Below are 56,339 nucleotides of genomic sequence, written 5' to 3'. Positions count from 1 at the left end.
GCAGCGGCGGCAAACTGGCTGGTCAACAGTGCAGCCGCAACACAGCCGCCTGGGCCGAATGACAATGCGACCATCGATGGCGCCGGCGTCGTTGTGAGCGGCGCAGGAACCGTGCAACGGCTGTTGTTCTACGGGACCGCCACCGTATCGGGGCAGTTGACCGCGACTTTTGGCATGCAGGCCAACCAGGTGCTGACGCTCGACCCAGGCGCGGTCCTGACCACGCCCCGGCTCGGCTTGCCCATCGACGGCAGCCACGGCGGCACCTGTGCGCTCACGGTTGGCGCGCAGGCCGTTGTCGCGATCACGCCTTTCCATTCGGTTGACGGTTACGCCATCATGATTGGCGATGCAGGGCCACCATCCGGCGCGTTAGTGGTTCAAGGCGCGGGTGCTGTCGTTGACGGCGGCAATCAGCCCATTGCGGTTGGGCAAGGCAGCCCCGGCACGTTGACCATTGCCGATGGCGGTACCCTCACCGCAGGCAATGGCGACCCACTCATCTATCCCTGGGGACTCGTCATCGGCAACCACGCCGAAGGGGCCGTGAGTGTCTCGGAGGCTACGCTCACCGTACGCGGAGAGATCATCGTCGGGCGGCAGGCCAACGGGACGCTGACCATCGAAGGCTGCAGCGTCGTTGCCGCGAGCGAGCTGAATATCGGCTGGACGCCGCAAACCGACGTTAGCGGCAAGGTTTCGATTTCGGGCAGCCGGGCGCGGCTGGCCATCGAGGGCTTCGTGGACGTTGGCGCTGCGCTGGGGACGGGTTCGCTCACCATCGCGGATCACGCTGTCGTGTCGGCCGGCGTGGGCCTCAACGTCAGTGCGACGGGGACCTTGACGCTCGATCACGGAAAAATCTACACAGCTGCGCTCGGTGTGAACAAAGGCGGCACACTATCCGGCAGCGGCAGGGTGACTGCGCCCATGGGTTTCGAGAACAACGGCGGCGCCATCACGGCAACCGGCACACTTATTCTGGTAGGCGACCTAAGCAATGACGGCAAGATTAACGCCGATGCAGGCAGCGAACTCGTCAGTGCCGGTTCGCTAGGCGGCTCAGGCACGATTACGCTCGACGCGGGCGCCGTCGTATCGGTTGCAGCGGTGGCGAGTACGCAGACCATCACGTTTGCCAGCAACACCGGCAAGCTGGTTCTCGCGAACCCTGGGGCTTTCGACGGCGTGATAGCGGGCTTCGTCAAGGGCGACATCATCGAACTGCTGGCGCCCGCCACGCAACGTACGTTCGCACCCAGTCCCGTGAATGGCCTCACCGGCGGCGTGCTCACGCTCAAGGACACACACGGCAACCCGGTCGCCCAATTAAGCATGATCGGCACGTATGCCACTAGCAATTTCACCGTGACGCTGGGCGTCGTCAAGCATCAGTGAACAGCGCGCTGTCAAGGCGGCGGAAAAAAACGCGGCACCACGCGAGCAAACCGCCCGCACGATGCCGCCAACACTGAAGCCTACTCAGACCGACGCGGCCAGCCAATGCGAAACCGCAATCGTCAGCGCCGCCGCAACGAGCGCACCATAAGGCGCGAGACTCAACCACCGGCTGCGCACCGGCACGCTCACCTCCATATCGAGCGCACTACCCGCCGGAAACCGCCCGCGATCCTGCCAGTAATGCCGGAATGCAAACACCGGCACGATCAGCAGCATGGCAATGAGGCCATCGCGCAGCGTCCCCTCGCCCTGCAGATTGGCACCCGCGCCTACGAACACGAGGTTCGCGTACCCGCACAGCGCACCCAGCGCGAGCAGCCACGCCGGGCAACGAAACGGACGCGCCCACGTGCCACGGTCCATACGATGAATCCACCCCGACTGCAAATTCAGGAAAACGAACAACATGTAGCAGACGTTCGAAATCGACAGCACCGTCATATAGTCCGACATCGCTAGCAGGACGAGATTGAAGCCGAGATCGGTCCACATCGCCGCCGTTGGCGCGCCGTGCTCGTTGACCCGCGAGAGATAGCGCGGTAGCCAGCCATCGACCGAAGCCTGATAGAGCGTGCGCGACGATCCCATCATCGACGTCATCACGATCAGCAGAATGGAGAGCATGAGCATCACCACCACGGCGTTGCCCACCCAGGCGCCGCCGCCCACCATCGCGGCCATCGCGGTGCCCACGCCGGTGCCGTCGCCGATGCGCGGATCGAGCATCATCGCCGTGCCGAGCGTGCCCTGAAACGCGAGCGGAACGAGTGTCATCACCACGAGGCAAAGCGCGCCCGACCAGAATATCGCCCTCGCCGTATCGCGCCGTGGGTCGCGAAACTCGCGCGTATAGCACACCGCCGTTTCGAAGCCGTACGATGCCCATCCCGCCATGAACATCGCGCCCAGCGCCATGACCACACCCTGCCCGTTCCATGTGCCGAACACCGATGCGGTGAGATTACCGTGCGAGTCATGCCCGAGCGGCAGCAGCGGAAAGAGATGTCTGGCCGGCACGTCGCCCGTGATGAACGGCACGAGTCCGACGATCAAAAGCGGCGTGAGCGAAGCGATGCCCAGAATCTTCTGCGTTTTCGCGGCCTTCGAAGCGCCGCTGTGCTGAAGCCGGAACGTGATGAGCAAAAAGGCCGCTGCGATCAGGAACGTGGCGTTGATGCGAAGCGTGAGACCCGGCTTGATGAAGTCCAGGTTGGCGAGCGTCCAGTGCCACTGCATGACGGCGGCTTCGGGCGCAAACAGCGTGGCGAGCGCGTAGTTCGCGGCGAGTCCACAGCCAAGCGCGAGCATGGGCGACCACGCGAGCCAGTTACACCAAACGGAAACCGGCGCGATCATCTTGCTGTAACGGACCCAGCCGATTGCTCCGTACACCGAAGCACCGCCCGATTTATGGGGAAAGAGCCCTGAAATCTCGGCGTAAGTGGCGCTTTGCACCAGACCCATCGTGATCGACGCGATCCAGATGGCCCAGGCCGGCTGACCGATGGTCGCGCAAACGCCGCCAATCGTGAACAGCACGCCCGCGGGCACGCCGCTCGTCACCCAGAACGCATCTTTCCATGTAAGTCCGCGTTGCAGCGCATGGCCATGGTTGCCTCGTGCGGCGCTCTCCTCTGCGCCGTGCGTACCGATTCCCGCTTGCTCCATCTGCCTCCTCCTCTTTTGAACGCTAATCAACCAAAATTGCCGCGCAAATAGGGATGTACCGCAGGGGTGTCCGCGGCTTTCACCGCGGACAAAGGCACGTCAATGCACGCCCAGCGAGGCGCGCACGGCAGGCAGGCCCGGCTTGCCGTCCAGCGTGGTCACGCCGGCGAGCCAGTTGTCGAGCACCTGCGGATTGCCGCGCAGCCAGTCGGCGGCGGCCTTGTTGGGGTCCTCCTTGTTGGCGATCGGCACCATCAAATGGTTCTCGATGGCGGTCGTGAACTGGAGGTTGGAGACGAACTTCGCCACGTTCGGGCAGCGCGCGGCATAGTCGGGCGGTTCGGCGGTCAGCACGCGCGCCGCGCCGTAGTCGGGCCCGAACACCGCGTCGCCGCCTGAGAGATAGTCGATCTTCATCTGCACGTTCATGGGATGCGGCTCCCACCCAAGGAAGACGATCCATTGTTTCTCGCGCACGGCGCGGTTCACCTGCACGAGCATGCCCGCCTCGCTCGATTCGACGAGCTTGAATTTGCCGAGGCCATACTGGTTCGCGCCGATCATCTTCTGGATCAGCGCGTTGCCGTCGTTGCCGGGTTCGATGCCGTAGATGCGCCCTTGCAGTTTGTCCGCGTATTTCGCAATGTCCTGGAACGATTTCAGGCCGCCCTGGTAGACATAATCGGGAACGGCGAGCGTATATTTCGCGCCCGTGAGATTCGGCGTCGAGAGGACTTTGATCGAGCCAGACTTCGTGAAGGGCTCGATGATCGGGTCCATGGTCGGCGACCAGTAGCCGAGGAACACGTCGATCTGCTTGCTCTTGAGCCCTGCGAACGTGATCGGCACCGACGCGATCGTTTTCGTCGGCGCATAGCCAAGCGCCCCGAGAATCGTCGATGCGACGCCCGTGGTCGCCGCGATATCGGTCCAGCCCACGTCGGCGAAACGCACGTCCTTGCACGCGGCGGGATCGGCCGCGTGAGCGCTGGCGCAGAGGACTGCGGCGCACGCGAGCGCGCCTGTCTTAAGCAGGGGGAATCGGCACATCGTCATCTCCTCGAGGAATCGAACTGCGTCGCAGGGTCATGAAGTCTCATGACACATAGTTGTCCGGCAAAAAGCGGACTAACGTAGCAATTGCGACGAGCAATTGCGCAGAAGCGACAAGCGATTCCAGCGAAGCCCACTGAACAACGGCTTTAAGTTAATTGAACGATCAATAAACGAACTTCGGCCGTGTTCCTTTCATTTTCAAAATGTAATCAGGCCTGCTTGACGACATGCCGCGCGGCGTCAGCCTCGCACGCGGGGCGTCTGCCAGACAGGGTCGCGCGCGAATTCGACGAAGGATTTCAGGTAATCGACCACGGCGTCGCCCTCCCGCGTGCCGAGAAAGATCTGCTTCGCAATGCCCTGCTTGCCGAGCTTCACGATCGCGAGAGGCATACGGTCTGCGTATTCTTCCGCGAGCCAGCGCGGCAACGCGGCCACGCCTCGATGGCTCGCGACCATCTGCAGCATGATGTCGGTCGTTTCGATCGTCTTGTGACGGCGCGGCGCGATGTTCGCGGGTCGCAGAAACTGGTTGTAGATATCGAGCCGGTCGGTATCCACGGGATACGTGATGAGCGTTTCGTCGATGAGCTGCTCGGGCTTCACGTAGCGCACGTTCGCGAGCCGATGGTTTTCCGCGACCACCAGCACCTGCTCGTAGTCGAAGACCGGATCGAAACGCAGACCGGGCCGCTGGAGCGGGTCGGGCGTGACCAGCACGTCGATGTCATAGCCGATCAACGCGCCGATGCCGCCAAACTGAAAACGCTGCTTCACGTCCACATCGACGTCGGGCCAGCGCGCCAGATACGGCGACACCACCTTGAGCAGCCACTGATAGCACGGCGCGCATTCCATACCGATGCGTAGCGTGCCGCGCTCGCCCGCCGCGTACTGCTTCATGCGCTCTTCTGCGAGCTCGAACTGGGGCAAGAGTCGTTCGGCCAATGACAGCAGGTACTGGCCGGCTTGCGTAAGCCGCAGGCTGCGGCCTTCGCGGTCCCAGATCTGGGTGCCGAGCTGCTGCTCGATTTTCTTGACCGTATGGCTCAACGCCGATTGCGTGAGGAACAGCGACTCCGCGGCTGCGGTAAGCGAGCCCTGCCGGGCGACTTCGCGGACGATGACAAGGTGAACACGTTCGAGCATGGAAAAGGGCGACCCCCCCGCCGATCCGGCGACAGATGAAGAAAACTAATGGATGGATGAAATAATGCCATTTTTCTTCATCGTCTGATACCTCTATGATCGCAGCCACTCTGGATCGTTTTCAGCACTTTCATTTCGGACGGCAACGCACATGGTCACTACGCACAATCTCGGCTTTCCGCGCATCGGCGCGAAACGCGAACTCAAATTCGGTCTGGAGCGCTACTGGAAAGGCGAATCTTCGCGCGACGAACTGAAGGCGCTTGGCGCACAACTGCGCGCACGCCATTGGGAAAACCAGCAGGGTCTCGACTTCGTGCCCGCCGGCGACTTTGCGTTCTACGACCAGGTGCTCGACATGAGCTTCACGCTCGGCAACCTGCCCGAGCGCGTGCAGGGCTTCCACGGCGACAAGCTCGACAACTACTTCCGCGTGGCGCGTGGCCGCTCGGCCCATGGCGCCGAAGAACATGCCGCTTGCTGCGGCGGCGTCGCGGCCGGCGAAATGACGAAGTGGTTCGACACGAACTATCACTACATCGTCCCCGAATTCACGGCCGATACGCAGTTCAACCTCGACACATCGCGCCTTTCCGAACAACTGCGCGAAGCGCGCGAGCTGGGCGTGAAGGCCAAGCCCGTGATCGTCGGGCCGCTCACTTACCTGTGGCTCGGCAAGGCCAAGGACGATTCCGACAAGCTGGCGCTGCTGCCGCGCATCATGCCCGTGTATCGCGCGCTGCTCGACTACTTCCGCGTGATGGACGTCGAGTGGGTGCAGATCGACGAACCGATTCTCGTGACCGAACTCGATCCGGCATGGCGAGCCGCGTTTGCAACGGCGTATGAAGGGTTCGAGCTGCGCAGCGTCAAGCTGCTGCTGGCCACTTACTTCGGCCAACTGCAGGACAATCTCGACCTCGCATGCTCGCTGCCCGTAGACGGTCTGCATATCGACGCGATCAACGCCCGCGCCGAAGTCGCGCTGGCCGCACGAAAGCTGCCCGCGCAGAGCGTGCTTTCGGTGGGCGCGATCAACGGGCGCAACATCTGGAAGACGGACCTGAACGCCACGCTCGAATGGCTCGAGCCGCTCGCGAAGCAACTGGGCGAGCGCCTCTGGATCGCACCGTCGTGCTCGCTGTTGCACGTGCCGGTGGATCTCGCGAGCGAAGAGAAGCTCGATGCAGAAATCCGTTCGTGGCTCGCATTCGCGCTGCAAAAGCTCGACGAAGTGAAGGTGCTCGCCACGGCGCTGAACGCTGGCCGCGACAAGGTCGCCGCCGAACTCGCCGCGAACGCCGCTGCCGTGCAAGCGCGCCGCCAGTCGCCGCGTGTGAATAACCCCGCAGTGAAGGCCGCGATCGCTCGCATCGACGCACAGCTTGGCAATCGCCAGCACGCTTACGCCGAGCGCGCCGCGAAACAGGCCGCCCGCCTGAAGCTGCCCGCGTTCCCGACCACCACGATCGGCTCGTTCCCGCAAACCGTGGAGATCCGCCAGGCGCGCAGCCAGTTCAAGAGCGGCGCACTCGACAACGCGGGCTACCAGGCCGCCATGCGCGCCGAAATCGAGCGCAGCGTGCGCGAGCAGGAGCAACTGGGCCTCGACGTACTCGTGCACGGCGAAGCCGAGCGCAACGACATGGTCGAATACTTCGGCGAGCAACTCGACGGCTATGCGTTCAGTCAGTTCGGCTGGGTGCAGTCGTACGGTTCGCGCTGCGTGAAGCCGCCCATTCTGTTCGGCGACATCAGCCGCCCGAAGGCGATGACCGTGGAGTGGATCACCTACGCGCAATCGCTCACGAACAAGCCCATGAAGGGCATGCTCACGGGCCCGGTGACGATCCTCAACTGGTCCTTCGTGCGTGACGACCAGCCGCGTTCGGTCTCGTGCTACCAGCTCGCGCTCGCCATTCGCGATGAAGTGCTCGACCTGGAGACGGCCGGCGTGGGCGTGATCCAGATCGACGAGGCGGCGCTGCGCGAGGGCCTGCCGCTGCGCCGCGCACAGTGGGGCGAGTATCTGCGCTGGGCCGTGGAATCGTTCCGCATCACGGCGAACAGCGTGGCAGACGAAACGCAGATCCACACGCACATGTGCTATTCGGAGTTCAACGACATCATCGCGTCGATCGCCGATATGGATGCCGACGTCATTACGATTGAAACGTCGCGCTCGGATATGGAACTGCTCGACGCATTCGACAATTTCAGGTATCCGAACGAAATCGGGCCGGGCGTGTACGACATTCACTCGCCGAATATCCCGACCGAAGCGCATATCGTGCAGCTGATGCAGAAGGCCGCTGAGCGTATTCCGGCAGAGCGTCTGTGGGTCAACCCTGACTGCGGTTTGAAGACGCGTCAGTGGGCCGAGGTGCTTTCTGCGCTGACCAACATGGTTGCTGCCGCCAAGGCGCTGCGCAGCCAGGTGCAACAAGGCGCATTGGTGCACTGAGCCGCGCGCAGTCAGCCCGTTTCACGCGCCCCGAGCCTGTCTTGAGGCGCGTCAGTGTTCTACCTCATCACGTTGCTCGCGCAACCATTACCGTAATTCCCGTCGCAATATTTTCCCCGTGGCCGTCTTCGGCAATTCTTCGCGGAACTCGACGATGCGTGGGTATTTGTACGCCGCCATGCGCGCCTTGCAGAACGCGATCAACTCCGCCGCGTCGGCCACTGCGCCCGCACGCAGGCTCACCACGGCTTTCACCGTCTCGCCGCGATAAGGATCGGGCACACCCACCACGGCCGCTTCGCGCACGGCGGGATGGCCGTAAAGCACGTCTTCCACTTCGCGCGGCCAGACCTTGTAACCGGCCGCGTTGATCATGTCCTTCTTGCGGTCGACGAGATAGAACCAGCCCGCTTCGTCCATGAAGCCGACGTCGCCGGTGTGGAACCAGCCGCCGCGGAACGCATTGGCGGTCTCCGTTGGGTTGTTCCAGTAGCCGGGCACGACCATCGGCCCGCGGCAGACGATCTCGCCCGTTTCGCCGGGCGCGAGCATGCGGCCGTCGTCGTCGACGATCGCCGCTTCGGCGCCCGGCACCGGCACGCCCATGGCCAGCGCGCCACTGTGCGGATCGACGGGCGCCGTCCTCGCGAGCGGCACCATGTGCGTGGGCGAGTTCGTTTCGGTGAGCCCATACGCGCCGTGGATCACGTGGCCGAACTTCGCGCGAAACGCCTCAACCACGCTGGGCGCAATCGGCGCGCCGCCCGAATAGATCTTCGTGAGCGTGGCCAGCTTTTCGCGGGTCGCATCGGCGTGATGCAGCAGCGCGATGAACACCGTGATCGCGCCGATCGTGAACTCCGCGCCGTGTTCCTCGATGGCGTCGAGCGTGGCGGCCGGGTCGAAGCGGTGCGTGAGAACAAGCGGCGCGCGCGCAATCCACGCCGCGCCGATATGGCCCACCAGGCCGGTAATGTGAAAGAGCGGCGCCACGCCGAGTATCGGGCCGCCTTCGCGCAGGCCGCAGAAGTCGCGGTAGGTCTGCGAGTTGAACGCGAAATTGCCGTGCGTGCAGATCGCGCCTTTCGGGCGGCCGCTCGTGCCCGAGGTATAGACGAGCATGGCCGGGTCGCTCGCCGCCAGCGCGACCGGCGCCGGCTTGCGCCCTTGCTGCACGGCCTGCGCTGCCTGCAAAAGATCGCGTGCGCGCTCGCCTGCCCCACTTTCTTCGCGGTATGCGCCGAACACGCGCGGATCGTCGCGTGTTTGCAGCGCACGCGCGCGCGTGGTGAGTACGCGCGGCGCGGCGTTGCCGTCGGCTTCGATGCTCGCGATCACTTCGCGAACGACTTCACCTTCGAGCGCGGCGTCGCAGATCAGCATGCGCGTTTGCGAATCGTCGAGCAGCAGTTTCAGTTCGCGCGCGCGGTTCATCGGATTGACAGGCACCATCACGCCGCCCGCTTTCCAGATACCGAGCAAGGCCATCACGAACTGCGGCACGTTCTGCAAGTACAGCGCCACGCGATCGCCGCGCTGCACGCCTTCGTCGAGAAGTACGCAGGCTATGCGGTCGCTCCACGCATCGAGCGCCTGCCAGTCGAGCCTGCCGTCGAAGTAAAGCAGCGCGTTTTCGTGCGGCGCGTGAGCGAGCGTCGCCGCGAACAGGTCGAGGCCGTTCGTATAGTCCTGCTGAGGATTCGTCTCGATGCCGATGTCGTATAGCGCGCGCCAGGGGAAGCTTTCGTAGGCGTTCACATCTGCCTCCTCAAGCGGCGTCCGCCGGCTGGCCCACCGTATCGCGCGCCATGAACCAGTAGAGCAGCGGCTGTCGATGTAGTGGTGGATGCGGTTGCAACCAGTTTGTCGTCCACCCTGTCTCCTCCTCGTTGGCCTACGTTTTTTTTGCGTGCGCTTTTGCGCGCGCTCGTGGGACTCAAACCGCGTTCGCGCCCACATCGTGGGACTTTTCGCTGTGGGAGCAACGGTACGCGCGAGGGACATTGTGCGCCGGTTGGCACGAATGGAAAGCGCCGTATTTGCATAAACGCATGACGTCGATGTGAATACGCGGATCGTTATTCTTTTCGCATGCGCTCTTACCAACCGTTACACAAGCGAAGCAATCGTTTCACCTGAACGGCAAGCGAGTTCATAGAATTCCTCAGACCGTTGAGCAGCAAGGCTGCCACGTCAGAACGGTCCCGCGCAAAGCCGCATGGAATGCCGCAATAAATGCGGCGCTGCGCGCAATCGATACCAACTACGCAGAATGGAGTTCACATGACTCGCCTCTCGCTTGCCTCGCTCATCGCGGCTTCGGCCGCCAGCCTTTGCGCCGTTACGCTGAGCGCCCATGCGCAGACCCCCGCGCCTTCCGCGGCTTCTGCCTCCACCACGGCCGCGACCGGCCCGCTTCACGAAGCCGACAAGGCCTTCATCGCAGACGGCACGCAAACCGTCGCCACGCAGCGCGATGCCGCGCGCATTGCCGACTCGCGCTCGACCGACCGCGAAGTGAAAGCCTTCGCAGAGAAACTGGTGGCCGACTATTCGAAGCTCTCTGACTCGATGCGCGCGGCGAGCCCGCGCGGCGTGGACGTGCCGCACAACGACCCGGATGCGGCGGTGATCAGCAGCATTAACAATCTGCGCGGCGCGGATTTCGACAAGACGTATATCGAGCAGGTCGCGCTGGCCGGCCAGCAGAAAACGCTCTCGGCCTTCCAGGCGGAAATCGCCTCGGGCCGCGACGCGGGCCTCAAGAAGGCTGCCACGGCAGGCCTGCCCGTGATCCAGGCCGACTACGCCAAGGCTCAGGAACTCGCCAAGCGCAAGCACCTGGCAGGCTGATGACGATGTGATGCACAAAGGGGCCGGCCGCATGCGCGCCGGCCCCTTTGCCGCTTACTCTTCCTTCTTTTCGCCCGCGGCCAGGGCGAGCCGCTCCATGCGTCGATCGGGCACGAGCCAGAGCAACGCCGCAATGAAATAGAAAATCGCGCCAACGCGTGGATAGTCGAGCGCCGCAAGCGCAAAACCCGCGGAATAAATCACTGGCGAAATCTTGCCCTTCACGTCACTGCCCAATGCAATGGCAAGCGGACTTTGCGTGCCGTGATAGCGCACGAGCGTGAACTGCAGTGCGACATAGGCAATCGCGCAAAGCAGCAAGTTGACGCCGTAAAGCGCGGTCGGCCAGCGTCCGAACTCGTTCTCGCCCATCCAGCCCGTGGTGAACGGCAGCAGCGAAAGCCAGAACAGCAGATGCAGGTTGGCCCAGAGCACCGAGCCGTTCACGCGGCGCGCCACCTGCAGCATGTGATGATGGTTGTTCCAGTAGATACCCACGTAGATGAAGCTCAGCACATAGCTCAGATAAACCGGCCAGAGCGGCGCGAGCGCAGCGAGATCGTTGCCGTGCGGTACCTTGAGTTCCAGCACCATGATGGTGATGATGATGGCGAGCACGCCATCGCTGAATGCTTCGAGTCGGGTTTTTTCCATCTGCGGGATCGGCTTGCAAGGGATGTAAGGCGAGCGGCAAGTATGGCCGAAGTCGCCGCGCGATGCCACGTAGTCGCGGCGGCAACGCAGTTGCGTATCTTGCGCTGCACATGGCGCGCGAGCGTTCCTGACCTATGATGCCCTTGAGCGCCACGCCAGCCAGCCAGCCAGCCAGCCAGCCACGGATCATGAACTCCACGCCATCCGCAACCCGCGACCGCCCCGAGCACCCCAAGCACCCTGAGCTCCCCGAGCGCCGCGTGCCCGTCTGGGATCTGCCCACGCGACTGTTCCACTGGCTGACCGTTGTGCTCGTGGCCGCGGCTTACGTCACGCAGCGCATGAACTGGATGCAGATGCACGTGCGCCTCGGCGAGACGCTGCTCGCGCTCGTGCTGTTTCGCATTCTGTGGGGGTGCTTCGGCAGCGAGACTGCGCGCTTCTCGCGCTTCGTCGCCTCGCCGCGCAAGGCGATCGAGCATCTGCGCCACGTGTTGCGGCGCGAGCCCGACGTGCAGGTGGGTCACAACGCGGCGGGCGGCTGGATGGTTCTGCTGCTGCTCGCGCTGCTGCTGGTCGAAACGCTCACCGGCCTCTACGACAACAACGATATCGCCGACGAAGGCCCGCTCAGCGAAATCGTGCCAGCGAAAATCGCCAATGCCATAGCCGGCCTGCACGCATGGGGCTGGGACGTGCTCGCGGCGGCGGTCGTGCTGCACGTGTGCGCGATTGCCGTCTACGCGCTCGTGAAAGGCCACAATCTGATCGGCCCGATGCTGAGCGGCAGAAAGCGCCTGCCCGCCTCGGTACGCGCGCCCGCGCGCGCGTCGCTCTGGCTCGCGGCTTTGTTGATGGGGCTATCGGGCGTCGTGGTCGCCCTCCTCTCCGCCTACATTTGATGCCGCAAATTGATGTGTCAAACCCACGCGAAGCCCGCGCAGCGCGTAAAATCAGCGGCTCGTTTTCACTCGACAAGAATTATCGATGGCAACTTACCGCGAATTGCTCGCCCAGAAGCGCGAACTCGATGCACGCATCGAAGCCGCGCAAGCCGAAGCGGCACAACAGGCGCTGGCCAATGTGCGCGCGGCAATCGCCGAATTCGGCTTCACGCCCGACGAGGTGTTCGGCAAGCCGCGCCGGGAAAAGGCCGCGCGCCGCGCTAGCAAGACCGTGGGCAATGAGGGCAAAAAGCGCGAGCGCGCCAATCTGGACCTGTTCGGCGACACCGCCGACAACGCCTGACCGGCCGCATTCGCTCTTTATAAGCAAACAGGACCGCAAGGGCCCTGTCGCCAGCCATGGCGCGGCCGGCTGGCGCGCGCATGGCGTGAACACCGAACGCGTTACTGCGCGCCGAGCTTCTTGATCAGCACGTCGAGCTGCGCCACTTCCTCTTGCGTGAGGTCGGTGAGCGGCGCGCGCACCGGGCCCGCGTCGCGGCCCACGAGCTTCGCGCCCGCCTTCACGATGCTCACCGCGTAGCCCGCGCGGCGATTGCGGATGGCGAGGTACGGCAGGAAGAATTCGTCGATGAGCTTGCCGACCGTCGCGTGGTCGTCGGCAGCAATCGCGCGGTAGAACTGCATGGCCGTCTTCGGAATGAAGTTGAACACCGCCGACGAATACACGGGCACGCCCAGCGCCTTGTACGCCGCTGCGTAGACTTCGGCCGTGGGCAGGCCGCCCAGGTACGAGAAGCGGTCGCCCAGGCGGCGGCGAATCGTCACCATCGCCTCGATCTCACCCACGCCGTCCTTGAAGCCGATGAGGTTCTCGCAGCGGTCCGCCAACTGCTCCAGCATGTCGGCGCCCAGCTTCGAGTTGGCCCGGTTGTAGACGATCACGCCCATCTTCGGCACGGCCTTGCAGACCTGCTCCACGTGCGCGGCAATGCCTTCCTGCGAGGCTTCCGTGAGGTAGTGCGGCATCAGCAGAATGCCCTGCGCGCCGTTGCGCTCGGCCTCCTGCGCGTACTCGATGGCCACGCGCGTCGCGCCGCCCGCGCCCGCGAGAATCGGCACGTTGCCCTTGCAGGTTTCGGTGGCCGTCTTGATGACCTGCGAGTATTCGCTCTTCGTGAGCGAGAAGAATTCGCCCGTGCCGCCCGCCGCGAACAGCGCGCTCGCGCCATACGGGGCCAGCCATTCGAGGCGCTCCGCGTAGGTGTTCGCGCGGAAGTTGCCTTGCGCGTCGAAGTCGGTCACGGGGAATGAAAGCAGGCCTTCGGAGACGATTTGCTTGAGTTCTTGCGGCGTGGTCATGGTCTTGATCCTGTTGCGAAGTCAGTAAAGGTGTTCAGTTGACGATGGCGTTCAGCGCACGAGGCACGGACGCTTGTTGTCGAATTTCCAGTTGGGAATGAGGTATTGCATGGCGATCGCGTCGTCGCGCGCGCCAAGGCCGTGCTCCTGGTAGAGCGCGTGGGCCTTTTCCAGCTCGTCCATGTCGATCTCGATGCCAAGGCCCGGCTTTTGCGGCACCTGCACCTTGCCGCCCACGATCTGCAGCGGTTCGCGCGTGAGGCGCTGGCCGTCCTGCCAGATCCAGTGCGTGTCGATCGCCGTGATCTTGCCAGGCGCGGCGGCTGCCGCGTGCGTGAACATCGCGAGCGAAATGTCGAAGTGATTGTTCGAGTGCGAGCCCCATGTGAGGCCCCAGTCGTTGCACATCTGCGCCACGCGCACCGAGCCCTGCATGGTCCAGAAGTGCGGGTCGGCAAGCGGAATGTCCACCGATTGCAACTGGATCGCGTGGCCCATCTGGCGCCAGTCGGTCGCGATCATGTTGGTGGCCGTGGGCAGGCCCGTCGCGCGGCGGAACTCCGCCATCACTTCGCGACCCGAATAGCCGTTCTCCGCGCCGCAGGGGTCTTCGGCGTAAGCGAGCACGTCGTGCTTGTCGCGGCACAGGCGGATGGCTTCCGCGAGCGACCACGCGCCGTTCGGGTCGAGCGTCACGCGGGCCTCGGGAAAGCGCTCGGCCAGCGCCGTGACCGCTTCCATTTCCGCGTCGCCCGCCAGCACGCCGCCCTTGAGCTTGAAGTCGTTGAAGCCGTAGCGCGCTTTCGCGGCTTCGGCCAGACGCACGACGGCTTGCGGCGTCATCGCTTCTTCGGTGCGCAGGCGCTCCCAGTCGTCGCGCCCATCGGCGCCGCTCGCGTACGCGAGATCGGTCTTGTTGCGATCGCCGATGTAGAACAGATAGCCGAGCATCTCCACTTCGCTGCGCTGCTGGCCTTCGCCCAGCAGCGCGGCCACGGGCACGTTCAGATGCTGGCCGAGCAAGTCGAGCAACGCGGCTTCGAGTGCCGTGACCGCGTGAATCGTGGTGCGCAGGTCGAAGGTCTGCAGGCCGCGGCCGCCCGAGTCGCGCTCGGCGAACTGCTTGCGCACGGTGTTGAGCACCGACTGCATATTGCCGATGGACTGGCCGACCACGAACGCACGCGCGTCTTCGAGCGTCTTGCGGATCGCCTCGCCGCCCGGCACTTCGCCGATGCCGGTGTTGCCCGCGCTGTCGCGCAGCAGCACGACGTTGCGCGTGAAGAACGGACCGTGCGCGCCCGAGAGGTTCAGCAGCATGCTGTCGCGGCCCGCCACGGGCACGACACGCAGCTCGGTCACAACGGGCGTGGCGTTCGGTTGAACGGTTTGTGTAGACATGAACGGATTACCTGTAAAAGTGCGGCGCGCTGCGCCCTGACAATCAAAACGTTTGCTTGAACCTGTTAGGCGCCGGCTGCGACGATCTCCACCCAGTTCGCACCGTTGCCGCCCTCGCCGCGCGAGACGGGTGTGAGTGCGCCGCTGGCCGCGTCGACCGAATAGACCGAGACGTGCTGCGACTTCTCTCCGCACACCACGAGAAAGCGGCCCGTGGGGTCGATACGAAAGCCGCGCGGCTGCGTTTCGGTCGCGCTCGCGCCCACGTATTCGAGCGCGCCATCTTGCGCGACACGCAGCGTGAGAATCTGGCTCGTCGTGCGCTCGGAGACGTAGACGAAGCGCCCATCGGGCGAGACGTGGATATCGGCGGCCCAAACATTCTTCGCGAGCACCGCCGGGTCGGGCTGCACGGGGTCCGTGGGGCTCGGGCGCGCAAAGCCGTCGTTCAGATGCGCGAGATCGGCGGCGCGCGGCGAAACGTGCAGCGCCGCGAGCTTGCCCGTGTCGGCGTCGCGCGCGAAAGCCGCCACCGTCGCACGGAATTCGCTCAGCACGTACAGCACGTCGCCGCCCGGCGAAAAGCGCAGATGCCGCGGACCGAAGCCCGCGCCAAGATCGACCGCGCCGATTTCGACGAGGCGTCCTTCGTCTTCCAGCACAAAGGCGAACACGCGGTTGCTGCCGAGCGACGACGCATAGGCGAAGCGCCCATCGGCGGCAACGATGACGGCGTGCGCATGCTCGATGTCGCCGATCACCTGGAGCGGCGCGCCCCGCCCGTTCTCGAGATCGTTCGCGCCATACAGGCTCACGCGATGCTCGCCGTACGAAGCGCCCAGCAGGAAACGCCCCTTCGGCTCGGCGCACAGATACGCGAGGCTCGATTCAATTGGCGTCTGAACACGCGGCGTGAGGCCGCCGGTCTGCGCGTCGATGGCGTAGTCGTTGATGCGCTTGTCCGCGCCGCGCGTGGCCGCATAGAGGCTGCGGCGATCGGGCGAGAGCGCCATCGGCATCACGTTGTCCTGCGCGGCCACGCGCGCTTGCGGCGTGAGCGCGCCACTACGCGCGTCGAGATGAAACACGCCAATGTCGCCGTCTTTCGAATTCGCGACGTAGACGAAGAAGCGTTCGGGGTTCGGCTGGTTCATGGTGTGTGTTTCCTTCTCGATTGAGGGTTGCGCTCAGGTTCAGTGCGCACCGCTGTGAACCGGGTCATCGGCAAAGGCGCGGCGCGACGGCTTGTTGCGGGCGAGGAACGCGGCGGCGGCGGCAATGAGCGAGGTTACGCCCAGGCCGTAGAGGCCGCCCGTAATCGAGCCCGTATGCTGTTGAAGATAGCCGAAGGTCGCCGGCGCGACGAAGCCGCCCAGGTTGCCGAGCGAATTGATGAGCGCGATCACGCCGGCGGCCACACGGGTGTCGAGATAGCCTTGCGGCATGGGCCAGAACAGCGACGAAGCCGCCTTGAAGCCGATCGCCGAGAAGCAGATCGCCACGAACGAGAACACCGGGTCCGACGAGGTCGAAGCAAACAGGCCGCAGGCTGCGATCACGAGCGCGACGGCGAGCCACGCCTGCTGGAAGCGGTACTTCGCCGAGAGCAGCGCGAAGCAGTACATCGCGACGATGGCGATCATCCACGGAATGGCGTTGTAGAGGCCCACCTGGAAGTCGCTGAGGCCGCCCATCTTGCGGATGATTGTGGGCAACCAGAACGTGGCGGCGTAAATGGTGAGCTGAATGGCGAAATAGAGGAAGCAGAACAGCACGATCTGCGGGTCCCTCAAGAGGCGCAGCACCGGCACGTGCGCGCCCGTCGCCGCTTCGCGCTCGGCCTGCTCGCGCGCCAGGTAAGTTTCGAGCGCGCCTTGTTCGTCGCGCGTGAGCCAGTGCGCGTCGCGAATGCGCGATTTGAGGAGCACCCAGCTCACGCCGCACAGCACGATGGAAAAGCCGCCTTCGATCAGGAACATCCACTGCCAGCCCGCAAGACCCAGGCCGCGCACCGAAAGCAGCGCGCCCGTGACCGGACCCGAGAGCACCGAGGCGAACGCCGAGCCCGCGAGAAACACGGCCGCCGCCTTGCCGCGCTCCTTCTGCGGCAGCCACTGCGCGAAGTAATAGATCACGCCGGGAAAGAAACCCGCTTCTGCAACCCCCAGCAGAAAGCGCAGCACGTAGAACGAGGTGTCGCTGTGCACGAACGCCATGGCGCCCGCCACGACGCCCCACGTGCCCATGATGCGCGTGAGCCAGGCGCGTGCGCCATACTTTTGCATGAGGATGTTGGACGGCACCTCGAAGATCGCATAGCCCACGAAGAACAGCCCCGCGCCGAACCCATACGCCGCCGCCGAAAGGCCGATATCGGCCTTCATGTGCGCGCCAGCGAAGCCGACGTTCACACGGTCGATATAGTTCGCGATGAACATGATGAGGAAGAGCGGGAGCACGTGCCGCAGGACCTTGGCGCTAGCCGACTCCAGCAGGTCTTCATAAGCGTTGGCGGGGGCGGACATCGAGGTTGTCTCCTTTAGGCACGCGGATGGGATGCTTGTGGTACGTTGTCTGATGACATATTAAGCTTTCCTCACCCAAGGTCCAATATCGTGTTTACCCTGCTATGGAACGGGAATCATAGCCGACAAAGCTTGATTTTGCTTGCTTTCAGCCCCTCCCACACGCAAAAGATGCCTGCCGCAGGTGCTCGACAACCGCGATCTGGCGTATGATAGTTGTACGATGACTTAACTCACTGTAACGATGCTCGGAGACGACATGCAAATCACTGGCGACATGCTCATTGGAGGCCGCGCCGTGCGCGGCTCGGAAAAACCGCTCGCGGCGTTCAATCCCGCCACGGGCGAAGCGATCCCCGCGCCGGCCTTCGGCAGCGGCACGGCAGCCGACGTCGACGCCGCCTGCAACCTTGCCGCCGAGGCGTTCGACGCCTACCGCACGCTGCCCCTCGCCGTGCGCGCGGCGTTCCTCGAGCGCATCGCCGACGGCATCGCCGCGCTGGGCGACGCGCTCACCGAACGCGCCCACGCGGAAACCGGCCTGCCCAAGGCGCGCCTCGAAGGCGAGCGCGGGCGCACCGTCGGTCAACTGAAGCTGTTCGCGCGGGAAGTGCGCCAGGGACTGTGGCTCACGCCCACGCTCGACGCTGCCCTGCCCGAGCGCAAGCCGCTGCCGCGCGCCGACCTGCGTCTGCAGAAAATCGCGCTCGGCCCGGTCGCGGTGTTCGGCGCGAGCAACTTCCCGCTCGCGTTCTCGGTGGCGGGCGGCGACACGGCCGCGGCCCTCGCGGCGGGCTGCCCGGTGATCGTCAAGGCGCACGGCGCGCACCTCGGCACCTCGGAGATGGTCGGCCGCGTGATCCAGCAAGCCGTGCAGGACATGGGGCTGCCCGAAGGCGTGTTCTCGCTCATCGTCGGCGCGGGCCGCACCGTGGGCGAAGCGCTCGTCGCGCATCCGGCGATCAAGGCCGTGGGCTTCACCGGCTCGCGCGCGGGCGGCACGGCGCTCATGCGCATCGCCGCGAACCGCCCCGAGCCCATTCCCGTCTATGCGGAAATGAGCAGCATCAATCCCGTGTTCCTGTTGCCTGAGGCGCTCGCGGCGCGCGGCGCGGCCATCGCGCAGGGCTTCGTCGATTCGCTGGTGCTCGGCGCGGGTCAGTTCTGCACGAATCCCGGTCTGGCGATCGGCATCGAAGGGGCTGCGCTCGACCAGTTCGCGCAAGCCGCGGCGCAGGCGCTGGGCGTCAAGCCCGCGCAGACCATGCTCACGTCGGGTATCCATGCGGCTTATGAAGAAGGCGCGCGGCGTCTGGCCGAAACCCAGGGCGTGAGCGCGCTCGCGCAAGGTCAGGCCGCGAGCGGGCCGAACCAGGCGTTCGCCGCCCTTTTCGTGACCGACGCCCAAACCTTCCTCGCCCAGCCCGCCCTCGAAGACGAAGTATTCGGCCCGGCTTCGACGCTCGTGCGCTGTCAGGACGAAGCCGAACTGCTCGCTGTGGCCGAGCACTTCGCGGGCCAACTCACCGCGACGATCCAGATGGACCGCGCCGACGTGCCCGCCGCCATGCGCCTCGTGCCGATTCTCGAGCGCAAGGCAGGCCGCCTGCTCGTGAACGGCTTCCCGACCGGCGTGGAAGTCACGCACGCGATGGTGCACGGCGGCCCGTTCCCGGCCACTTCCGATAGCCGCGCGACGTCGGTGGGCACGAGCGCGATGGAGCGCTTCCTGCGGCCGGTCTGCTATCAGGACTTCCCGGCCGAGCTGCTGCCGCAGGCGCTCGCGGACGCCAATCCGCTCGACCTCTGGCGCCGCAAGAACGGCGAGCTGGTACGCGGGTAATCTCCTTCTCTCGATACAAATGAAAACAGCGGCCTCGGCCGCTGTTTTTCCCTGCACGTTCGAAGTTCAAACGCGCTACGCCTTTTCCCCCGACTCCGCCGCCGCACGGCGCAGCCGCTCGCGGCTGCTCGACAGATGCATGCGCATGGCCGCGCGCGCGCCTTCGGGATCGTGACGCGCGATGGCGTCGAAAATGCTTTCGTGCTCGCGGTTCACCAGCTCGGCGTAAGCCTGCGGATCGCGATGCGCAATGCCCGCCGAATCGACGCGACGGCGCGGAATCAACGCCGCGCCCATCTGCGTGAGGATATCGACGAAATAGCGGTTGCCCGTGGCGCGCGCCACCGAAACGTGGAATTCGAGGTCGGCGCCCGAGCTGTCGCCGCCCGTGCGGATGACGACGTCGAGTGCCTCGAGCGCGGCGCGCATGCCGGCCAGGTCGCGCTCGCTCGCGCGCTGCGCGGCAAGACCCGCGGCCTCCGTTTCGAGGCTGATACGCAGCTCGAGCACGGAAAGCACATCGTCCAGCGTGCTGGCCGGTACGACGTCGAGATCGAGCGGCTCGCGACGCGGCTCCAGCACGAAGCTGCCGATGCCGTGACGCGTTTCGATCACGGACATGGCCTGCAGACGTGAAATGGCTTCGCGCACCACCGTGCGGCTCACGCCCAGTTGCGTCATGAGATTGCTTTCGGTGGGCAGCTTGTCGCCGGGCTTGAGCGCGCGCGCGGCGATCTGCTCGTTGATGAAGTTGACGACCTGCTCGGCGAGATTGCGGCTACGCGCGGCGATGGGCGTGGCAAGCGACTCCGCCATATGAATCTCCTTGGCTTGATATGCGTATACCGTTCCATTATACGTTGTCGGACAACCACAGGAAAAGCGTGCGCGCAAGCGACTGAGGACATCCTACGACTGCGTGATGGACTCGATCCGGGGAGGCCTGAACATCGCATGAAATCCGTCTTGTACGATCCTCCATTTATTTCGTATTCCGATGTAATTCGCGGCTCGCTTCTCCCTCACGGGAAACGCATATCGTTGTGTTAGCAAACATATCGTGAAGTTGGGATCGGAGCAGATTTATTTGCGCATGCTGGCTGCACAAGTCGGCGTTCTCCGATACTCTCCACGAAAAGGTGCGCGCCCGGCCGTCATAGACATAGAAAAAGAATTCCCACGGACGACGCCTCAACTGATATCGAATCGCAACGCGTTTGTGCAGTCACATTCCGTACCGAGGGAATCATTGAGAAACCGCATCGTCTTCCTCATCCTTGCGCTCGCACTGCCATGGGCGCCGCTACTCGCGGCGCCGCCCGCCGAGCCCGCGCCTGACACGATGCAAGCCCGCGTGATGGGTTGCGCGGCCTGCCACGGCGCGCACGGCGAAGGCACCGACAACGACTACTTCCCGCGCCTCGCGGGCAAGCCGGCGGGCTATCTGTTCAATCAGCTCGTCGCCTTCCGCGACGGCAGCCGCAGTTATCCGCCCATGAACTATCTGCTGGCGTATCTGCCCGACGCGTACCTCAAGCAGATCGCGGAGTTCTTCTCGCAGCAGCACCCGCCCTATCCGCCGCCCGCCAAAGCCACCGTCGACGCGGCCACGCTCGCGCTCGGCAAGTCGCTCGTCATGAACGGCGACAGCAAGCGCAACGTGCCCGCCTGCGCAGACTGCCACGGCGGCACGCTCACGGGCATGCAACCGGCCATTCCGGGTCTCGTGGGCCTGCATCCGAACTACATCAGCGCGCAGCTTGGCGCATTCCGCTACGGCACGCGCCGCGCCGCCGCGCCGGACTGCATGCACGACATCGCCACCCGTCTCGCCGACCGCGATATCACCGCGATCGCGGCCTGGCTCTCGTCGCAACCCGCGCCTGCCGATACGACGCCAGCGGCGGCCTCGCCGCTGCCGCTCGCGTGCGGCAGCGTCCATAACTAGCCGGGGCCTCGACGTGCGCAGACTTCGATCCCTTCTCCCCACCTCGCTTCGCCTGTCGTTCGCGGCAGCCACGCTCTGCATGGGCGCCGCGGTCGCGCTCGCGCAAACGGCCGCGCCCAGCGCAAACGCAGCCGGCGCGGCCAGCGCCGCAGCAGCCGCAGCCGCGGCCAATGCCAAGCCGATCGCGAGCAACGCCGAGCAGATCGCACGCGGCGAATATCTCGCGCGCGCCGGCGACTGCATCGCGTGCCACACGGTGCCTTCCGAACAGATGTTCGGCGGCGGCCGTCCGATGGAAACGCCGTTCGGGACGCTCTACACGCCGAACATCTCGTCGGACAAGACGTTCGGCATCGGCTCGTGGACCGCCGATGAGTTCTACCGCATGCTGCACGAGGGCAAATCGCGCGACGGCACGCTGCTCTATCCGGCCATGCCGTTCGCGTCGTATACGAAGGTCACGCGCGCGGACTCGGACGCCATTTTCGCTTACCTGCTCTCCACGCCGCCCGTGCACAAGGAGAACCGCGCACACGATCTGCGCTTCCCGTATAACAAGCGCGCGTTGCTGCTCGGCTGGCGCACGCTGTTCTTCCGCCAGGGCGAGTTCAAGCCCGACCCGTCGCAGTCCGTCGAATGGAATCGCGGCGCGTACCTCGTGCAAGGCCTCGGCCACTGCACGATGTGCCACACGGCCATCAACGCGCTCGGCGGCAACTCGGCCTCGAAGGAGTTCCAGGGCGGGCTGATTCCCGTGCAGAACTGGTATGCGCCCTCGCTCACCTCGAACAAGGAAGCGGGCCTCGGCGACTGGAGCATCGAGGACATCGTCGATCTGCTGCACGCGGGCGTGTCCAAACGCGGCGCCGTGTACGGACCGATGGCCGAAGTGGTCTACGACAGCTTCCAGTACCTCACCGAAGACGACGTGCGCGCCGTGGCCGTGTATCTGAAGTCGCTGCCGGGCCACAACAACGAAGTCGACAAGTCGCCCAAGAGCACCTTCGTGACGGAGGAAGCCGCCCGACTCGTGCCGCTCGGCAGGAAGATCTACGAGTCGCAGTGCGCGGTCTGCCACGCGACCGAAGGCCAGGGCAAGCCGCCGCATTTCCCGCCGCTCGCCGACAACCAGTCCATTCAGATGAACTCGGCCGTGAACCCCATTCGCATGGTGCTCAACGGCGGCTATGCGCCGGGCACGCGCAAGAACCCCATGCCCTATGGCATGCCGCCCTTCGCGCAGTCGCTCTCCGATGAAGAAGTGGCGGCCGTTGTCACGTATATCCGCACGGCGTGGGGCAACCACGGCACGCCGGTTTCCGAACATGAAGTGAACGCGCTGCGTTCCGCGCCGCTTTTCTGAGGTCGCGATGATCGAAACTCCCGTACCCGAACAACCGGGCGAGCGCCCGCAACACGAACAGGTCGACGAGATCGTGGCCAGCGGACCTGGCGGCGCGCTCGCGGTAGCGGGCATCGCCACGGCGATCGTGGCCGCGCTCTGGTTCATCTTCTACTTCGTCGTGTTCCTGCCGCGCGGCGTCATCCAATAGACCAGACAGACCAGAAAAGGCCGGCCTCATGTCGAATCCGCTCGATAACCATGCCAGTGCCGAAGTCGCCGCGCGCGTCGAGCGCCGCTGGGCGACGCTCATGGTGGCGTTCGTCTCCCTGCTCGTGGCCGTGGTGGTGTTCACGGGCCTGCACTGGGCCATGATGCCGCCCTCGCGCGTGGAACTCGTCAATCCGGAAACGCTGCACGTGTCCGGCGAATTCGTCGAGTCGAACCTCGGCAGCGCAGTCGAAACCGACGGCTCCGTGACGGTGCGCATTCTCGCCCAGCAATATTCGTTCACACCGCAATGCATCGTCGTTCCCACGAACACGCCGATTACGTTCCGCGCGACGAGCGCCGATGTCGTGCACGGCTTTCTCGTCACGGACACCAACCTGAACTCGATGGTCGAGCCGGGCTACATCTCGACGTTCCGCACGACCTTCGACAAACCCGCCGACCACCTGATGCCATGCCACGAATACTGCGGCACGGGCCACCAGGGCATGTGGGCCCACGTGAAGGTCATCGACAAGGATGCCTTCATGCAGATGGCGAACCAGGCAGGCAATTCAGCGCGGAGACTCAGCTGTGTTAAATAACAAGCGACTCGTACTCGCCCACTTCTGGCTCGCGTTCATCGTGTTCGGCGTGGCGTTGCTGCTCGGCGCGTGGCAGATGTTCGTGCGCAGCCCGATGCACCCGTGGCTGGGCGACCCCGAGCTTTACTACCGCTCGGTCACGGAGCATGGCACCGTGATGGGCTACGTGTTTCCCACGCTCATCGCCATGGGCTTCGGTTACGCGGTAACGGAACTCGCGCTCAAGCGCCCGCTCGTGGGCGTGCGCTGGGCCTGGCTCGGCTTCATCCTGCTCGCGCTCGGCGCCGTCACGGCTTCGGTGCCGGTGGCGCTCGGGCTCGCCTCGGTGCTCTACACGTTCTATCCGCCGATGATCGGCAACGTGTTCTATTACCTGGGCGTCGTGCTCGTCGTGGTGGGCTCGTGGGTCTGGGTCGCGCTGATGGGCGTGAACACCGCGAAATGGAAGCGCGAGAATCGCGGCAAGCCGCTGCCGCTCGCCATGTTCGCGACCACGGCGGGCGCGTATCTCTGGGGCTGGACCGCGGTGGGCGCGGCCATCGAAGTGCTGTTCCAGATCCTGCCCGTGGCCTTCGGATGGCGCAATACCATCGACGCGGGCCTCGCGCGCGTGTTCTTCTCCTGGACGCTGCACGCCATCGTCTACTTCTGGCTCGTGCCCGCCTATATCGCGTACTACACGATCATCCCGCGCGCGATTGGCGGCCGGCTCTACAGCGACGTCATGGCGCGCATCTCGTTCATCCTGTTTCTCGTGGTGGCCATGCCAATCGGGCTGCACCATCTCTTCACCGATCCGCAGGTGGGCTCGGGCTTCAAGTTCGTGCAGTCGGTGTTCACGGCGCTCGTCTCGGTGCCCACGCTCCTTACCGTGTTCACGATCTGCGCGTCGGTTGAAATCGCCGGGCGGCTACGCGGCGGCAAGGGGCCGTTCGGCTGGATCGCGAAGCTGCCGTGGCAGAACCCGCAAATGCTGGCCGTGGCGTTCTCGTTCGTCATGCTCGGCTTTGGGGGCGCGGGCGGCCTCATCAACATGAGCTACCAGCTCGACCAGCCCGTGCATAACACGCAGTGGATCACGGGCCACTTTCACCTGATCTATGGCGGGGCGATCGTCATCATGTACTTCGCCATCGCCTACGACCTGTGGCCGCAGATCACCGGCCGCGCGCTCAACAACTGGCGTCTCATGCGCTGGCAGTTGTGGCTGTGGTTCATCGGCATGATCGTGACGACCTTCCCGTGGCACCTGGTCGGCATCATGGGCATGCCGCGGCGCATGGCGTACTACGATTACAGCGACCCGGCGCTAGCGGGCCAGGGCGCGCTCGTGGCGCTTTCCGCATTTGGCGGACTGATCCTGCTGATTTCGGCGGTGCTGTTCTTCACCGTGCTGCTGCAGGGGCATCGCGGCGAGGCGGTCGCGCCCGAGGAATATCGCTTCAGCAAGCCGGTGCACGAGTCGGCCACGCTGCCGGTGGCGCTCAATAGCTTCGGGCTGTGGGTCGTGCTGATGATCGCCCTCACGATCACCAACTACGGCTACCCGATCGCGCAGCTGCTGGCGACGCCCGAAACGGCCGTGCCCGCGATCCCGATTGGAGCGCAGCGATGAGCGACGAACGCCTGTTCTCGTTTCGCAATGTGTGGTTTCGCGCGGGCGTAGGCACGGCGATCGTCGTGTTCGTCGTCTCCGTGCTGATCGGCTTCATCTGGCTGCCTTCCGCCAAGAGCGACCCATATTTTCAGGGCATCTGGACGGCGATCTGCAGCGCGGCCGGCGTGCCGCGCCAGTGGCATCCGGTCGAATCGGCGGTCGCACCGGGCTACCAGCTGAGTCAGGTCGAACTCACGCCGCACATGCTCGATGGCGCAACCAGCCTCTCGATTGGCCGCGGCGCGACCCTCGCCTTGCGTTGCACGATGTGCCATGGCCCGCGCGGCATCAGCATGGCCAATTCGCCGAATCTGGCGGGTCAGTTCGCCATCGTGGTCTTCAAGGAACTGCACGACTTCCAGACGGGAGCGCGCCAGAACGCGGTGATGTCGCCCATGGCGCGCGATCTGTCCGACGAGGACATGCGCGACCTCGCGGCCTACTACGCCTCGCTGCAGCCGATCGCGCACCTGCATGGCGGCGCGCCCGGCATCGTGGCGCACGGCGCGCCGCTGCGCAATATTCCCGCGTGCGCGGCCTGCCATGGCGGCGTGGACAGCAAGATCGGCAGCCCGTGGCTCGACGGCTTGCCGGCCGCGTACACGAAGGCGCAACTGCTCGCGTTCGCGAACGGCACGCGCCATAACGACATTTCCGAGCAGATGCGCAATATCGCGCGCAACATGACGCCCGAGGAAATCGACGCGGCCGCCGCCTGGTACGCTGGCGAAACGCCGCCGCAGCAACCCTGAACCCAACCACGCGGGGCATGCAGCGGTATGCAAATTGCGCGCCCTGCACGTCCCTCATCCCACAAACGCGGAGCGACATCATGCAAAAGACGGCATCGGCAAAATGGCACGGCGGCATCAAGGACGGTCAGGGCACGATCTCGACGCAAACCGGCGTGCTCAAAGAGGCGCCCTATGGCTTCGCCTCGCGTTTCGAAGGCGGTCCCGGCACCAACCCCGAGGAGCTGATCGGCGCGGCGCATGCGGGCTGTTTCACGATGGCGTTCTCGCTCTTTCTCACCCAGGCGGGCTTCACGGCCGAGAGCATCGAGACGAAATCGACCGTCACGCTCGACAAGGTGGGCGAAGGCTTCGCCATCACGAGCTGCCAGCTCGACATGACCGCGAAGATTCCCGGCATCGATCAAGCGAAGTTCGACGAGCTTTCGAAGGGCGCCAAGGAGAACTGCCCGGTGTCGAAGCTCTTCGCCAACAACGCGAAGATCACGCTCAACGCGACGCTCGTCGCCTGAGGGCGCGCTGCAAGTGCATGCCTACTGCCGGCTCGCACGCGCCACGCGTGCGTTGTCGGCTCCATCGATGTGAGACTGCCATGGCCATCCCCCACGCCGCGCCGGGCGAGGTGTTCGACGCGCGACCGCTAGGCGGGGCGCTCAAGAACACGAAGTCGACGACCTTGATCCGCGCGCAGCAACTCGAAGTGATGCGCATGGTGCTGCCGGCGGGCAAGCGCGTGCCCGAGCACAGCGTGCCGGGTGAGATCACGGTGCAATGCATCGAGGGCGTGATCCGCTTCTTCGTGAACGGCGACCCGCGCACCATGCATGCGGGCGACATGCTGCTGCTCGGCGGCGGAGAAACGCATGCGCTGGAGGCGCTCGACGACGCCTCGGTGATCGTTACGATCCATCTTGCCCCCACAGGCAAGTAGCCGCGGCTCGACGCATCGATCGCGTCCGGCACGCCCCGCTAACTCGTTCGAAACTTTCGAACATCTGCATCGAGTCCTTGGCACGGCAAACCGTGCCCACGGAACGATCATGGGTTCGTACGCAACCGCGTTCAGACAACCCACGGAGTTCCGCGATGAAATCCTTACGCACGCTCAAGCGGCTCGGCGCCGCCCTCTTCTGCGCCGCGGCCCTGGCGCCGGCCCTGCCCACAACAGCGGCTGCCGCTGCGCAATCCGCCGCGATCACCCGGCACGACATCGAGGCAAACGGCCTGCGCCTGCATTATCTGCAGGCTGGCAGCCAGCAGAACGACGCCACCCCGGTGTTGCTGCTGCACGGTTATGCCGAGACCAGCCACATGTGGCAACCGCTCATGGCACAGCTAGGTGAGCAGCGAGTCGTGATCGCGCCGGACCTGCCCGGGGCGGGCAATTCGGACATTCCGGCCGGCGGCTACGACAAGAAGACGCTTGCGCAGGATATCCACGCCATGGTGCAGGCGCTCGGCTATCGCAAGGTCAAGCTCGTGGGTCACGACATCGGGCTGATGGTCGCGTATGCCTATGCGGCGCAATACCCCGGTGAAGTCGAGAGCATCACGCTCATGGATGCCTTCCTGCCCGGCGTAGGCGACTGGCAGAAGGTCTGGCTGCTGCGCGACAAGTGGCACTTCAACTTCTATGGGCCAACGCCGCTCGCGCTCGTGGAAGGTCGTGAGCGCGTCTACTTCGAGCACTTCTGGAACGATTTCGCTGCGGACCCGAAGCACTCGGTTCCGGAAGCGGACCGCGAACGCTATGCAGCCGCCTATGCGCGCCCTGGCCGCATGAAGGCCGGCTTCGAATACTTCCACGCGTTCCCGCAGGACGCAGCCGATTTCGCCGCGTTCGCGAAAACGCCGCTTACGATGCCGATGCTCGTACTGGCTGGCGAGAAGGCGTCCGGCACGTTCCTCTTCGACCAGGCTCGGCTCGTGGATACGAACGTGCAGGGCGTCGTGATCCCGGGCGCAGGGCACTGGCTCATGGAAGAAGCGCCGGCCCCCACGATGGCTGCGATCGAGCAGTTCGTCGACAGCACGCCGGCACACTAAAGCGCGACGCAACATCCTGTCCGCGAGCCGGCCAAAATATCACCGGGTCGCGGACCGCCCCGCTCACTGCTTCGACGGCACGGGATCGTCGTTGAGCGTCTTGAGGAACGCGATGATGTCCTGAATGTCGCTTTGCGTCATCGCGGGCTTATCGCCGAACTTGCGGTCGAACGGCGCATCGGTCACGTCCACGTTCTTCTGGAGCTGCGGCGGAATATCGTCGTACTTGTCGATCTTGCCGTCGGGGCCGCGCGGATAGAACTTGCCCGGGTCCGTATTGCGATCGTTGTAGAACGCCATCACGTCGTCGAGGTTGTGGTACACGCCGTTATGGAAAAACACCGTGCGCGTGGCCGAATTGCGCAGCGTGGGCGTGAGGAACATGCCGCAGTACTGTGTCTGGTCCTTGAAGTCCGAGCGGAACGGGCCGCATACTCCGAGATCGAAGAAGTGCGGGTCCTTGTTCTGCGCGAGCTTGTTGTTGCGCGGCACGCCCAGCGCCTCGTACTGGTAGTCCGTGAACATGGGCGGCAGGCCGTCCTTACCGGGCTTCGAGAGGTGGCAGCCCGCGCAGTTCGCCTTGTTCGGGTCGTTGAACAGACGCAGGCCGTGCAGCTCGGCTTGCGAGAGGCGCGCATGGCCTTCGAGCCAGCGATCGTACTTGCTGTTATACGGATGGAACGACTGGTCTTCCACCTGGTAGCGCGAGATGGCGAACATCGCCTCCGCCACGGCCATCTTCGGGTCGCTGAAGATTCGGTCTCCGAACAACTCGGTGAAGTGCTTCGCGTACGGCGCTTTCTCGAGCTTCGTCGCCACCTGTTCGATGCTTGTGTTCGCCATTTCCACGGGATTGAGCAGCGGGCCATACGCCTGCTGCTGCAGCGTGTCGGCGCGTCCGTCCCAGAAGAGGCCGCCCTGCGGCACCATCTCCACGGAGGTCGATGCGCCGCCCGCCACCTTCTGCGACTTCACGACGTCGGCTGAGGCCGTGGCCTGCTGGGCGACCGTCGGCGCGTCGTCGTTTTCGCCCTGGTCGGGCCCGATGCTGAAGTTCGGCTGACGGTACAGGTACATGAGCGAAGGCGGCGGGCGATAACCCTGCTGATTCATCGCGAGGCCGCCCATCTGCACGTCGTGCCCATTGGGAGGACCGTAGGAACGATCGGGGCTATGGCACGAAGCACAGGACTGCTGACCGGAGCCCGAAAGCGCCGGATCGAAAAAAAGCTGCTTGCCGAGCTGCGCCATCGCCGAAAGCGGCGCGACTGGCGGGCGCTGCAGCACCACAGGGTGCGGATTCGCGCCGGTCAGGTTCTCGACGACCTCGCCCACGGCATCGGGCACGTCGGCCGGAAACGCCACGGCGTAGGCGCAAAAACCCAGTGCGCCGAGCGCGATCACGGCGGCGGCGGCGCGCAGGACGAGCCGCGTCGGGCTCGCCGCGCGGCGCGGTTTTGAGGACGGTGCAGGCGAAGTGGAAAGCTCGGACATGATTCGATCTTTCTTTGCGTAATACCACGAGAAGGAAAAGCCGAACGCCGCGTTTCACCCAGCGAACATCGAAGCTGGTGTGCAACGCGGCGAGAGCCACACGACGTGACAACGGCGCGAGGCCGGCCGCCCTGCACGCGCGAGACTTGCGCGTGCCGACGGTCGAGCCTCGCGCCGGACGTCGATCAGATCGACGGCGCGGAGCTCAACTGCGTGCCCAGCGTGCCGTCGAGATACAACACCGGCAAATTGCCCGTACCGCTAAAGTTGAACAGCGCGCGCATGTCGCCCGCGGCTGCGTCGAACGAACCGGCGCCAAGGCGCGCGCCGCCGAGCCAGTTGTCTTCGATGAAGCGTACGACCGATGCTTGATCGATGAACGTGTGGTCGACGTAGTTGGCCTTCGCCCACGGCGAGATCACAAGGAACGGAATGCGCGTGCCCGGACCGCAACGGCCGTTGACCGGCGCGCCCGTGATGCCCGTCGGCTGCGTGCCCGTGCCGCAAACGCCGTTGCCGTTGAGCTGGTCAGCCGCGTTCAGCGACGAGTGCACCGGCGCCATGTACTGGTGGTCGTACCAGCCGTCCGAATCGTCATAGGTCACGATGACAGCCGTGTTCTTCCAGTCGGGTTGCTGCATCAGGAAGTTCACGACCTTGGTCACGAACTGCTGCTCGTCGAGCGGGTCCGAATAGCCCGCGTGCGCGTCCTGGGCAGCCGGCGCCTTGAGGAAGCTCACCGACGGGAACGTGCCCGCCTTCACAGCCGCGAAGAAGTCGTCCGTGTCGTACTGGTGGTTCGCCGGGTCAAGCGTCTTGCCGTCCGCTTGGAGCGTCGAGCCAACGGCTGCCGTCGCGCTCGGGCGCAGATGCTGCGGGTTCGCCGTCGTCTTGAAGTACTGGAACCAGTTGTGGTGCGGGCTGTAGTCGGCGGTCGCCGCGTTCACGGCCGTTGCGACCGTGCTGCGCAGGCAACCCGTCGTGCCGTTCGCGTTGACCGTCTGCAGGTTGAAGCCGCCCATGAAGCCGCCCCACGTGATCTTCTGCGCGTTCAACAGGTCGCCGATGTTCTGCGCGTTGATCATGCCCTGGTCGGTTTTCTTCGAGCAGGTGTCATAGCCCGGGTCCACGTCGCCGATCAGCGTGAAGCCATTTACGCCGTCCTCGATGTAGTAGCTGGGCGTGGCAACCGTCGAGGGCAGCGCCTTCGTGTTCACGAGTTCGAGCCCGTTGGTCTGGCCCGACACGACTTCGAGCGCGCCCGGCGTCGACGGACCGTAGGTCGTGGTCCACGCGTTATCGCTCATGGCGAACTTCTGCGCGTAGTTCCACATTGCCGTGACGGTGTTGCCGTCGTAGAAGCCCATCACCTGGCCCTTCGTGCCGAAAGCGCCCGCGCCGCCGCTCGTGGCCGTACCCGTGTAAGTCGGGAACAGGTCGAGCAAGCCATTGTCGCCGGCCTGCTGCTCGGCGGTGTAGGCGTGGTTCTGGTCGGCCGTGGCGGCCTGCGTGCGGTCGAGGCGGAACGGCGGCGACGCGTTCGCGCCGTTGAGCGTCGTGTTCGCATTGCCGTTCGAGTTGATCAGCGCGTTGGTGAGGCCGTTGACCGTCGGCGTGCCGGAAGCCGCCGTGAAGGCCGGCTCGCCACTCGGGTTCGAGGCGTTCGGGTAGGTGGCGAAGTAGTGGTCGAACGAAACGTTCTCGCCGTAGATCACGACGAGGTGCTTGATCGGCGTGGCCGTCGTCAATGTGTCTTGTGCCGACGCGGCCGCGGCTGCGGATGTCCCCGAATTCGAATTGCTGCTGCCACACGCAAACAGAGCGGCAGCGAGGCCCGCACAAGGCAGGGCGAGTAATGCTCGGCGATACAACATGTAGTCAGGCTCCATCGATTGTTTGAGTTGCTTTTTAGAGTCCTTCAGACGCGGCGCGCACACGTGCGCCCTGCCGCCACGCCTTCAGGCGGGCCCCATCCATTCTGCGCACGGGCCCGCATGCGTCTTACATCAGAGCGAGCGCATTACAACATCGCAAGATGACTACACGGCGACCGTTTAATTTCCGAATACTTTCATTGAATTTCAGAACCGAAAGAATCACGGAAAGGACCGTGTGTGCGGGCGGCTGGATTCGCCCCTGAATTCGCATCACGCCCGGGGCCGGGGTTCCGCCCATTGCACTCCGTGGGACGCGAGCTATAACTGAAACTACAGTGCGGATGTTCTCTGCGCGCCCGCTCGCCCCTTCTTCTTGCGTCGCGCCGCGCTGTGCCGCCCCCGAATGCGTGGGCGCGCTTCTTTCGTGAGTAGTGAGCTAAGACGTTCGGCAGCCGTGCGCTGCGCGCAGGCATCCCGACTTTCCAGATGAGTGTGCGGCTGAGGCGTTGCCTCTCGCTCGCGCGCACCTTCGCCGCGGAGTCACTCCGCAGTTATCCCGCAGTGACTTCGTCATTGCCGCGAAGGCGCACTCACGAACTCGAGAAAGGAGGTTGATATGAGATTACGCCTGGCATTGATCGCCACATGCGTGGCGGCCGTGGCAGCCGTTGCGCCCGGCACGGCGTTCGCGAAGGACGAGCCTGTCTCGCAGGAGCGCGCGCATCAGACGATGACCGATGACGCCGATGCTTCGGCTCAGGCCGGCACCGACATGTCGTACGGCGGCACGCCCGATACGCACAGCGCCTCTGGCCATCGCACGGGCAAGATGTGCTGGCCGCGTCCCGATTGCGACGTGTTTTCCCGCCACTGAAATTTGGCCACTGAATTTCGGCCACTGACTCGCACCCGGTAATCGAGCGCCGGTGAACCTGAGGCGGCGGCGCGCAAGATCCGCCGCCCTCGTCCTTCACTCTTTTAACGCCCGCGCGCGGCGTGGTCGCGGCGTTACGCGCGTCGGGCGAAACCCAGCGCGCGCCACGCGAACAGCGCGCCCGCCAGCATCAGCAGGCTCGTGCCGAGGAACACGGCGCGCATGCCCAGATGTCCGCCGACGAAGCCGCCGATCAGCGGCCCGATCACCTGCCCCGCAAATTGCGCCGACACCGAATAGCCGAGCACGCTGCCCGCGGCATGGTCCGGCGCGTTGTGACGAATGACCGTCGCGATGCACGGCAGGAGCGCCGCGAGCGACACGCCCATGAGAAAGCGCAGCGCGACGAGCTGCCAGCCCGCCGTGACGAACGCCTGCGGCACGAGCAGCACGGCCGAGACCGCGAGCGCACCGACGATCACCTTCGCGTGTCCGACGCGGTCCGCGACGCGCCCGAGGCGCGAAGCTGCGACGATGCTGCCGAGCGCCGCCGCCGACATCGCGAGGCCCGCGACGAAGGTCACGCGCGCGGGGTCGTGCACGAGCGTCGCCACGTACACGGTGATGATGGGTTCGATCGACATGTTGGCGAGCATCAGCAGCATGCCGGTCACGAGCATGGCGACGATCGGGCGCTTGTCGGGCAGCGCCGACCAGCCACCCTTGTGCGCCGCATGCTGCGCCGCGCGTGCGGGGCGCGGCGCTTCCTTCACGAACACGCAGGTCGCGATAAAAGCCGCGAAGATCGTTGCGCCCGCCACCCAGAACGTGGCGCGCAACCCGATGAGCGGCGGCAGCGAGCCGCCGAGGAGCGGCCCGATGAGATTGCCGGCCATGATGCCCGACGACAGCACGCCGAGCGCCCACGCCGATCGATGACGCGGCGTTTGTGTGGCGACGAGGATGGTCGAACCCGACGAATAGCCGCCCGCGAAACCCGCGAGCAGACGCAGCGCGACGAGCTGCCAGATGTTGCGCGACATGCCGATGAGCGACATCGTGATCGCCATGCCGAGGCTCGCGCGCACCAGCATGGGCTTGCGGCCGTAGCGGTCGCCGAGGCGCCCCCACACCGGTGCGACGAGCGCTGCCGTAAAGAACGTCGCGCTGTACGCAATGCCCGACCACTGCACGATCGCCGCGTGGCCGCGCACGCCGAGTTCCTCCACGTAGAGCGGCAGGAACGGCAGCATCAGCGTCATGGCGACGAGGGTCGTGAACGAGCCCACCACGCAGACCGCGAGATTGCGCTGCCAGTGCTGCGCCACAGCGGCTTCGTGCGTGTTTTCGGGTGGCGCTGACTTCCTGCCGGAAACGGCGGCCGCAGGCGCACGTGAAGAAGCGGAAGTCGAGTCGGACGCCCCGGCGCGATCGCGTGGCGGATCGTCGGGGTCTTCTGCGCGGGAAGTCATCGGCGGATTGTGAGGCAGCGGCGAGCAACGCGCTTCGCCCGCTTGCCGGGTGAAGTCGCAAGGCACCTACGTTAAGCGAAGCGCGCCGCGCCTGTCAATTTTTTAAGCGCCTGCCGAAGATGGGCGCGCAGCGCGTTTGCCGTTTATTGCACAGCAGCCTGCAGCAGCCCCACCACGCGCTGCAGCGGCACGAGCACTTCGGTGTCGATGCCATAGAGCGGGCCAAGCGTCTGCGAGACGTCGCGATAGTCGAGCCGCGTGTGCCCTTCGTTGTCTTCCCAGATCACCATGCGCAGCGGCAACTCCACCGCCGCGTGCGGGTTGGCCGCCATGACGGGCGTACCCGCCTTCGGATTGCCGAACAGGATGAGTCGCGTGCGGCGCAGGCTGAGCCCGGCGGTCTCGGCGGCTTCGCGCTGGTCGACGTCGGCGAAGATATCCGCGCCCGCCTTGGCCAGCGCAGCCTTCAGGCGCGCGATCGTCGCGTCGAAGTCGTGGGCGCTCTTGAGCGTCAGCACGGACGAGGGATGTTGCCCGTATTCGGCCATGACAAACTCCTCCTATGGCGCACGGCCCGCGCGAATGCGCGATGCATGCAACGGCACTGTATCCCAGAATTCGCAGCCGCTGATCCGCGGCGCGCGCAGGGAGGATTCAGGCTCTCTGCTTCGCGGCACGCGTCTTCTTTTCGTCGCGCGACTGGGCGCCATACGCGACGTGGGCAGCGTGGCGGGACCATGCACGCCACCACGCCCATGCCGCTGCCGCCGAGAGCACGGCGGCGATCAGCAGATTCACACGCATGCCTGCGCCGACCGACGCGCGCCCTGCGATCATGGCGCCCGCAACGGCCACGCCGAGCGCCGCGCCCGTCTGCCGGGCGGCGTTGAGCACGCCCGCCGCGATGCCCGCGCGGCCCTGATCGACGGTCGCCATGAGCGCCGCCGTGGCCGCGGGCGTGATGAGACTCGCGGCGAAACCGATGGCCGGCAGCGGCAGGGCCAGCAAGTCGTATCGCGCCAACGTCCCGCACACTGCCGCGCCGAGATAGCCCGCGCCCGCGAGCAGGCAGGCGAGTGCGACGAGCGCGCGCGGCCCGAGCCACGCTACCGCGCGCCGCGAAAGCAGACTGCCGAGCGGCACCACCACGGTGAGCGGCAGGAAGGCGAGGCCCGCGCGCAACGGCGCGTAGCCGCGCTCCTGCTGGAGATACAGGCTGAGTCCGAATAGCAGACCATAGAACGTGAACGCCGAAATCATCGAGACCAGCACGGCCGCGCTGAACACCGGCTCGCAGAAAAAGCCGAGCGGCAGCATCGGCTGCGCGCGGTGCCTTTCGAGTGCGACGAAGGCGATCGCTGCCACCAGCGCCAGCACGAGACCACTCACGACGAGCGGTGCATGCCAGCCGTACGCAGGCGCCTCGATGATGGCCGCATTGAGCAGCGCCAGCGCGCCGATGGCCGCCGTCTGGCCCGCGAGATCGATCCGCCGCGGCACGCCTGGACGCGGCTGCGACGCCACGCGCGCGGCCATGAAGATGCCCGCGAGGCACACCGGCACATTGAGCAAGAAAATGCTGCGCCAGCCGACGAGCCCGATCAGCACGCCGCCCAGCAACGGGCCCGCCGCCATCGCAACGCCCCCCAGCCCGGCCCACACGCCGAAGGCGGCGGCGCGCTCGCGCGCGTTGGCGCACGCGCCGTTGATGAGCGCCATCGATGCGGGCACGAGTAGCGCCGCGCCCATGCCTTGCAGCACGCGTCCGAGCGTGAGCAGCGTGAGGCTCGGCGCGGCGCCGCACAACGCCGAGGCCGCAGTGAAGACCGCGAGCCCGGCCATATAGACGTGCCGCGCGCCGAGCCGGTCGCCGAGCGTGCCGCCCGAAAGCAGCAGGCTCGCGAACGTGAGCGTATAGGCGTTCACGACCCATTGCAGGCCCGCCACGCCGCCCGCAAGCGTCGCACCGATGCGCTCCAGCGCGACGTTGACGATCGACGTATCGAGGATCACCACGACATAGCTGATGCTCGTGGCCCAAAGCACCCGGCGTTGCTGTTCGCGGCTGTCTGTCTTGTGCGTCTGCATAGGCTCTCCCGCTACGCCGGCGCGTTGGGCGCCGGCCATGAGAGCCCAGTATCGGGCGCGCGGCTGCGGCAATGCTTCGATGCGTGTCGAAACATGCGACCCTGCTCGCGCGCTACGCTACGCGTATGTCCTGGAGAAACGCATGAATGGCATGAACCTGCACCCGAGAGTGTCCGCCACGGCATTCCTGATCGCCGACCCCGCGCGGGCCGCGATGCTGATGGCGCTCGCCGACGGCCGCGCGCTGCCCGCCGGTGAACTGGCTTATGCGGCAGGCGTGACCGCGCAAACGGCGAGCAGCCATCTGGCGAAGCTGCTGGACGGCGGACTGCTCGCCGTGGAAAAGGAAGGCCGCCACCGCTACTACCGGCTGGCGGACGCGCAGGTCGCCACCTTGCTCGAGAACCTCGCGACAGTCGGCGTGCGCGTGCCGGTGCGCCGCAAGCCGCTCGGCCGCGAGGCGCAGAACCTGCGTTTCGCGCGCTGCTGCTACGACCATCTCGCGGGCCAGGTAGGCGTGGCGCTTACGGCGCGCCTCACGGATGCAGGGTTCATCGCCGCTGAAGCCGACAAGCGCTTCGCGGTAACGCCCGCAGGCGCGGCATGGTTCGGCGAACTCGGTCTCGATGTCGCCGCGCTCAAGCCGGGGCGTCACGGCATTGCGCGTCAATGTCTCGACTGGACCGAGCGCCAGCATCATCTGGCCGGGCCGCTCGGCGTGGCCTTTCTCACACTGCTGTGCGAACGCGACTGGCTGCGGCGCACGAATACTTCGCGCGCGGTGCAGGTCACGGCGCGCGGCTGGGTCGATCTGCGCGAGCGGCTGGGCCTGACGCCCGAATTGCTGGCCGCCGGCGCAGATGATTCGAATGACTAACTAATCGCGTCTCGTCACGCCGCGAGGAATCGCTGCGCGAGCCGCACCCAGCACGCCGCGCCGAGCGGAAGCACCTGGTCGTTGAAGTCGTAGCCCGGGTTGTGCACCATGCAGCCGCCGAATTCCCCTTCACCGTTGCCGAGCAGCAGGTAGCAACCGGGCACCGCGCCCAGCATCCACGCGAAGTCCTCGCTGCCGTTCAAGCCCTTCGGCGCCTGCATGACCACGTTGTTCTCGCCCACCAGCTCCGCGCAGACCTGCTGCGCGAGTGCGGTTTCTTCCGGCGTATTGACCATCGGCGGCGTGAGTTGCCGGTAGTCGATCTGCGCCTCGACGCCGTGCGCCTGCGCCGTCAGCGCCACGATTTCGCGCACGCGTGCTTCCACGAGCGCACGCGTTTCGGCGCGTGCCGCGCGGATGTTCAGGCCGAGCGTGACAGTCTCCGGAATCACGTTGTGGGTCGCGCCGCCGCGAATGTAGCCCACGGACACCACCGCGGACTCGTCGGGCGCCACGTTGCGCGCAACGATGGTTTGCAGCGCCGTCACGAGCGCCGCCGCGGCCACAATGGGGTCCTTCACGCGGTGCGGCATCGCACCGTGTCCGCCCACGCCTTTGAGCGTCACATCGGCCACATCCGAGGAAAGACTCACCGACCCCGGCAGCACCCGAAACGTCCCGGCCGGCACGCCCGGCATGTTGTGCAATGCGTAGACGGCATCGCAGGGAAAGCGCTCGAAGAGACCGTCTTCGATCATCGCCTTCGCGCCGCACAGGTTTTCCTCGTCGGGCTGGAAAATCAGGTTGAGCGTGCCGTCGAAATCGCGGCGCTCCGCCAGCGTTTTCGCGGCGGCAAGCAGGATCGCCGTGTGGCCGTCGTGGCCGCACGCGTGCATCTTGCCAGGCGCCTGGCTCGCGTACGGCAGGCCCGTGTTCTCGACGATCGGCAGCGCATCCATGTCGGCGCGAATGCCCAGGCGCCGGCGGCCCTCGCCCACTTTGAGCTGCCCCACCACACCGCTCTTGCCGATGCCCGTATGCACTTCGTAGCCCCACTTCTCCAGCAGCATCGCAACGAGCTTCGCGGTGGCGCCCACTTCGAAACCTAGTTCGGGCTGCGAATGAATCTGGCGACGAATGCCGATGAAAGTCTCGGCGTCGATCTCGATCTCGGGCAGCAAGGTCGGCAGCAACTGGAACGGGGTGAGCGACGGTTCACGTTTCATGAAGATTCCGTTATTCGTGTGAAGGATCGAAGGGTTTGCGACCACGCGCAGCGCACCGTTAGCCGACGCGCTGCTCGCGAATCGCACCGATGGCGCACAGAGAGATGAGCCCGCAAACGACGAGATAGAACGCAGGCGAAAGCGGATTACCGGTCTTCGCGAGAAGCCACGTGACGATGAACTGCGAGCTGCCGTCGAACACCGTCACGCCCACGCTATAGATGACCGAAAGACCGCTTGCACGCACGCTGGCGGGGAGCATTTCCATGAGCATCAGCAGCATGGGCGTGGAGGCGAGATTCGCGGCGGCGGTGATCACCACCGAGAGCGCGAGCACGAGCGGCACGCTCGGTATGCGCGTCATCAGCCAGAACGCGGGCACGATGGCCACGATGTTAAAGAGCAGCGCGCCCAGCACGAGCCGCTTGCGGCGCGCGAGGCGGTCGGCAAGCCGCCCCGAGACGAGCGATGCGACGAGCATCGTGAAGCCCGTGGCGCAGCCCGAAAGCAGCGAGAGCGACGGCGGCATCTTGAGCACGCGGATCATGTAGGTCGGCATGAAGAACACAACGAGATACATGCCCACCGTGCCCGCGGTGATCGAGAGAATGCCGAGGCCCACTTTCGCACCGTGCTCGCGCATGAGCGTGCCGAGCGGGCTCGGCGCGTCGGGCTCGGCCTCGTGCGTTTCGTCGAGTTTCGAGCGGATATAGAGGCCCACCGGCGCGATCAGCAGACCGCCCAGGAACGGCAAACGCCAGCCCCAGCCCTCCAGCGCCTGCGGTGAGAGCGTGGCGTAGAGCACCGCGCCCGTGAGCGCGCCGATGAGCGCCGCGATGCCTTGACTGCCCATTTGCCAGCTCACGCGAAAGCCGCGTTGTCCCACTTCGCCGGACTCCATCAGCATGGCCGTAGAAGCGCCGATTTCACCGCCAAGCGAGAATCCCTGCAGGAGGCGCCCCGCGAGAATCACGAGCGAGCCCATTACGCCGGCCTGCGCGTAGGTGGGCGCGAGCGAGATGCACAGCGTGCCTGCCACCATCAGCGCGATGGTCAGCGTCATGGCGGCCTTGCGCCCGCGCCGGTCGGCGTAGCTGCCGATCACGAGACCACCCAGCGGGCGCATGACAAAACCAATGCCGAACGTCGCCACGGCGAGCAGCAGCGAGCCGTAAGGGCTGTCCGAGGGAAAAAAGAGCCTGCCGATCAGGAGCGCGAAAAAGCTGTACACCGTGAAGTCGTACATTTCGAGCGCATTGCCGATCGAACAGGCGGCGATCAGCCGGAACTGGCTCTGGCGAGTGGCCGCGGGCGGCGCGATCGGGGCGGTGGCGCTGAGCGTTGCGTCATTCATGGCGGATCTCCGCGAGCGATGGAGCGGTGCAACAGTGGGAATGGGAACCGGCCGAACGATATTCAGGCCGGTCTGACTTTTGAAAGAAGTCACAAATTTTCATCTTGATAACCAGATGGAATCGACGTCATAACCACTGTGTAGCGGCCATTGTCGTTTTCCATGAGTGCCGCGGATGGGCGCCGCCCACGCCAGGCGGCGCTTGTCAGCGCTTACGTGGCGTCGCGCAACGTTTAGAATCTCCTCCGGTCGGAGAAACGTCGAAGCGCCACGCGCGGGGAGTATCACGAATGAAACTGCACCAGTTGCGCGTTTTGCTAGCGCTCGCGCAGCACGGCAGCATGCACGAGGCATCGCGCAGCCTGCACATCTCGCAGCCGGCGCTTTCCAAGGCGGTGGCGGAGCTGGAGCGTGAACTGGGCGTGACGCTCATGTCGCGCTCGGTGCGCGGCGTAAGCCTCACGAATTACGGGCGCGCGCTTGCGAAGCGCGCGAGCGTGGTCGAGCAGGAGTTGCGCCACGCTCTGGAAGATATCGAAGGCATGCGCGGCCATGCCGAGGCGCAACTGAACATCGGTTTTTCCGCCGTGGCGTCGAGCGGGCCGCTGCCCGAATCCATCGCGGCGTTTCGCGCGCGCTTTCCGGGCGTGGAGGTGCACGCCTACGAAATGCGGCCACAGCAGATACTCGAAGGGCTGCGCGAAGGCCGCCTCGACCTCGCGCTCATTTCGACGAACAGCGGCCCTGGCACGAGCGCGTTTCAGTGGGAGCCGCTTTTTTCGGTGGGCATGGTGCTCGCCACGCGCCCCGGCCATCCGCTTGCGCGCGCCACGCGCCTGCGCGATCTGCTCGAGGCCGACTGGCTCACGCTCGATCCGCTAGACGATCCCGGCAGCCCGCTCGCGAGCCTCATGCGCCTCAATCGCCTCGACATGCCCAAGCGCATCGTGCACAGCGTGTCGAACCTGCTTGGCCTGCAGCTCGCGACTTGCACAGATGTGATCAGCATGTGGTCGGATTTCGTGTTCTACGGCATGAGCGGGCCGCTCGTCCTGCGGCGCGACGCATTGCACACGCTCCCCATTCGCGACGAGCTACCGGACTTCCACGTGTTCATGGTGTACCGGTCCACGGACCTGATGACCCAGGCGTGCACCGAGTTCAGCAAGGAGATTCGCCATCGCTGCCGCACGATGGTCCCGCCGCGCGCCGCCGCGCCCGGCGCGGCGCGTGCGCGCAAAACGGCGGGCGGGGCCGCGAAGTAACGTTGCGGATCGCGGTGGTTTAGCCTGCATCGCCCTGTTTCGCGCCCGCCTCGCGCGAGCGCGCGAGCACGTCGAGATTGCCCTCGCCGAAACCGTGGTGGCCGCTGCGCTGCACGACTTCGAAAAAAATCTCGCCGGGATGGCGCTTGGCAAACGTCTGGAAAAAGAGCCGCGGCACGCCGTCTTCGCCAATCTCGCCATCGATCAGCACATGACGCTTGCGCAATGCCTCCAGGTCCACGCCGTGGCCGGGCAAACGCGCATCCACGGTGTCGTAGTAAGCGGACGGCGGCTCGACGAACTCCACGCCATTGGCCTTGAGCGCATCGACGCTCGCGAGGATGTCGTTGCTTGCCAGCGCGATGTGCTGCACGCCTTCGCCGGGGTGTTCGGGCAGATAGTCGTGCAAAAGCTGCGTGCGCCGCGTGCCTTCCTCGTACACAGGAATTCGCAGCTCGCCATCGGGCGACACCATCACGCGCGACTCCTCGGACACATGCCAGTTCGCGTTGATCTCGTGAATCTCGCGAAAATGCAGCAGGTCGCGGTAGAAGTCGAGCCATTCCGCAATGCGCCCCGCGCCCACCGTCTGCGTGAGGTGATCGACGCGGGTGAGGCCTGTGCCGCCGTGATCGAGATCGGTGTGCGCCGTGGCGACGTCGATCGGCCGGAAGTCGATGTCGAAGATCGAAATGTCACCCACGCCGCCGCGCTGGCCGCCGCGTCCGCGCCAGCGGTCGATGAAATAGAGGTGCGAATCCCCAATACCCTGGATCGCGGGAATGTGCAGCTCCGCGGGCCCGAGGCGCTCGCCTTCGAACGCCCACGCGCCGAGCGAGATGGCATGCTTGAACGCGCGCTTCGCATTGTCGACGCGCACGCCGATCGCGCAGACGCCCATGCCGTACTCCTGCGCGTAACGCGCGGCGAACGAATCGGGTTCGGCGTTCAGCAGGAAATTCATCTCGCCCTGCCGATAGAGCGTGACCGCCTTGCTCACGTGGCGCGCGATCGCCTTGAAGCCGAACTGTTCGAAGCGGCGGCCGAGGTCGGCGGGCTCGGGCGCGGCGAACTCGACGAACTCGAGACCGGCCATGCCGAGCGGATTGTCCGCCTGCGGCGGAGGATTAGAGGGGCTGGACATGCAATAGGCTCCTGACGCAAGCGCTGAAACGTACGCTTCGCCACGATCGCGAAGCAGGCCGATTTTAACCAGTTCGTTCAATTTGACGAAGGGCGCCGTGTTCGAGCGGCTGTGCGCCACCTCGGTGCAAACCCGCAAAGCGTTCGATAGTCGCACGCATTTGGGCGAATATCGCGCAAAATGGCGCCGCCACGCATTGCCGGGCGGCCCGGGCCGCCCTATGCTGCGTTTCACGTTCAGCGCACATCGCAGCTTTTCGCAGCATGGCACATGCGCAGAAGATCGGAGACAACTCATGACCATCAGCCTCGACACCACCGGCTCCCCCGAAGCCGCCCCTCTCTCGCCGTCGCGCCGCCAGGCGCGCAAAGCGGCGCTCGGCAGCTTCGTCGGCGCGGTCGTCGACTGGTACGACTTCCTGCTCTACGGCATTGTCGCCGCGCTGGTGTTCAATGGCGCGTTCTTCCCGCAGGTCAGCAAGTCGACGGGCACCCTCGCCGCCTTCGCAACTTTCGGCGTGGGCTTCCTGTTCCGCCCGCTCGGCGGGATCGTGTTCGGTCACTTCGGCGACCGGCTCGGACGCAAACGCATGCTCGTGATCACCGTCATGATGATGGGCCTTTCCACCATGGCCATCGGCCTGCTGCCGACCTACGCGACGATCGGCTTATGGGCGCCCGCGCTGCTCGTCGCGTTCCGCGCGCTGCAGGGCTTCGCGGTTGGCGGCGAATGGGGCGGCGCGGCGCTCATGGCCGTGGAAAGCGCGCCGCGCGGCAAGAAGGCCTTCTACAGCAGCGGCGTGCAGGTGGGCTACGGCGTGGGCCTCGTGCTCGCCACGGGCATTGTCGCGATCCTGAGCCACCTGCTCGGCGAGGCATCGTTCCGCTCGTGGGGCTGGCGCCTGCCGTTCGTGTTCAGCGTCGTTCTCGTGCTGATCGGCCTGTGGGTGCGCTCGAGCATGGACGAGTCGCGCGAGTTCGTCGAGAAGGTCGAGCACGGCGACCGCAAGCTCAAGATGCCGGTGCTGGAGGCGCTCACGCGCCACCCGAAGGCCTTCCTCTACATCGTCGCGCTGCGCTTGGCCGAACTCTTCACGATGTATATCGTGACCGCCTTCGCGCTGAGCTATTCGACCACCAACCTCGGCCTGTCGCGCGATCTCTTTCTCGGCATCGGCCTCTTCGTGGGCGCGCTCAGCTGCATCACGATCCCCTGCTTCGCGTGGCTCGCCGACCGCCTCGGGCTGCGCCGCATCTATCTGATTGGCGCCTTCATCGGCTTGTTGAGCGCCGTGCCGTTCTTCCTCGCGCTCGAAGCGCGGGCCACGGTCTGGATCGTGATCTTCTCGGTGATGCTTGCGAACGTCGCCCACGACATGGTCGTAAGCGTGCAGCAGCCGCTCTTCACCGAGCTGTTCGGCGCGGAGTACCGCTACAGCGGCGCAGGCGTGGGCTACCAGTTCGCGAGCGTGGTGGGCGGCGGCTTCACGCCGTTCATCGCGGTGGCGCTGGTGGGCGTTGGCGGCGGTTCGTGGCACCTCGTCGCCGCGTATCTGGCGATTGGCTGCCTGATCTCGCTGATCGTGGCGGCGCGCATGAAGCCAGAGTGAACACGCGCAAATCGAAGACTGGCGAGCCGCAGGCGTTTGGCGCCTGCGGCTTTTTCCATTGCTTTGGCAACGGTGCAGTACAGGGTTTTGTACGCCGATGAAGAAACCGCCACTGGACCGGCGCGACTGGATCGCGGGCCTCGAAAAAGGCCTCGCGATTCTCGAAGCCTTCGACAGCAAACACGCGCGCATGACCCCCACCCAGGCGGCCGAGCGCACGGGCCTCTCGCGCACCGCCGCGCGCCGCTATCTGCTCACGCTCGAATCGCTCGGCTATGTGTACACGGATGGCCGGCTGTACGGCCTCACGCCGCGCGTGCTGCGCGTGGGCTGGTCCTATTTCGATTCGGCGCGCCTGCCGCGCACCGTGCAGCCGTATCTGCAGCAGTTGAGCGCGACGCTCAACGAATCGGCCTATGTGAGCGTGCTCGATGGCTGGGAACTCGTTGTGATCGCGCGCAATGGTGTGTCGCGCGTGATGACCACGGGCTTCGTGCTCGGCGCGCGCGTGCCCGCGCCGCTCATCTCGCCCGGTGTGGTGCTGCTCGCGCACGAGGCCGACCAGGATGCGGTTTCCGCCTGGCTCGACACGGTCGAGCTTTCGCCATTCACGCCGCATACCATCACAAGCGGCGCACGCCTGCGCGAGAAGATCGTACGTGCGCGCGTGGATGGCTACGCGCTCATCGAGCAGCAGTTGCAGGTGGGCGTGCGCGGCATTGCCGTGCCGCTCAGGAATCGCAACGGCGAGGTGGTCGCCGCACTCAGCACCAACATGCCGATGCGCGAAGAAAGCCCCGAGGCCGCTCTCCAGCGCGTCTTGCCGCATCTGCAGGAAAGCGCGCTCGCCATGCTCAACGTGCTTTAACTGGTTCTACCGTGCGCTAGCGCTGCATGAGCGTGGCGTTGGCGCCCGTCATGCGCGCGTTGCCCGTCACCGCGAGAAGAGCGAGGTGCAGACCGCGCGCGTGCGCGCAATGCGCGACGAAGCGCTGCTGGAAATCCTCCAGCGCGGAAAGACCAGCCGCGAGGACGACGAGGAATAAGCCACGTCGCCAGCCACGCGTAATCCCCATTCGATTGATGCAATCTTGGCGAAGCGCGGAATTTGACCTCGTTTTGCGATTTTGCCGTCGAATGCTGGGTAGGCTAAAAGTCCCGAAAAGAGGACGGGTAACTGACGATGTGGAATACCCTTGCTGTGCCGCTCGAAACCGGATGGCAATGCACACTGATTCCGGGACCGAAGTATTACGACCTGACGAGTTGGGGACGCGGCTACGGCAATATGTCGGCCCGCGCGCTCTATCCGAATGCGGGTCGGGACAAATCCTGGTCGTGGGATGAGCGGTCCCTGAGCGAAGTGAACAAAAGCGAGTTGTGGGAAAAAGACCGGATCAGGCAACTCGCGGACGACCGGGCGGCGTTTGCCCGGCACTTCCGCCCAAACTGGGACTTGCGTTCGATTACCGGCGCGAAGGCACTCCGCGACGTTCAGGCGTTTGTCCGCGACAGTTTGAACCTGGCGCACTGGAACCTGCCGACCGACAATGCAGCGATCAACTTGATGGTGAATCTATGAAAAGCGACGACAAAACGTTGGGGTTGGGAACTGGCCGAAAACAGCGACTTACTTATTAAGATTTTTGGTTGCTACCCGTCTTTTCATGATTCGGCAGTGTTAACTTTTCGCCTCCAAAGAAAGCGGCGTTCATACGAAAACATGGAGGGCGAGCGGCTACCCGTTGGGCAAGCGCGCTATCTGGTCGATCTTCAACTTGAAATACTGCACAATCGCTACGCTGCCCCGCGAAGTGACGGTGGTTCAGATTATATGGTTGTTGTCGACTTACTGGACATTATGACTTCGGAGATGGATGTTAATGCCATGCTTGCGGAGGCTTCAATTTCGGACATTACTTTATCAAAGCGCCGTCGCGATCTGATAAATTTTGACCTTATGCCAAACATCGGTTTGGATATTAAATTGTCCTGCAAAGAAATCCTCATTGTTGGTATCAAACCATATAAACGGAATGAATTCTGACCATGGTGGCTCCAGAATCACGCCACCATGCCACACACATGAAGGCCTGTGCGGTAGTAGGCCGCTTCAACCTTGTTAGCGACCGTGTGGGCGCGCGCTCGCTCTGCAAGGTCACGGGCGTAGCCGTTTCGCAGGCCCAATCGCGGAAGCTGCTTTCAAAACCGGACAGCGTCGTATCCGATAGCACCTTGCCGCGCGGCGACGCAAACACAGGGTTTTGCGCTGCTTCTGTTCCTCGATACGCTCGACGAGCGCGAGCGCAGCCAACGAGAGCGGAACGCGGTTCTATTTCGCGCTAGCCCCCGCCACGCGCGCGTTACCCGTCACCGCGAGCCCCGCCGTCGCGAGCGCTTCGCGCGCGTGCCCGCGTATATCGTCGACGGCGTATTGCGCATCGGCGTTGCGCACCCATGCACGCACCCGTAAGCGCGCGCCGCCGCCAGACGGATAGCTGTCCACGGCGACCGTCGGCGCGAGCGTCGTGCCGCTTTGCACACGCGGTTCGGCGGACACCATTTCCTTGAGCTTGCCGATGGCGGCGTCCACCTGGTCGCGCCGCGCGAGATCGACCGTGACGTCGATGCGCTGCGTGCCGCCGCTGCTGTAGTTGATGACGGGATTGCTCCAGATCTGGCTGTTCGGCACGAATACGACATTGCCGTCGCCACGCTCGATACGTGTCGTGAACAGCCCCACTTCGCACACGATGCCGGCCGCCGCGCCGCTGCCTTCGATCACGTCGCCCGCACGAAACGGGCGCAGCATCAGCAGCATGATGCCGGCAGCGATGTTCTGCAGGGTGCCTTGCAGCGCGAGGCCGATAGCGAGGCCAGCGGCACCGAGCGCGGCGAGCACGCTAGCCGTGGCGATGCCCACTTCGCTCAACGCGGCGACGAGCGCGATCACGCGCACGGCCCACGCCGCCATACCCGCGAGCATTGGTGCGAGCGTCGGGTCGGCGTGCGAGCGCGCCAGCATGCTCGCGAACACCTGCGCGACGCGATTGGAAACCCACCAGCCGGCAACGACGATCAGCACGGCGACGATCACATTCATGACGTCGTGCGTCATCGTGGCAAGCAGCGTGTGGTTGCAGATGAAAAAGGCGGTTGAAGAAATCGTCCATGATCGGGGATCAAGTGGTTGCGATGGGGAGCGAGGTGCGCGCGTTGCGCACCCCACAGGACGAGGCAGCAGTCCGCATGCCCGTAAGCTTTGAAAGCCCCGTCCTCGCATGCCTTTTTGATCCGGCACTATTGCAACGCAATTGCTTGCGCCCGCAACGATCTCCTCACACTTCGACGTTAGAAGTCCACCGCATCGCGAATGATCGGGCACGTCATGCAATGGCCGCCGCCGCGCCCGCGCCCCAGCTCCGCACCCACGATGCTCACGACCTCGATTCCGGCCTTGCGCAGCAGCGTGTTCGTATAGGTGTTGCGGTCGTAAGCGAACACGACGCCAGGCGATGTGCAAACCAGGTTCGCGCCGCTGTCCCACTGTGTGCGTTCGCGCTGGTAATCGTTGCCGCCAGCTTCCACCACGCGCATTTTCTTGATGCCGAGCGCCGCGCTCACCACCTCGACGAAGGACTTCTTCTCCTGATGCAGTTCCACACCCGCCGGGTGATCACTGGGCCGGTACGTAAACGTGCGCGTGCGCGCCAGAAAATCCGGCGCGATCAGCACGCAGTCGCGATCTGCAAACGTGAAGACCGTATCGAGGTGCATGGCCGCGCGTATTTTCGGCATGGCCGCGACGATCACTTGCTCCGCCGCGCCCTTCTTGAACAGCGTGGCGGCGAGCTGGCTGATTGCCTGCCGCGACGTGCGCTCGCTCATGCCGATCAGCACGGTCTTGTTGCCGATGGGCATGACGTCGCCGCCTTCGAGCGTCGCCATGCCGTGGTCCTCGGTGGGGTCGCCCCACCACACGTTGACGTTGCCCGCGAAGTCCGGATGGAAGCGGTAGATCGCCGCCGCAAGGATCGTTTCCTCGTGCCGCGCGGGCCAGTACAGCGGATTGAGCGTCACGCCGCCGTAAATCCAGCACGTGGTGTCGCGCGTGTACAGCGTGTTCGGAAGCGGCGGCAAGAGATATTCGGTGGAACCGGCCGCTTCGCGCACGACCTTGAGCGCGGCGCCGCCGTGCGATTCGGGGAAGTCGTAGATCGAGAGACCGCCAAGCAAGGTCTCGGCCAGCTTGCGTTCCTCGAGCCCTTCCAGATAGCTTCTGAGTTCGTCGATGAAACCGAGCCCGACCTGGTTCGGCACGATCTGATTGTCGAGAATCCACTTCTTGCCTTCGGGCACGGCAACGGTTTCGGCGAGCAGGTTGTGCATTTCCACAACCTCTACACCGCGGTCGCGCATTTTCGTGACGAAGTCGAAATGGTCGCGCTTCGCGTTGTCGACCCACAGCACGTCGTCGAACAGCAACTCGTCGCAATTGCTCGGCGTGAGACGCGAGTGCGCCATGCCAGGCGCGCAAACCATCACCTTGCGCAGTTGCCCGACTTCCGAATACACCCCGAGCGCACTCTCTTCCTTCCCCTTGGCCTTGCCGCCCTTCGCGGCCTTTTCTACTTTCTCCGCCTTCTCGCCCTTTTCATTCTTCCCACTGCCCTTCGCCTTGGACATATCGATCTCCGCTCGTTCTCGTTAGAGTGCCATGGCGCCCGTGGCCAGCCCAACGACGCCCACGATGGCCGCTACGGCCGCCACGATGAAAATGACCCAGTCGCTCGTACACTGAAACACCTTCAGCTTGCGCTCGCGCCGCGCGAGGAAATACAGCACCGTGCCAGGCGCGTAAAGAATCGCCGAAAGCAGGATGAACTTGAGACCACCGGCAACAATCATGAACAACGTGTAGATTACGGCGACCGCAGCCAGTGCGAGATCGCGCTTGCGCTCTTCGGGCCGTACCTCGTAGCTCTCGCCGCGGTTCGACACCATGAACCCGTAGGCCGCGACGAAGAGATAGGGAATCAGCGACATCGAGCTCGTGAGGTTAAGCATCAGCGAGAACGCATCGCGCGAAAAATACGTGCTCGCTACCAGCAACTGCACGACGATGTTGGTGATCCAGAGCGCATTGGCCGGCACGTTGTTGGCGTTTTCGCGCGCGAACACGGCCGGCATGTCCTGATTGCGCGCCGCCGCGAACATCACCTCGGCGCAGATGAGCGACCACGCCAGATACGCGCCGAGTACGGAAACGACCAGGCCGATGCTCACGAAGATGCCGCCCCACGGACCGACCACGCTTTCGAGCACGGCCGCCATGGAGGGCTGGCGCATGCCCGCGACGTCGCCGCGCGGCAGCACGGCGAAAGGCAGCATGGAAACGAGCACCATGAGCGTGGTCACACCGGCGAAGCCCATGATCGTTGCGCGCCCAACGTCCGCGCGCTCCTTCGCATAGCGCGAATACACACTCGCCCCTTCGATGCCGATGAACACGAACACGGTGACCAACATCGTCGCGCGAACCTGCTGGATGAGTCCGCCCTCTTGCGCCGCGGACTGGATATTCAGGTGGAAGGTTCCGTACTTGAATACGAACAGGAGAATGACGACGAACACCATGATCGGGATGACCTTGGCGAACGTCACGACGGTGTTGATGAACGCGGCCTGCTTCACGCCGCGAAGAATGAGAAAGTGAAACAGCCAGATGCCGATCGAAGCCACGACGATAGCGGTGACCGTATTGCCGTCGCCGAACACCGGGAAAAATGCGCCCAGCGTGGACTTGATCAGCACCCAGTACGAAACGTTGCCGATGCAACTGCCGATCCAGTAACCGAACGCGGAGAGGAAGCCGGGGTAGTCGCCGAAGCCCTCTTTGGCGTACATGAACACACCGGCGTCGAGGTTCGGCTTGCGCTCCGCGAGCGCCTGGAACACGCGTGCGAGCGTGTACATGCCCACGCCCGCGACGAGCCACGCAATGGCCGCGCCGACTGGCCCCGTTGCATTGGCGAAGGTTCGCGGCAGAGAAAAGATCCCGGCGCCCACCATGCCCCCGACTACCATCGCGGTCAACTGCACGCGACTCATCTTCTGCTCGGTATCGGCCATCGGTTTCCTCGCTTTGTTCGAAACTTCGCCTTATCGAGAGACCAACCACACCTGCGTTCACTTCATCGGGTCACGCGCACCGAGTTGTTGCCAAGCAGCACACGCACGCGGTCGCCCGGAACGAACTGCTGATCCGCATCCTGGACCACCGACATCAGTTGCCCCGAATCCAGACGCACGACGATTTCAAGGCCCGCGCGCTGCGTGACTCGCTGCTCCACGGCATTGCCTGCCGCGCCACCCAGCACGGCGCCGCCGATGCCCGCCGCTACGGCGCCCGAGCCGCGCCCGATGTTGCTGCCTGCCGCGATGCCGCCAAGCGCGCCGCCGGTGATTGCGCCAATGCCCGTTGGGCCGGGCTGGATGGTGACGGGCCGCACGGCTTCGACCGCACCGAGTTCGACCACCATCACCTGTTGCGCCTGGGCCGGCGTGAAGGTGGAACCCGAAGTCGGGGTCTCGCAGCCCGAAAGCGCGAGCGAGCCCACCACGGAGCCAAGAAGTGCTGCAGCGAGATATCGCATGACATTCCCCCTAATGCGGCGCATTGCGGATTCGCTAGTTCATTCGGCCTGTTTGCTAACGATCCCACACCTATTCATTAGCGAACATTCAGCCAATACGTGCCCGGTGACTCTCCTTTTGCCATCCATCCTCCGGACACCTGACGAACATTATGGAATACGATTCGCACATGAGGCATTCAACGTGGCATTCGCTCGAGAATAGCTCATCAATTCAATGTGGCGCGCTTTTTTATCCTCGATTTCCCGCGCTCGCATTACGACAGGTCGAAGATCAGAAAAGGCTCGGACATGAAATCGACGGATGACCAGAAGTTGTCGCTGCCAGTCCTCACGGCCATGGTCGTGGGATCCATGGTCGGCGCAGGCATCTATTCGCTGCCGCGCAACTTCGCGCTCGAAGCAGGACCGACGGCCGCCGTCGTCTCATGGTGCATTGCGGGAGGCGGCATGTATATGCTGGCCCGCGTCTTCCAGCTTCTCGCGGAAATCCGGCCCGACCTCGACTCCGGCATCTTTGCTTACGCGCGCGACGGCTTTGGCGGCTACGCGGGCTTTCTCTCTGCGTTCGGCTACTGGATGGCCGGTTGCTTCGGCAACGTCTCTTATTGGGTGCTGATCAAATCCACGCTCGGCGCATTCGTGCCGGCATTCGGAAACGGCAATACGCCGATTGCCATTGCGGTTTCGTCAGTCGGCATATGGGCATTTCACTGGATGCTTTTGCGGGGCATTCAGCAGGCCACGCTCATCAATGCGATTCTCACTGTCGTAAAGATTCTGCCCATTTTCGTTTTTATCGGCATTTTGAGTGTCTATGCGAGCGCGGGGCCATTCACGAACAATCTCGAGGAAAGCACTCGGGGGCTTGCGCAGCAGGTCAAAGGCACCATGCTCGTCACGGTATTCGTGTTTCTCGGCATTGAAGGGGCGAGTGTGTATTCGCGCTACGCGAGAAAGCGCTCCGACGTGGGCGCCGCCACGATACTCGGCTTCGCCTTCGTGCTGTTGCTGCTCGTGCTCGTCACGCTGCTGCCCTACGCGCACCTCATGCGCGCGGACATCGCGGTCATGCGGCAACCTTCCATGGCGTCGGTGCTTGGCGCCGTGATCGGCTCGCCAGGCGCGGTGTTCATTGGCGGCGCGCTCATCGTCTCCGTGCTCGGCGCCTACCTGGCGTGGTCGCTGATCTGCGCGGAAGTGCTGTACGCAAGTGCGAAAGCGAACGCCATGCCCGCCATCTTCGCGCGCCGCAACGCGCGCGCGCTGCCCACCGCCGCGATATGGCTTACGAGCAGCGTCGTGCAGGCCTTCGTCATCAGCACGTACTGGTCGACCGACGCCTTCTCGCTCATGTTGCGCCTCACGAGCGCCATGGCGCTCATCCCCTACTTTTTTGTAGCGACCTTCGGACTCAAGGCAATCCGCGCACTCCCGCAATCGGCCATGAGCGCGCGAAAGCGCACGCTGAGCTATGCCACAGCGGCCATCGCCACGATTTATACATTGTTCCTGCTATACGCTTGCGGCGTGGAACTGCTCGTCATGTCCGCGCTCCTGTATGGCCCCGGCAGCCTGCTCTACATGTGGGCGCGGCGCGAGCGTGGCGAGGCACTTTTTTCCCGGCCCGAGTGGTGTGCGTTTCTCGTGGTGATGGGCGGCGGACTCGTTGCGATTTTCGGGCTGAGCGCCTCTGCGTGGCGTTAGCCGTGCGCCATTGCGCCTGCCCGCATCCATCGGTCTCTTGACTGCTTTTCGCCTCACCGCCGCCATTCAAACGTTCCAACGTTCGACAGCGAGAAATCATGCCTATCAGCTATGCGCTCCGCAAGGCGCAACTCGCAGCGGTCGAGCAGCGCACGATGAAGGTTTCCATTTACGTCGTGTGCCTCGGTTTCGCGGCGAACGTCGGCTATGGCTTCTTTGTGCAGTCCGACACGTTGCTGCTGACCGCTATCTTCTATCTGCTCAACCTCGTGAGTTCCGCGCTCGGACTGCTCGTGGCCACCGTGGTGAACCGGCCCGCGACCACTCGCTTCGAATATGGCTATTGGTTCCTCGAGCCGCTCGTGAATGGCATAAACGGGCTCATGATGCTGGTCGTTTGCGTATATGGCTTCGTGAACGGCATTGAGGGCATACGTTCGGGCGGCCACGTGGTGAATGCGCAAGGCGTCATGCTGATCAGCGCCGCGAGTTGCGTGATCAGCTTCGCCATGGTGGTGTATAAAAAGCGCGCGGCCGCACAGATCAATTCCAAGCTGCTCAAAACCGACGGCTGGAAATGGATCATGAAATTCTCGTTCAGCGCGGCCACGCTGCTCGGCTTTTTCGTGTATTCGATATTGCCCGAAAGCTTTCACTATCTATGGGCGCGCTATGTCGACAGTGCAATGACCGCGGGGCTCTCCCTGATATTTCTCTTTGCGCCGGTGAAGATCGTGAGCACTAGCTTTGCTGAATTGCTGCACATGAGTCCCGAAGAGAATAATCCGCGTTCGGAGATCGAGATGGCGCTTTCGAAGCTCGAACGCGAGCTTGGCATTCTGCGCCATCACACACACGTCATCCAGGCGGGCCGGCGCAACTTTGTCGAAGTCAGCGTGCTTGTCGGCGCAGCGTCCGCGTTAAGCGATCTCGCCTCGCAGGACGGATTGCGCGAACGCATCTGGGAAACGCTCAGCACGAATCCGTTGGAAAACCGGCTCATTGTGCAGATCACCGCGGACCCGCGCTGGGAAGACGGACGCCAGCCCGGATAGCGCGCGCATCACCAGAGCGCGCTCAGCTCGCCAACGCGCTCGGGTACGAGCGCCGCCTCGCGGTACTCGAGCGCAACGACTATCGCAGCAACGTGCTTACTCCCCGGCATTTGGCCCCGCTTCTAGTTTCTTCCATGTTAAATAAATGACTTGTGTTGAGTTGACGCGTCACCTGTAACTGCCTACCTTTGGTTACATGTAAATGGTCGCCATCCATCGTGCAATGCTCGTGTTTCCCGGACTCGCCTGACAAGGAGCGACTGTGGCCCGCCGACCTTTCGCCATGGTCCACCCGGTAACGAAAGACCTGCATCGCGCGATGCCGTTTCGAGTGCGGCGCCGTGCTCCCGCGTGCTGAACCCCGCATGTCAATCGAATCTTCGAAAGGCATCTCCTACCATGTTCAATATCCTCCTCGTTCCACTGGACGGCTCGCCCCAGACCGTGCACGTCATCGAACTGGCCAGTCGCGTGGCCGCTCCGGGTGCGGCGACCCTACACCTGCTTAGCGTCGTCGACCCATCCTACGCATTGCCTCCCGGTTGCGAGAGCGGTGTCGCGCCTGATGGCCTGACCTATCCTTACGCACACGCGCAGACATCCTTCGCACAATCGATCCTGACTGCCGCGGCCGCTCAACTTGCCGACCGGAATCTCACGGTGGAACGGCACTTCTGCGCGGGGAATCCGGTTGATATCGTCGTCGATCAGGCCCGCTTGCTGAACGCGGAGGTCATTGTGATGGGGCATCATCATTTATCACGGCTACGCCGCTGGGCCAACCCGTCGACATGCGGAATAGTCATCGAAAGGTCGCCCTGCGCGGTACTAATCGAAACGCGTGAGAAGCGCTAACCCCACGAAGCTTGCGAATCGGTTGCTACTTCATATGTGCGTACCAGCACACGGATCAGGATATCGATACGATTAATATGTTCTCCTTTACGTTTTCGAGCATCGCCATTGCGACGCCCACCATCGTCGGCTATCTCTGCTCTCTGTTCGCGCTCTCACCAATGTTGCGCGAAAAGAGCAACGCTTCGTATGGGCTCACGTGACAATGCTCTCACGGCGAAGCTGACAAGGCCTTCGTCTGCTACTATCGTCGGCAGCCTCGCAGGTCTTGTCACACCAACGGCTAAGCGTACATTACAGTACGATTCAGATCCGGAGGGCAACGTGTCATGCCAGCTTCACTGATCGCCTACTGCGGCCCCGCAGGCACTCCTCAAGACTTGTGGCTGCGCTGGAATACCGATCCGCTGTTGCTCGCCGCGCTTGCGGCCCTGGCATGTGTCATTGCCAGTGGGCGCAGCGCCGATGCACGCGCCGGCTGGTTGGCGCTCGCGCTGATGGTCGTCGTATTCGTCTCTCCGCTGTGCGCGCTGTCGTCAGCGTTGTTTTCGGCGCGAGTCACACACCACATCATCCTCATCGCCGTCATCGCGCCCCTCCTGGCACGAGCCTTTCCGCTGCCGCGCATTCCCTCGCCTCCTCTCGTGCCGGTGGTCGCCGCTCATGCCGTCATCGTCTGGCTCTGGCATGCACCGGGGCTCTATACCTGGGGCCTGGCCACCGTGGCCGCCTACTGGTTGATGCAGGCCACACTGCTTGGGAGTGCCTGGTTGTTGTGGCGCAGCATTTTCGCGCCGCTCGTGCAGACCGGCGTCGCATTGATGGCGCTGGTCGCGACGATCGGGCAGATGGGCCTGCTCGGCGCCCTGATCGTCTTTTCTCCCCGTCCGCTCTACGTGGTGCATTTCGCCAGCACGGCCGCGTGGGGACTCACGCCGCTCGCCGATCAGCAACTGGCCGGACTATTGATGTGGGTGCTCGCGATGGTCCCTTATCTCGCCGCGGGACTCTGGATCGCATGGTCCTCGCTGCGCGCCGGGGAGCCCGCACTGTGACAACCGTCCTGAAGTTCATCCATCTGGCCGCGATCGCGATCTGGTCGGGCGGGCTCATCGTGCTGCCGTTCCTGTTCTGGCAGCGGCGCACGCTCCCGGTCGGGCCGGAACTCGACCGGTTGCACCGCATCACGAGGCTCGTCTATGTCGAACTGACCTCACCGGCCGCCTTCGTCGCCATCGCAAGCGGCACGGCGTTGATCTTTCTGCAGGCTACGTTCGTTGAATGGTTCTCGGTGAAGATGGTGCTCGTCGGCATCATGGCGATGCTGCATGTCCTCGCTGGCCTCGTGCTCCATCATCTGTTCCTGCCCGAGGGGCACTTCAGCCGCCTTTCATCGATTGTTCTCGCAACCGCTTATGTGTTTGTTATCGTCGCGATCATCTGGGTCGTACTCGCCAAGCCGCACATCCCGTCAAACGCGTTTGCCCCGCATCTGTTCGAGCCAGGCGGACTCGCCCGCTGGCTGCATCAGTCTTTCGGGGACACCAGAATCCCAACGCCATGATCGAACACGAGCTTGCCCCCATGCCAGCCGGCGAAGCCCGTCATTACCGAGGCGAGGACCGACAGCGCGAGCCCGTGCGGCAGGACCTCCGTGGGATAGTAAAGGCGCAAGCCCCAGTTGGCGCCCGCGATCGCGACGAGCGTCATGGCGGCCACGGCATGCGACCAACTGGCTTCGCGCAAGCGGATGCCGCGCACGAGCAGCAGTTCGGCCGTACCTGCAATGCTGGCTCCCACGCCGCTCCAGAACGCAAAGCCGGCGGCCCAGAGACCCGCTCTCACCCAGAACGGATCGCCCGACCACCAGTAGAGGACATCGACGCCCAGCGTGGCGACCACGAATGCAATCGGGAAGTGCACCATCATGACGTGAATCGGGTGGCCCACGAGCGCGACGACCGAGCCCGCATCGAGCCGCAGCAGTTCGAGCATCACCTCGCTTTGCTTCTGGGATCCGGAATCGTCTTTCTTCGCCATGGTCAATCTCCCCCGCGTCGAAGGCGCGATAGTTCAAGCCATCATAGTGCCTTGCGTGTCCCGGTCCAAGCCGGATTGGTCGCGGCGCTGTCCGCTTGCGCCGGTCCGCTCTCGACGCTTTCGCCTTCCGGGCCCGCCGCGGCTTCTATTGCCGGACTGTGGTGGGTGATGCTGGCAGGTGCGGCCGTGCTGTTCGCACTCGTGCTCGTGTTGTTCTTCCTCGTGATCCAGCGACCGGGTTGGGGCTCGGGGGTGTCGCCCGCGCGCTGGATCGTGCTCGGCGGCCTCGTGTTGCCGGCCGTGATCCTGATTCCCCTCATCGGCTACGCGCTCTATGCCGGCGAACGACTGCTGCCGCTGCCGGGCCGCACCGTGCCACGCATCGAGGCCATCGCGCAGCAATGGAACTGGACCTTCCGCTATCCCGATGCGGGCGGCCTCGAAACGAAGAACGTGCTTCATCTGCCCGCAGGCACGCCCGTCGACATCGTCGTCACGAGCGAAGACGTCGTGCATGCGTTCTGGATCCCGCGCCTGGCCGGCAAGATCGACGCGATCCCCGGGCATGAAACGCGCCTGCGCGTAGAGGCCGATCAGCCGGGCCAGTACGAAGGCCTGTGCAACCAGTTCTGCGGACTCGGCCATGCCGGAATGCACTTCACGGTGATCGTCGATCGTCCTGAAGACTTTTCCGCCGCTCTTAAAAGCGCGGCCGCCACCGGGGAGGCAAAAAAATGACCGTACCCGTCGAGCCTCCGCCACAGGGCGTAAACGCGCTGCGGCTGCACCGCCAGCTTGCCGCCATATGGGCCACGGGGCCCGGTATGCAGCGGCTCGCCTCTGTG

At 64.5% G+C, this 56,339-nt stretch carries 54 protein-coding genes (2 of these 54 cut by a window edge); 30 read left to right on the top strand and 24 right to left on the bottom strand.

The genetic code is table 11. The features are described 5' to 3' along the window. On the top strand, nt 1-1,398 hold the 3' portion of the coding sequence (locus tag JMY28_RS10780; protein ID WP_201695877.1) for a hypothetical protein. Its footprint begins 42 nt before the window's first position; 1,398 of the gene's 1,440 nt are visible here — the last part of the coding sequence; the start codon falls outside the window, past its left edge; the stop codon is at nt 1,396-1,398. Between the two features lie 84 nt (nt 1,399-1,482). Here JMY28_RS10780 and JMY28_RS10775 read toward each other — a convergent pair whose 3' ends face one another. From JMY28_RS10775 to JMY28_RS10765, 3 genes are all read right to left on the bottom strand, one after another. Beyond that, nucleotides 1,483-3,129 (bottom strand): APC family permease, encoded by a 1,647-nt coding sequence (locus JMY28_RS10775; RefSeq protein ID WP_201695876.1) that lies wholly within the window; start codon nt 3,127-3,129, stop codon nt 1,483-1,485. Nucleotides 3,130-3,228: 99 nt separating this feature from the next. After that, nucleotides 3,229-4,179, bottom strand: coding sequence for a choline ABC transporter substrate-binding protein (locus JMY28_RS10770; RefSeq protein ID WP_201695875.1), 951 nt, complete (start codon nt 4,177-4,179; stop codon nt 3,229-3,231). Between the two features lie 246 nt (nt 4,180-4,425). Then, on the bottom strand, nt 4,426-5,334 hold the full coding sequence (locus JMY28_RS10765; RefSeq protein WP_201695874.1) for a LysR family transcriptional regulator: 909 nt from the start codon (nt 5,332-5,334) through the stop codon (nt 4,426-4,428). Nucleotides 5,335-5,485: 151 nt separating this feature from the next. On the opposite strand from JMY28_RS10765, the gene metE reads away from it, so the two are divergent. Continuing rightward, nucleotides 5,486-7,798 (top strand): 5-methyltetrahydropteroyltriglutamate--homocysteine S-methyltransferase, encoded by a 2,313-nt coding sequence (gene metE, locus JMY28_RS10760; RefSeq protein ID WP_201695873.1) that lies wholly within the window; start codon nt 5,486-5,488, stop codon nt 7,796-7,798. An 87-nt stretch (nt 7,799-7,885) separates the two neighbouring features. Here metE and JMY28_RS10755 read toward each other — a convergent pair whose 3' ends face one another. Then, nucleotides 7,886-9,556: a class I adenylate-forming enzyme family protein gene (locus tag JMY28_RS10755; protein WP_236596787.1), complete on the bottom strand. Its 1,671-nt coding sequence runs from the start codon at nt 9,554-9,556 to the stop codon at nt 7,886-7,888. A gap of 525 nt (nt 9,557-10,081) precedes the next feature. On the opposite strand from JMY28_RS10755, the gene JMY28_RS10750 reads away from it, so the two are divergent. Then, nucleotides 10,082-10,651 carry a DUF4142 domain-containing protein gene (locus JMY28_RS10750; RefSeq protein ID WP_201695871.1) on the top strand — a complete coding sequence of 190 codons (570 nt, stop codon included), beginning with the start codon at nt 10,082-10,084 and terminating at the stop codon, nt 10,649-10,651. Nucleotides 10,652-10,705: 54 nt separating this feature from the next. Here JMY28_RS10750 and JMY28_RS10745 read toward each other — a convergent pair whose 3' ends face one another. Continuing rightward, a complete protein-coding gene (locus JMY28_RS10745) occupies nt 10,706-11,305 on the bottom strand; it encodes a TMEM175 family protein (RefSeq protein ID WP_201695870.1) in 600 nt (199 codons plus the stop codon). Nucleotides 11,306-11,493: 188 nt separating this feature from the next. Here JMY28_RS10745 and JMY28_RS10740 point away from each other — a divergent pair, with 188 nt between their 5' ends. Together JMY28_RS10740 and JMY28_RS10735 are read left to right on the top strand one after the other, a co-directional pair. After that, nucleotides 11,494-12,207, top strand: coding sequence for a cytochrome b/b6 domain-containing protein (locus JMY28_RS10740; protein WP_201695869.1), 714 nt, complete (start codon nt 11,494-11,496; stop codon nt 12,205-12,207). Between the two features lie 85 nt (nt 12,208-12,292). Further along, complete coding sequence (locus JMY28_RS10735) at nt 12,293-12,553, top strand: H-NS family nucleoid-associated regulatory protein (RefSeq protein ID WP_201695868.1); 261 nt, start codon at nt 12,293-12,295, stop codon at nt 12,551-12,553. A gap of 101 nt (nt 12,554-12,654) precedes the next feature. Here JMY28_RS10735 and kdgD read toward each other — a convergent pair whose 3' ends face one another. The 4 genes from kdgD to JMY28_RS10715 form a co-directional block, all read right to left on the bottom strand. Beyond that, on the bottom strand, nt 12,655-13,572 hold the full coding sequence (gene kdgD, locus JMY28_RS10730) for a 5-dehydro-4-deoxyglucarate dehydratase (RefSeq protein WP_201695867.1): 918 nt from the start codon (nt 13,570-13,572) through the stop codon (nt 12,655-12,657). A gap of 51 nt (nt 13,573-13,623) precedes the next feature. Next, on the bottom strand, nt 13,624-14,973 hold the full coding sequence (gudD, locus tag JMY28_RS10725; RefSeq protein ID WP_201695866.1) for a glucarate dehydratase: 1,350 nt from the start codon (nt 14,971-14,973) through the stop codon (nt 13,624-13,626). A 65-nt stretch (nt 14,974-15,038) separates the two neighbouring features. Beyond that, on the bottom strand, nt 15,039-16,127 hold the full coding sequence (locus JMY28_RS10720) for a lactonase family protein (protein ID WP_201695865.1): 1,089 nt from the start codon (nt 16,125-16,127) through the stop codon (nt 15,039-15,041). Nucleotides 16,128-16,166: 39 nt separating this feature from the next. Further along, complete coding sequence (locus tag JMY28_RS10715; protein WP_201695864.1) at nt 16,167-17,498, bottom strand: MFS transporter; 1,332 nt, start codon at nt 17,496-17,498, stop codon at nt 16,167-16,169. A gap of 259 nt (nt 17,499-17,757) precedes the next feature. On the opposite strand from JMY28_RS10715, the gene JMY28_RS10710 reads away from it, so the two are divergent. After that, complete coding sequence (locus JMY28_RS10710; RefSeq protein ID WP_201695863.1) at nt 17,758-19,341, top strand: aldehyde dehydrogenase (NADP(+)); 1,584 nt, start codon at nt 17,758-17,760, stop codon at nt 19,339-19,341. A gap of 75 nt (nt 19,342-19,416) precedes the next feature. Here JMY28_RS10710 and JMY28_RS10705 read toward each other — a convergent pair whose 3' ends face one another. Beyond that, entirely contained in the window at nt 19,417-20,157 is a 741-nt protein-coding gene (locus JMY28_RS10705; RefSeq protein ID WP_201695862.1) for a FadR/GntR family transcriptional regulator, read from the bottom strand. 526 nt (nt 20,158-20,683) lie between these two features. Between JMY28_RS10705 and JMY28_RS10700 the strand changes: the two genes are divergently transcribed. The 9 genes from JMY28_RS10700 to JMY28_RS10660 all read left to right on the top strand — a co-directional run bounded on the left by JMY28_RS10700 (nt 20,684) and on the right by JMY28_RS10660 (nt 27,901). Then, nucleotides 20,684-21,289: a c-type cytochrome gene (locus JMY28_RS10700; RefSeq protein ID WP_201696003.1), complete on the top strand. Its 606-nt coding sequence runs from the start codon at nt 20,684-20,686 to the stop codon at nt 21,287-21,289. Between the two features lie 79 nt (nt 21,290-21,368). Continuing rightward, complete coding sequence (locus tag JMY28_RS10695) at nt 21,369-22,652, top strand: c-type cytochrome (RefSeq protein WP_201696002.1); 1,284 nt, start codon at nt 21,369-21,371, stop codon at nt 22,650-22,652. 7 nt (nt 22,653-22,659) lie between these two features. Then, complete coding sequence (locus JMY28_RS10690; protein ID WP_028206326.1) at nt 22,660-22,842, top strand: hypothetical protein; 183 nt, start codon at nt 22,660-22,662, stop codon at nt 22,840-22,842. A 28-nt stretch (nt 22,843-22,870) separates the two neighbouring features. Next, on the top strand, nt 22,871-23,446 hold the full coding sequence (locus JMY28_RS10685) for a cupredoxin domain-containing protein (protein ID WP_201695861.1): 576 nt from the start codon (nt 22,871-22,873) through the stop codon (nt 23,444-23,446). Further along, entirely contained in the window at nt 23,436-25,061 is a 1,626-nt protein-coding gene (locus JMY28_RS10680) for a cbb3-type cytochrome c oxidase subunit I (RefSeq protein ID WP_201695860.1), read from the top strand. Before JMY28_RS10685 ends, JMY28_RS10680 begins: the two co-directional genes overlap by 11 nt. Next, complete coding sequence (locus JMY28_RS10675; RefSeq protein WP_201695859.1) at nt 25,058-25,855, top strand: c-type cytochrome; 798 nt, start codon at nt 25,058-25,060, stop codon at nt 25,853-25,855. The genes JMY28_RS10680 and JMY28_RS10675 overlap by 4 nt, the downstream gene beginning before the upstream one ends. Nucleotides 25,856-25,935: 80 nt before the next feature. After that, complete coding sequence (locus tag JMY28_RS10670; RefSeq protein ID WP_201695858.1) at nt 25,936-26,367, top strand: OsmC family protein; 432 nt, start codon at nt 25,936-25,938, stop codon at nt 26,365-26,367. A gap of 80 nt (nt 26,368-26,447) precedes the next feature. Next, nucleotides 26,448-26,786: a cupin domain-containing protein gene (locus JMY28_RS10665; RefSeq protein WP_201695857.1), complete on the top strand. Its 339-nt coding sequence runs from the start codon at nt 26,448-26,450 to the stop codon at nt 26,784-26,786. A gap of 155 nt (nt 26,787-26,941) precedes the next feature. Further along, nucleotides 26,942-27,901, top strand: a complete 960-nt coding sequence (locus JMY28_RS10660; protein ID WP_201695856.1) for an alpha/beta fold hydrolase — start codon at nt 26,942-26,944, stop codon at nt 27,899-27,901. A gap of 63 nt (nt 27,902-27,964) precedes the next feature. Here the strand turns inward: JMY28_RS10660 and JMY28_RS10655 are convergent, their stop codons facing one another. Further along, nucleotides 27,965-29,395, bottom strand: coding sequence for a cytochrome-c peroxidase (locus JMY28_RS10655; protein ID WP_201695855.1), 1,431 nt, complete (start codon nt 29,393-29,395; stop codon nt 27,965-27,967). Nucleotides 29,396-29,580: 185 nt separating this feature from the next. Next, entirely contained in the window at nt 29,581-31,266 is a 1,686-nt protein-coding gene (locus JMY28_RS10650) for a phospholipase C (RefSeq protein ID WP_201696001.1), read from the bottom strand. Nucleotides 31,267-31,888: 622 nt separating this feature from the next. Between JMY28_RS10650 and JMY28_RS10645 the strand changes: the two genes are divergently transcribed. Continuing rightward, nucleotides 31,889-32,146, top strand: a complete 258-nt coding sequence (locus JMY28_RS10645) for a hypothetical protein (RefSeq protein WP_201695854.1) — start codon at nt 31,889-31,891, stop codon at nt 32,144-32,146. Nucleotides 32,147-32,280: 134 nt separating this feature from the next. On the opposite strand, the gene JMY28_RS10640 is transcribed toward JMY28_RS10645, so the two are convergent. The 3 genes from JMY28_RS10640 to JMY28_RS10630 all read right to left on the bottom strand — a co-directional run bounded on the left by JMY28_RS10640 (nt 32,281) and on the right by JMY28_RS10630 (nt 35,706). Next, nucleotides 32,281-33,618, bottom strand: a complete 1,338-nt coding sequence (locus JMY28_RS10640) for a multidrug efflux MFS transporter (RefSeq protein WP_201695853.1) — start codon at nt 33,616-33,618, stop codon at nt 32,281-32,283. Between the two features lie 143 nt (nt 33,619-33,761). Continuing rightward, nucleotides 33,762-34,166, bottom strand: a complete 405-nt coding sequence (locus JMY28_RS10635) for a DUF302 domain-containing protein (protein ID WP_201695852.1) — start codon at nt 34,164-34,166, stop codon at nt 33,762-33,764. Nucleotides 34,167-34,272: 106 nt separating this feature from the next. Continuing rightward, the gene (locus tag JMY28_RS10630; RefSeq protein ID WP_236596786.1) at nt 34,273-35,706 is read right to left on the bottom strand and encodes an MFS transporter; all 1,434 of its coding nucleotides are present in this window, start codon (nt 35,704-35,706) and stop codon (nt 34,273-34,275) included. Nucleotides 35,707-35,848: 142 nt separating this feature from the next. On the opposite strand from JMY28_RS10630, the gene JMY28_RS10625 reads away from it, so the two are divergent. Continuing rightward, the gene (locus JMY28_RS10625; protein ID WP_236596785.1) at nt 35,849-36,583 is read left to right on the top strand and encodes an ArsR/SmtB family transcription factor; all 735 of its coding nucleotides are present in this window, start codon (nt 35,849-35,851) and stop codon (nt 36,581-36,583) included. A 14-nt stretch (nt 36,584-36,597) separates the two neighbouring features. On the opposite strand, the gene JMY28_RS10620 is transcribed toward JMY28_RS10625, so the two are convergent. Further along, complete coding sequence (locus tag JMY28_RS10620) at nt 36,598-37,809, bottom strand: M20 aminoacylase family protein (protein WP_201695851.1); 1,212 nt, start codon at nt 37,807-37,809, stop codon at nt 36,598-36,600. Between the two features lie 58 nt (nt 37,810-37,867). Continuing rightward, nucleotides 37,868-39,163, bottom strand: coding sequence for an MFS transporter (locus JMY28_RS10615; RefSeq protein ID WP_201695850.1), 1,296 nt, complete (start codon nt 39,161-39,163; stop codon nt 37,868-37,870). Nucleotides 39,164-39,453: 290 nt separating this feature from the next. On the opposite strand from JMY28_RS10615, the gene JMY28_RS10610 reads away from it, so the two are divergent. Then, nucleotides 39,454-40,428, top strand: a complete 975-nt coding sequence (locus JMY28_RS10610; protein ID WP_201695849.1) for a LysR family transcriptional regulator — start codon at nt 39,454-39,456, stop codon at nt 40,426-40,428. A 19-nt stretch (nt 40,429-40,447) separates the two neighbouring features. Here the strand turns inward: JMY28_RS10610 and JMY28_RS10605 are convergent, their stop codons facing one another. Continuing rightward, a complete protein-coding gene (locus JMY28_RS10605; protein ID WP_201695848.1) occupies nt 40,448-41,572 on the bottom strand; it encodes a 4-hydroxyphenylpyruvate dioxygenase family protein in 1,125 nt (374 codons plus the stop codon). A 295-nt stretch (nt 41,573-41,867) separates the two neighbouring features. Here JMY28_RS10605 and shiA point away from each other — a divergent pair, with 295 nt between their 5' ends. Continuing rightward, nucleotides 41,868-43,181, top strand: a complete 1,314-nt coding sequence (shiA, locus tag JMY28_RS10600; protein ID WP_201695847.1) for a shikimate transporter — start codon at nt 41,868-41,870, stop codon at nt 43,179-43,181. A gap of 97 nt (nt 43,182-43,278) precedes the next feature. Next, complete coding sequence (locus tag JMY28_RS10595; RefSeq protein ID WP_201695846.1) at nt 43,279-44,049, top strand: IclR family transcriptional regulator domain-containing protein; 771 nt, start codon at nt 43,279-43,281, stop codon at nt 44,047-44,049. A 16-nt stretch (nt 44,050-44,065) separates the two neighbouring features. On the opposite strand, the gene JMY28_RS10590 is transcribed toward JMY28_RS10595, so the two are convergent. Beyond that, nucleotides 44,066-44,257: a hypothetical protein gene (locus JMY28_RS10590; protein ID WP_201695845.1), complete on the bottom strand. Its 192-nt coding sequence runs from the start codon at nt 44,255-44,257 to the stop codon at nt 44,066-44,068. A gap of 107 nt (nt 44,258-44,364) precedes the next feature. Between JMY28_RS10590 and JMY28_RS10585 the strand changes: the two genes are divergently transcribed. Both JMY28_RS10585 and JMY28_RS10580 read left to right on the top strand, forming a co-directional pair. Further along, nucleotides 44,365-44,763 carry a hypothetical protein gene (locus tag JMY28_RS10585; RefSeq protein ID WP_201695844.1) on the top strand — a complete coding sequence of 133 codons (399 nt, stop codon included), beginning with the start codon at nt 44,365-44,367 and terminating at the stop codon, nt 44,761-44,763. A gap of 96 nt (nt 44,764-44,859) precedes the next feature. After that, nucleotides 44,860-45,228 carry an immunity 50 family protein gene (locus tag JMY28_RS10580; RefSeq protein ID WP_236596784.1) on the top strand — a complete coding sequence of 123 codons (369 nt, stop codon included), beginning with the start codon at nt 44,860-44,862 and terminating at the stop codon, nt 45,226-45,228. Nucleotides 45,229-45,513: 285 nt separating this feature from the next. Here JMY28_RS10580 and JMY28_RS10575 read toward each other — a convergent pair whose 3' ends face one another. From JMY28_RS10575 to JMY28_RS10560, 4 genes are all read right to left on the bottom strand, one after another. After that, nucleotides 45,514-46,284, bottom strand: a complete 771-nt coding sequence (locus JMY28_RS10575) for a mechanosensitive ion channel family protein (RefSeq protein ID WP_236596783.1) — start codon at nt 46,282-46,284, stop codon at nt 45,514-45,516. Nucleotides 46,285-46,532: 248 nt separating this feature from the next. After that, nucleotides 46,533-47,723 carry an arginine deiminase gene (locus tag JMY28_RS10570; RefSeq protein ID WP_236596801.1) on the bottom strand — a complete coding sequence of 397 codons (1,191 nt, stop codon included), beginning with the start codon at nt 47,721-47,723 and terminating at the stop codon, nt 46,533-46,535. 165 nt (nt 47,724-47,888) lie between these two features. Further along, nucleotides 47,889-49,313: a basic amino acid/polyamine antiporter gene (locus JMY28_RS10565; protein WP_201695842.1), complete on the bottom strand. Its 1,425-nt coding sequence runs from the start codon at nt 49,311-49,313 to the stop codon at nt 47,889-47,891. A 62-nt stretch (nt 49,314-49,375) separates the two neighbouring features. Beyond that, nucleotides 49,376-49,837, bottom strand: coding sequence for an outer membrane lipoprotein (locus JMY28_RS10560; protein ID WP_201695841.1), 462 nt, complete (start codon nt 49,835-49,837; stop codon nt 49,376-49,378). A gap of 291 nt (nt 49,838-50,128) precedes the next feature. Here JMY28_RS10560 and JMY28_RS10555 point away from each other — a divergent pair, with 291 nt between their 5' ends. The 6 genes from JMY28_RS10555 (at nt 50,129) to JMY28_RS10535 (ending at nt 55,018) form a co-directional block, all read left to right on the top strand. Continuing rightward, nucleotides 50,129-51,544 (top strand): basic amino acid/polyamine antiporter, encoded by a 1,416-nt coding sequence (locus tag JMY28_RS10555; protein ID WP_201695840.1) that lies wholly within the window; start codon nt 50,129-50,131, stop codon nt 51,542-51,544. A 98-nt stretch (nt 51,545-51,642) separates the two neighbouring features. Further along, entirely contained in the window at nt 51,643-52,599 is a 957-nt protein-coding gene (locus JMY28_RS10550; protein WP_201695839.1) for a cation diffusion facilitator family transporter, read from the top strand. Nucleotides 52,600-52,998: 399 nt separating this feature from the next. Next, nucleotides 52,999-53,454 carry a universal stress protein gene (locus JMY28_RS10545; RefSeq protein WP_201695838.1) on the top strand — a complete coding sequence of 152 codons (456 nt, stop codon included), beginning with the start codon at nt 52,999-53,001 and terminating at the stop codon, nt 53,452-53,454. A gap of 77 nt (nt 53,455-53,531) precedes the next feature. Continuing rightward, complete coding sequence (locus JMY28_RS39325; RefSeq protein WP_268960628.1) at nt 53,532-53,657, top strand: hypothetical protein; 126 nt, start codon at nt 53,532-53,534, stop codon at nt 53,655-53,657. A 126-nt stretch (nt 53,658-53,783) separates the two neighbouring features. Then, entirely contained in the window at nt 53,784-54,509 is a 726-nt protein-coding gene (locus JMY28_RS10540) for a cytochrome c oxidase assembly protein (RefSeq protein ID WP_201695837.1), read from the top strand. After that, on the top strand, nt 54,506-55,018 hold the full coding sequence (locus JMY28_RS10535; RefSeq protein ID WP_201695836.1) for a CopD family protein: 513 nt from the start codon (nt 54,506-54,508) through the stop codon (nt 55,016-55,018). The genes JMY28_RS10540 and JMY28_RS10535 overlap by 4 nt, the downstream gene beginning before the upstream one ends. Here the strand turns inward: JMY28_RS10535 and JMY28_RS10530 are convergent. Continuing rightward, nucleotides 54,982-55,494: a DUF2231 domain-containing protein gene (locus JMY28_RS10530; protein ID WP_201695835.1), complete on the bottom strand. Its 513-nt coding sequence runs from the start codon at nt 55,492-55,494 to the stop codon at nt 54,982-54,984. The two genes, JMY28_RS10535 and JMY28_RS10530, sit on opposite strands and share 37 nt — an antisense overlap. Nucleotides 55,495-55,545: 51 nt before the next feature. Here JMY28_RS10530 and coxB point away from each other — a divergent pair, with 51 nt between their 5' ends. Together coxB and ctaD are read left to right on the top strand one after the other, a co-directional pair. Then, on the top strand, nt 55,546-56,232 hold the full coding sequence (gene coxB, locus JMY28_RS10525) for a cytochrome c oxidase subunit II (protein WP_201695834.1): 687 nt from the start codon (nt 55,546-55,548) through the stop codon (nt 56,230-56,232). Further along, a protein-coding gene (gene ctaD, locus JMY28_RS10520; protein ID WP_201695833.1) for a cytochrome c oxidase subunit I crosses the window boundary here: on the top strand, nt 56,229-56,339 show its beginning. The gene runs 2,427 nt beyond the window's last position; 111 of the gene's 2,538 nt are visible here — the first part of the coding sequence; the start codon lies at nt 56,229-56,231; the stop codon falls past the right edge of the window. The genes coxB and ctaD overlap by 4 nt, the downstream gene beginning before the upstream one ends.

The organism is Paraburkholderia hiiakae (assembly GCF_904848665.1).
Taxonomy (GTDB): Bacteria; Pseudomonadota; Gammaproteobacteria; order Burkholderiales; family Burkholderiaceae; genus Paraburkholderia; species Paraburkholderia hiiakae.
The sequence above is the reverse complement of the archived record's forward strand: the minus strand, read 5'-3'. Positions and strand labels throughout refer to the sequence as shown.

Coding starts and splice junctions, on each gene's coding strand:
- JMY28_RS10555 (WP_201695840.1), top strand. CDS start 50,129: ATGAAATCGACGGATGACCAGAAGTTGTCGCTGCCAGTCCTCACGGCC.
- JMY28_RS10715 (WP_201695864.1), bottom strand. CDS start 17,498: ATGTCCGCCCCCGCCAACGCTTATGAAGACCTGCTGGAGTCGGCTAGC.
- JMY28_RS10550 (WP_201695839.1), top strand. CDS start 51,643: ATGCCTATCAGCTATGCGCTCCGCAAGGCGCAACTCGCAGCGGTCGAG.
- JMY28_RS10625 (WP_236596785.1), top strand. CDS start 35,849: ATGAATGGCATGAACCTGCACCCGAGAGTGTCCGCCACGGCATTCCTG.
- JMY28_RS10615 (WP_201695850.1), bottom strand. CDS start 39,163: ATGAATGACGCAACGCTCAGCGCCACCGCCCCGATCGCGCCGCCCGCG.
- JMY28_RS10740 (WP_201695869.1), top strand. CDS start 11,494: ATGAACTCCACGCCATCCGCAACCCGCGACCGCCCCGAGCACCCCAAG.
- JMY28_RS10765 (WP_201695874.1), bottom strand. CDS start 5,334: ATGCTCGAACGTGTTCACCTTGTCATCGTCCGCGAAGTCGCCCGGCAG.
- JMY28_RS10635 (WP_201695852.1), bottom strand. CDS start 34,166: ATGGCCGAATACGGGCAACATCCCTCGTCCGTGCTGACGCTCAAGAGC.
- JMY28_RS10575 (WP_236596783.1), bottom strand. CDS start 46,284: ATGAATGTGATCGTCGCCGTGCTGATCGTCGTTGCCGGCTGGTGGGTT.
- JMY28_RS10640 (WP_201695853.1), bottom strand. CDS start 33,618: ATGACTTCCCGCGCAGAAGACCCCGACGATCCGCCACGCGATCGCGCC.
- JMY28_RS10695 (WP_201696002.1), top strand. CDS start 21,369: ATGGGCGCCGCGGTCGCGCTCGCGCAAACGGCCGCGCCCAGCGCAAAC.
- JMY28_RS10595 (WP_201695846.1), top strand. CDS start 43,279: ATGAAGAAACCGCCACTGGACCGGCGCGACTGGATCGCGGGCCTCGAA.
- JMY28_RS10620 (WP_201695851.1), bottom strand. CDS start 37,809: ATGAAACGTGAACCGTCGCTCACCCCGTTCCAGTTGCTGCCGACCTTG.
- JMY28_RS10655 (WP_201695855.1), bottom strand. CDS start 29,395: ATGTCCGAGCTTTCCACTTCGCCTGCACCGTCCTCAAAACCGCGCCGC.
- JMY28_RS10545 (WP_201695838.1), top strand. CDS start 52,999: ATGTTCAATATCCTCCTCGTTCCACTGGACGGCTCGCCCCAGACCGTG.
- JMY28_RS10560 (WP_201695841.1), bottom strand. CDS start 49,837: ATGCGATATCTCGCTGCAGCACTTCTTGGCTCCGTGGTGGGCTCGCTC.
- shiA (WP_201695847.1), top strand. CDS start 41,868: ATGACCATCAGCCTCGACACCACCGGCTCCCCCGAAGCCGCCCCTCTC.
- JMY28_RS10645 (WP_201695854.1), top strand. CDS start 31,889: ATGAGATTACGCCTGGCATTGATCGCCACATGCGTGGCGGCCGTGGCA.
- JMY28_RS10630 (WP_236596786.1), bottom strand. CDS start 35,706: ATGCAGACGCACAAGACAGACAGCCGCGAACAGCAACGCCGGGTGCTT.
- JMY28_RS10610 (WP_201695849.1), top strand. CDS start 39,454: ATGAAACTGCACCAGTTGCGCGTTTTGCTAGCGCTCGCGCAGCACGGC.
- JMY28_RS10750 (WP_201695871.1), top strand. CDS start 10,082: ATGACTCGCCTCTCGCTTGCCTCGCTCATCGCGGCTTCGGCCGCCAGC.
- JMY28_RS10710 (WP_201695863.1), top strand. CDS start 17,758: ATGCAAATCACTGGCGACATGCTCATTGGAGGCCGCGCCGTGCGCGGC.
- JMY28_RS10745 (WP_201695870.1), bottom strand. CDS start 11,305: ATGGAAAAAACCCGACTCGAAGCATTCAGCGATGGCGTGCTCGCCATC.
- JMY28_RS10775 (WP_201695876.1), bottom strand. CDS start 3,129: ATGGAGCAAGCGGGAATCGGTACGCACGGCGCAGAGGAGAGCGCCGCA.
- JMY28_RS10605 (WP_201695848.1), bottom strand. CDS start 41,572: ATGTCCAGCCCCTCTAATCCTCCGCCGCAGGCGGACAATCCGCTCGGC.
- gudD (WP_201695866.1), bottom strand. CDS start 14,973: ATGTCTACACAAACCGTTCAACCGAACGCCACGCCCGTTGTGACCGAG.
- JMY28_RS10590 (WP_201695845.1), bottom strand. CDS start 44,257: ATGGGGATTACGCGTGGCTGGCGACGTGGCTTATTCCTCGTCGTCCTC.
- JMY28_RS10690 (WP_028206326.1), top strand. CDS start 22,660: ATGATCGAAACTCCCGTACCCGAACAACCGGGCGAGCGCCCGCAACAC.
- JMY28_RS10770 (WP_201695875.1), bottom strand. CDS start 4,179: ATGTGCCGATTCCCCCTGCTTAAGACAGGCGCGCTCGCGTGCGCCGCA.
- JMY28_RS10700 (WP_201696003.1), top strand. CDS start 20,684: ATGCAAGCCCGCGTGATGGGTTGCGCGGCCTGCCACGGCGCGCACGGC.
- JMY28_RS10675 (WP_201695859.1), top strand. CDS start 25,058: ATGAGCGACGAACGCCTGTTCTCGTTTCGCAATGTGTGGTTTCGCGCG.
- JMY28_RS10585 (WP_201695844.1), top strand. CDS start 44,365: ATGTGGAATACCCTTGCTGTGCCGCTCGAAACCGGATGGCAATGCACA.
- JMY28_RS10570 (WP_236596801.1), bottom strand. CDS start 47,723: ATGGTTTGCGCGCCTGGCATGGCGCACTCGCGTCTCACGCCGAGCAAT.
- kdgD (WP_201695867.1), bottom strand. CDS start 13,572: ATGACCACGCCGCAAGAACTCAAGCAAATCGTCTCCGAAGGCCTGCTT.
- JMY28_RS10660 (WP_201695856.1), top strand. CDS start 26,942: ATGAAATCCTTACGCACGCTCAAGCGGCTCGGCGCCGCCCTCTTCTGC.
- JMY28_RS10665 (WP_201695857.1), top strand. CDS start 26,448: ATGGCCATCCCCCACGCCGCGCCGGGCGAGGTGTTCGACGCGCGACCG.
- JMY28_RS10530 (WP_201695835.1), bottom strand. CDS start 55,494: ATGGCGAAGAAAGACGATTCCGGATCCCAGAAGCAAAGCGAGGTGATG.
- JMY28_RS10720 (WP_201695865.1), bottom strand. CDS start 16,127: ATGAACCAGCCGAACCCCGAACGCTTCTTCGTCTACGTCGCGAATTCG.
- JMY28_RS10735 (WP_201695868.1), top strand. CDS start 12,293: ATGGCAACTTACCGCGAATTGCTCGCCCAGAAGCGCGAACTCGATGCA.
- JMY28_RS10540 (WP_201695837.1), top strand. CDS start 53,784: ATGCCAGCTTCACTGATCGCCTACTGCGGCCCCGCAGGCACTCCTCAA.
- JMY28_RS10565 (WP_201695842.1), bottom strand. CDS start 49,313: ATGGCCGATACCGAGCAGAAGATGAGTCGCGTGCAGTTGACCGCGATG.
- JMY28_RS10685 (WP_201695861.1), top strand. CDS start 22,871: ATGTCGAATCCGCTCGATAACCATGCCAGTGCCGAAGTCGCCGCGCGC.
- metE (WP_201695873.1), top strand. CDS start 5,486: ATGGTCACTACGCACAATCTCGGCTTTCCGCGCATCGGCGCGAAACGC.
- JMY28_RS39325 (WP_268960628.1), top strand. CDS start 53,532: ATGTTCTCCTTTACGTTTTCGAGCATCGCCATTGCGACGCCCACCATC.
- JMY28_RS10705 (WP_201695862.1), bottom strand. CDS start 20,157: ATGGCGGAGTCGCTTGCCACGCCCATCGCCGCGCGTAGCCGCAATCTC.
- JMY28_RS10670 (WP_201695858.1), top strand. CDS start 25,936: ATGCAAAAGACGGCATCGGCAAAATGGCACGGCGGCATCAAGGACGGT.